The sequence below is a fragment of the Arthrobacter stackebrandtii genome (genome assembly GCF_017876675.1).
Taxonomy (GTDB): Bacteria; Actinomycetota; Actinomycetes; order Actinomycetales; family Micrococcaceae; genus Specibacter; species Specibacter stackebrandtii.
Genome location: NZ_JAGIOI010000001.1, coordinates 860,025 through 916,308 on the forward strand (window position 1 = coordinate 860,025; position 56,284 = coordinate 916,308).

General features: G+C 67.0%; 53 protein-coding genes (1 of these 53 running past the window's edge). 25 read left to right on the top strand and 28 right to left on the bottom strand.

Annotated features, from left to right (window positions below):
* Nucleotides 1-19: 19 nt before the first annotated feature.
* Both JOF48_RS03565 and JOF48_RS03570 read right to left on the bottom strand, forming a co-directional pair.
* Nucleotides 20-1,009, bottom strand: a complete 990-nt coding sequence (locus JOF48_RS03565; protein ID WP_209677366.1) for a Gfo/Idh/MocA family protein — start codon at nt 1,007-1,009, stop codon at nt 20-22.
* A gap of 28 nt (nt 1,010-1,037) precedes the next feature.
* Complete coding sequence (locus JOF48_RS03570; RefSeq protein WP_209677368.1) at nt 1,038-2,177, bottom strand: LacI family DNA-binding transcriptional regulator; 1,140 nt, start codon at nt 2,175-2,177, stop codon at nt 1,038-1,040.
* A gap of 273 nt (nt 2,178-2,450) precedes the next feature.
* On the opposite strand from JOF48_RS03570, the gene JOF48_RS03575 reads away from it, so the two are divergent.
* The 8 genes from JOF48_RS03575 (at nt 2,451) to JOF48_RS03610 (ending at nt 11,277) form a co-directional block, all read left to right on the top strand.
* Complete coding sequence (locus tag JOF48_RS03575) at nt 2,451-3,761, top strand: ABC transporter substrate-binding protein (RefSeq protein ID WP_209677370.1); 1,311 nt, start codon at nt 2,451-2,453, stop codon at nt 3,759-3,761.
* The gene (locus JOF48_RS03580; RefSeq protein ID WP_209677372.1) at nt 3,761-4,714 is read left to right on the top strand and encodes a carbohydrate ABC transporter permease; all 954 of its coding nucleotides are present in this window, start codon (nt 3,761-3,763) and stop codon (nt 4,712-4,714) included. The genes JOF48_RS03575 and JOF48_RS03580 overlap by 1 nt, the downstream gene beginning before the upstream one ends.
* A 10-nt stretch (nt 4,715-4,724) precedes the next feature.
* Nucleotides 4,725-5,684: a carbohydrate ABC transporter permease gene (locus tag JOF48_RS03585; RefSeq protein WP_209677374.1), complete on the top strand. Its 960-nt coding sequence runs from the start codon at nt 4,725-4,727 to the stop codon at nt 5,682-5,684.
* Nucleotides 5,684-7,144 carry a sulfatase family protein gene (locus JOF48_RS03590; protein ID WP_209677376.1) on the top strand — a complete coding sequence of 487 codons (1,461 nt, stop codon included), beginning with the start codon at nt 5,684-5,686 and terminating at the stop codon, nt 7,142-7,144. The genes JOF48_RS03585 and JOF48_RS03590 overlap by 1 nt, the downstream gene beginning before the upstream one ends.
* Entirely contained in the window at nt 7,141-8,511 is a 1,371-nt protein-coding gene (locus tag JOF48_RS03595) for a sulfatase family protein (protein ID WP_209677378.1), read from the top strand. The genes JOF48_RS03590 and JOF48_RS03595 overlap by 4 nt, the downstream gene beginning before the upstream one ends.
* A gap of 87 nt (nt 8,512-8,598) precedes the next feature.
* On the top strand, nt 8,599-9,309 hold the full coding sequence (locus JOF48_RS03600; protein ID WP_342591324.1) for a response regulator transcription factor: 711 nt from the start codon (nt 8,599-8,601) through the stop codon (nt 9,307-9,309).
* A 15-nt stretch (nt 9,310-9,324) separates the two neighbouring features.
* Nucleotides 9,325-10,863 (top strand): sensor histidine kinase, encoded by a 1,539-nt coding sequence (locus JOF48_RS03605; RefSeq protein WP_209677382.1) that lies wholly within the window; start codon nt 9,325-9,327, stop codon nt 10,861-10,863.
* Nucleotides 10,864-10,983: 120 nt separating this feature from the next.
* Nucleotides 10,984-11,277, top strand: coding sequence for a WXG100 family type VII secretion target (locus JOF48_RS03610; RefSeq protein ID WP_209677385.1), 294 nt, complete (start codon nt 10,984-10,986; stop codon nt 11,275-11,277).
* A gap of 36 nt (nt 11,278-11,313) precedes the next feature.
* Here JOF48_RS03610 and JOF48_RS03615 read toward each other — a convergent pair whose 3' ends face one another.
* Both JOF48_RS03615 and groL read right to left on the bottom strand, forming a co-directional pair.
* Nucleotides 11,314-12,288 (bottom strand): ribonuclease HI family protein, encoded by a 975-nt coding sequence (locus JOF48_RS03615; RefSeq protein ID WP_209677387.1) that lies wholly within the window; start codon nt 12,286-12,288, stop codon nt 11,314-11,316.
* A 99-nt stretch (nt 12,289-12,387) separates the two neighbouring features.
* Entirely contained in the window at nt 12,388-14,022 is a 1,635-nt protein-coding gene (gene groL / locus JOF48_RS03620) for a chaperonin GroEL (protein ID WP_209677389.1), read from the bottom strand.
* Between the two features lie 437 nt (nt 14,023-14,459).
* Here groL and JOF48_RS19505 point away from each other — a divergent pair, with 437 nt between their 5' ends.
* On the top strand, nt 14,460-14,954 hold the full coding sequence (locus JOF48_RS19505) for a TM2 domain-containing protein (RefSeq protein WP_245346387.1): 495 nt from the start codon (nt 14,460-14,462) through the stop codon (nt 14,952-14,954).
* 157 nt (nt 14,955-15,111) lie between these two features.
* On the opposite strand, the gene JOF48_RS03630 is transcribed toward JOF48_RS19505, so the two are convergent.
* Both JOF48_RS03630 and JOF48_RS19510 read right to left on the bottom strand, forming a co-directional pair.
* Complete coding sequence (locus JOF48_RS03630) at nt 15,112-15,702, bottom strand: LytR C-terminal domain-containing protein (protein ID WP_209677391.1); 591 nt, start codon at nt 15,700-15,702, stop codon at nt 15,112-15,114.
* Between the two features lie 41 nt (nt 15,703-15,743).
* On the bottom strand, nt 15,744-16,046 hold the full coding sequence (locus JOF48_RS19510; RefSeq protein WP_425353700.1) for a DUF3263 domain-containing protein: 303 nt from the start codon (nt 16,044-16,046) through the stop codon (nt 15,744-15,746).
* A gap of 171 nt (nt 16,047-16,217) precedes the next feature.
* On the opposite strand from JOF48_RS19510, the gene JOF48_RS03640 reads away from it, so the two are divergent.
* Both JOF48_RS03640 and JOF48_RS03645 read left to right on the top strand, forming a co-directional pair.
* On the top strand, nt 16,218-16,973 hold the full coding sequence (locus JOF48_RS03640) for a uracil-DNA glycosylase (RefSeq protein WP_245346388.1): 756 nt from the start codon (nt 16,218-16,220) through the stop codon (nt 16,971-16,973).
* 78 nt (nt 16,974-17,051) lie between these two features.
* Entirely contained in the window at nt 17,052-17,906 is an 855-nt protein-coding gene (locus JOF48_RS03645; protein ID WP_425353701.1) for a siderophore-interacting protein, read from the top strand.
* A 79-nt stretch (nt 17,907-17,985) separates the two neighbouring features.
* On the opposite strand, the gene JOF48_RS03650 is transcribed toward JOF48_RS03645, so the two are convergent.
* Both JOF48_RS03650 and JOF48_RS03655 read right to left on the bottom strand, forming a co-directional pair.
* Nucleotides 17,986-19,716 carry a threonine/serine exporter family protein gene (locus tag JOF48_RS03650; RefSeq protein WP_209677395.1) on the bottom strand — a complete coding sequence of 577 codons (1,731 nt, stop codon included), beginning with the start codon at nt 19,714-19,716 and terminating at the stop codon, nt 17,986-17,988.
* 83 nt (nt 19,717-19,799) lie between these two features.
* Nucleotides 19,800-20,873: a lipid II:glycine glycyltransferase FemX gene (locus tag JOF48_RS03655; RefSeq protein WP_209677397.1), complete on the bottom strand. Its 1,074-nt coding sequence runs from the start codon at nt 20,871-20,873 to the stop codon at nt 19,800-19,802.
* Between the two features lie 381 nt (nt 20,874-21,254).
* Here JOF48_RS03655 and JOF48_RS03660 point away from each other — a divergent pair, with 381 nt between their 5' ends.
* Genes JOF48_RS03660 through JOF48_RS03670 form a run of 3 tightly spaced genes read left to right on the top strand, consistent with a single transcriptional unit; the run spans nt 21,255 to nt 23,900 of the window.
* Nucleotides 21,255-22,922, top strand: a complete 1,668-nt coding sequence (locus JOF48_RS03660) for a GMC oxidoreductase (protein ID WP_209677399.1) — start codon at nt 21,255-21,257, stop codon at nt 22,920-22,922.
* Between the two features lie 47 nt (nt 22,923-22,969).
* The gene (locus tag JOF48_RS03665) at nt 22,970-23,323 is read left to right on the top strand and encodes a PAS domain-containing protein (protein WP_209677401.1); all 354 of its coding nucleotides are present in this window, start codon (nt 22,970-22,972) and stop codon (nt 23,321-23,323) included.
* Complete coding sequence (locus JOF48_RS03670) at nt 23,316-23,900, top strand: cupin domain-containing protein (RefSeq protein ID WP_209677403.1); 585 nt, start codon at nt 23,316-23,318, stop codon at nt 23,898-23,900. Before JOF48_RS03665 ends, JOF48_RS03670 begins: the two co-directional genes overlap by 8 nt.
* Before the next feature lie 392 nt (nt 23,901-24,292).
* Here the strand turns inward: JOF48_RS03670 and JOF48_RS03675 are convergent, their stop codons facing one another.
* The 10 genes from JOF48_RS03675 to JOF48_RS03720 all read right to left on the bottom strand — a co-directional run bounded on the left by JOF48_RS03675 (nt 24,293) and on the right by JOF48_RS03720 (nt 35,656).
* Nucleotides 24,293-25,957, bottom strand: a complete 1,665-nt coding sequence (locus JOF48_RS03675) for an MDR family MFS transporter (RefSeq protein ID WP_209677405.1) — start codon at nt 25,955-25,957, stop codon at nt 24,293-24,295.
* On the bottom strand, nt 25,954-26,586 hold the full coding sequence (locus tag JOF48_RS03680) for a TetR/AcrR family transcriptional regulator (protein ID WP_209677407.1): 633 nt from the start codon (nt 26,584-26,586) through the stop codon (nt 25,954-25,956). The genes JOF48_RS03675 and JOF48_RS03680 overlap by 4 nt, the downstream gene beginning before the upstream one ends.
* Nucleotides 26,587-26,796: 210 nt before the next feature.
* Entirely contained in the window at nt 26,797-27,606 is an 810-nt protein-coding gene (locus JOF48_RS03685) for an enoyl-CoA hydratase/isomerase family protein (protein WP_209677410.1), read from the bottom strand.
* Complete coding sequence (locus JOF48_RS03690; protein WP_342591144.1) at nt 27,599-28,906, bottom strand: CaiB/BaiF CoA transferase family protein; 1,308 nt, start codon at nt 28,904-28,906, stop codon at nt 27,599-27,601. The genes JOF48_RS03685 and JOF48_RS03690 overlap by 8 nt, the downstream gene beginning before the upstream one ends.
* Nucleotides 28,899-30,431, bottom strand: coding sequence for an aldehyde dehydrogenase family protein (locus JOF48_RS03695; protein WP_209677412.1), 1,533 nt, complete (start codon nt 30,429-30,431; stop codon nt 28,899-28,901). Before JOF48_RS03695 ends, JOF48_RS03690 begins: the two co-directional genes overlap by 8 nt.
* A gap of 145 nt (nt 30,432-30,576) precedes the next feature.
* Nucleotides 30,577-31,230, bottom strand: coding sequence for a response regulator transcription factor (locus JOF48_RS03700; RefSeq protein ID WP_209677413.1), 654 nt, complete (start codon nt 31,228-31,230; stop codon nt 30,577-30,579).
* A complete protein-coding gene (locus tag JOF48_RS03705; protein ID WP_209677415.1) occupies nt 31,227-33,281 on the bottom strand; it encodes a sensor histidine kinase in 2,055 nt (684 codons plus the stop codon). Before JOF48_RS03705 ends, JOF48_RS03700 begins: the two co-directional genes overlap by 4 nt.
* Nucleotides 33,282-33,338: 57 nt before the next feature.
* Complete coding sequence (locus JOF48_RS03710) at nt 33,339-34,103, bottom strand: hypothetical protein (protein WP_209677417.1); 765 nt, start codon at nt 34,101-34,103, stop codon at nt 33,339-33,341.
* 180 nt (nt 34,104-34,283) lie between these two features.
* On the bottom strand, nt 34,284-35,006 hold the full coding sequence (locus JOF48_RS03715) for an SRPBCC family protein (RefSeq protein ID WP_209677419.1): 723 nt from the start codon (nt 35,004-35,006) through the stop codon (nt 34,284-34,286).
* A complete protein-coding gene (locus JOF48_RS03720) occupies nt 35,003-35,656 on the bottom strand; it encodes an ArsR/SmtB family transcription factor (RefSeq protein WP_209677421.1) in 654 nt (217 codons plus the stop codon). The genes JOF48_RS03715 and JOF48_RS03720 overlap by 4 nt, the downstream gene beginning before the upstream one ends.
* Nucleotides 35,657-35,826: 170 nt before the next feature.
* Here JOF48_RS03720 and JOF48_RS03725 point away from each other — a divergent pair, with 170 nt between their 5' ends.
* The 4 genes from JOF48_RS03725 to JOF48_RS03740 all read left to right on the top strand — a co-directional run bounded on the left by JOF48_RS03725 (nt 35,827) and on the right by JOF48_RS03740 (nt 39,387).
* The gene (locus JOF48_RS03725; protein ID WP_209677423.1) at nt 35,827-36,471 is read left to right on the top strand and encodes a hypothetical protein; all 645 of its coding nucleotides are present in this window, start codon (nt 35,827-35,829) and stop codon (nt 36,469-36,471) included.
* A gap of 85 nt (nt 36,472-36,556) precedes the next feature.
* Nucleotides 36,557-37,285 (top strand): copper resistance CopC family protein, encoded by a 729-nt coding sequence (locus JOF48_RS03730; RefSeq protein WP_209677425.1) that lies wholly within the window; start codon nt 36,557-36,559, stop codon nt 37,283-37,285.
* Between the two features lie 162 nt (nt 37,286-37,447).
* The gene (locus JOF48_RS03735) at nt 37,448-38,065 is read left to right on the top strand and encodes a copper chaperone PCu(A)C (protein WP_342591145.1); all 618 of its coding nucleotides are present in this window, start codon (nt 37,448-37,450) and stop codon (nt 38,063-38,065) included.
* Nucleotides 38,062-39,387, top strand: a complete 1,326-nt coding sequence (locus tag JOF48_RS03740; RefSeq protein ID WP_425353702.1) for a Dyp-type peroxidase — start codon at nt 38,062-38,064, stop codon at nt 39,385-39,387. Before JOF48_RS03735 ends, JOF48_RS03740 begins: the two co-directional genes overlap by 4 nt.
* Nucleotides 39,388-39,613: 226 nt before the next feature.
* Here JOF48_RS03740 and JOF48_RS03745 read toward each other — a convergent pair whose 3' ends face one another.
* A complete protein-coding gene (locus tag JOF48_RS03745; RefSeq protein WP_209677429.1) occupies nt 39,614-39,871 on the bottom strand; it encodes a metal-sensitive transcriptional regulator in 258 nt (85 codons plus the stop codon).
* Between the two features lie 131 nt (nt 39,872-40,002).
* On the opposite strand from JOF48_RS03745, the gene JOF48_RS03750 reads away from it, so the two are divergent.
* The 4 genes from JOF48_RS03750 (at nt 40,003) to JOF48_RS03765 (ending at nt 43,926) form a co-directional block, all read left to right on the top strand.
* Entirely contained in the window at nt 40,003-41,397 is a 1,395-nt protein-coding gene (locus JOF48_RS03750; RefSeq protein ID WP_209677431.1) for an MBL fold metallo-hydrolase, read from the top strand.
* 287 nt (nt 41,398-41,684) lie between these two features.
* The gene (locus JOF48_RS03755; protein WP_209677441.1) at nt 41,685-42,536 is read left to right on the top strand and encodes an HAD-IIB family hydrolase; all 852 of its coding nucleotides are present in this window, start codon (nt 41,685-41,687) and stop codon (nt 42,534-42,536) included.
* 195 nt (nt 42,537-42,731) lie between these two features.
* The gene (locus JOF48_RS03760) at nt 42,732-43,163 is read left to right on the top strand and encodes a VOC family protein (protein ID WP_209677443.1); all 432 of its coding nucleotides are present in this window, start codon (nt 42,732-42,734) and stop codon (nt 43,161-43,163) included.
* On the top strand, nt 43,150-43,926 hold the full coding sequence (locus JOF48_RS03765) for an isocitrate lyase/PEP mutase family protein (protein WP_209677445.1): 777 nt from the start codon (nt 43,150-43,152) through the stop codon (nt 43,924-43,926). Before JOF48_RS03760 ends, JOF48_RS03765 begins: the two co-directional genes overlap by 14 nt.
* A 41-nt stretch (nt 43,927-43,967) precedes the next feature.
* Here the strand turns inward: JOF48_RS03765 and JOF48_RS03770 are convergent, their stop codons facing one another.
* The 5 genes from JOF48_RS03770 to JOF48_RS03790 all read right to left on the bottom strand — a co-directional run bounded on the left by JOF48_RS03770 (nt 43,968) and on the right by JOF48_RS03790 (nt 49,299).
* Complete coding sequence (locus tag JOF48_RS03770) at nt 43,968-45,980, bottom strand: heavy metal translocating P-type ATPase (protein ID WP_209677447.1); 2,013 nt, start codon at nt 45,978-45,980, stop codon at nt 43,968-43,970.
* Nucleotides 45,977-46,372, bottom strand: a complete 396-nt coding sequence (gene cmtR, locus JOF48_RS03775) for a Cd(II)/Pb(II)-sensing metalloregulatory transcriptional regulator CmtR (RefSeq protein WP_209677448.1) — start codon at nt 46,370-46,372, stop codon at nt 45,977-45,979. Before cmtR ends, JOF48_RS03770 begins: the two co-directional genes overlap by 4 nt.
* A gap of 70 nt (nt 46,373-46,442) precedes the next feature.
* Nucleotides 46,443-47,339 (bottom strand): helix-turn-helix transcriptional regulator, encoded by an 897-nt coding sequence (locus JOF48_RS03780; protein ID WP_209677451.1) that lies wholly within the window; start codon nt 47,337-47,339, stop codon nt 46,443-46,445.
* Nucleotides 47,340-47,349: 10 nt separating this feature from the next.
* On the bottom strand, nt 47,350-48,225 hold the full coding sequence (locus tag JOF48_RS03785; protein ID WP_209677452.1) for an aldo/keto reductase: 876 nt from the start codon (nt 48,223-48,225) through the stop codon (nt 47,350-47,352).
* 99 nt (nt 48,226-48,324) lie between these two features.
* Nucleotides 48,325-49,299, bottom strand: a complete 975-nt coding sequence (locus JOF48_RS03790; protein ID WP_209677454.1) for an aldo/keto reductase — start codon at nt 49,297-49,299, stop codon at nt 48,325-48,327.
* A gap of 160 nt (nt 49,300-49,459) precedes the next feature.
* On the opposite strand from JOF48_RS03790, the gene JOF48_RS03795 reads away from it, so the two are divergent.
* Nucleotides 49,460-49,867, top strand: coding sequence for a (R)-mandelonitrile lyase (locus tag JOF48_RS03795; RefSeq protein WP_209677456.1), 408 nt, complete (start codon nt 49,460-49,462; stop codon nt 49,865-49,867).
* A 716-nt stretch (nt 49,868-50,583) separates the two neighbouring features.
* Here JOF48_RS03795 and JOF48_RS03800 read toward each other — a convergent pair.
* Nucleotides 50,584-51,261 carry an FMN-dependent NADH-azoreductase gene (locus JOF48_RS03800; protein ID WP_209677457.1) on the bottom strand — a complete coding sequence of 226 codons (678 nt, stop codon included), beginning with the start codon at nt 51,259-51,261 and terminating at the stop codon, nt 50,584-50,586.
* Between the two features lie 190 nt (nt 51,262-51,451).
* Here JOF48_RS03800 and JOF48_RS03805 point away from each other — a divergent pair, with 190 nt between their 5' ends.
* Nucleotides 51,452-51,859, top strand: coding sequence for a winged helix-turn-helix transcriptional regulator (locus tag JOF48_RS03805; RefSeq protein WP_209677459.1), 408 nt, complete (start codon nt 51,452-51,454; stop codon nt 51,857-51,859).
* Between the two features lie 181 nt (nt 51,860-52,040).
* Here the strand turns inward: JOF48_RS03805 and JOF48_RS03810 are convergent, their stop codons facing one another.
* From JOF48_RS03810 to JOF48_RS03820, 3 genes are all read right to left on the bottom strand, one after another.
* Nucleotides 52,041-53,702: an NAD(P)/FAD-dependent oxidoreductase gene (locus JOF48_RS03810; protein ID WP_209677461.1), complete on the bottom strand. Its 1,662-nt coding sequence runs from the start codon at nt 53,700-53,702 to the stop codon at nt 52,041-52,043.
* The gene (locus JOF48_RS03815) at nt 53,699-55,591 is read right to left on the bottom strand and encodes a PAS domain-containing sensor histidine kinase (RefSeq protein WP_209677463.1); all 1,893 of its coding nucleotides are present in this window, start codon (nt 55,589-55,591) and stop codon (nt 53,699-53,701) included. Before JOF48_RS03815 ends, JOF48_RS03810 begins: the two co-directional genes overlap by 4 nt.
* A gap of 157 nt (nt 55,592-55,748) precedes the next feature.
* A complete protein-coding gene (locus JOF48_RS03820; protein ID WP_209677465.1) occupies nt 55,749-56,105 on the bottom strand; it encodes a nuclear transport factor 2 family protein in 357 nt (118 codons plus the stop codon).
* Between the two features lie 126 nt (nt 56,106-56,231).
* Here JOF48_RS03820 and JOF48_RS03825 point away from each other — a divergent pair, with 126 nt between their 5' ends.
* Nucleotides 56,232-56,284, top strand: the 5' portion of a protein-coding gene (locus JOF48_RS03825) for a YciI family protein (protein WP_209677467.1). It continues 313 nt past the right edge of the window; 53 of the gene's 366 nt are visible here — the first part of the coding sequence; it begins with the start codon at nt 56,232-56,234; its stop codon lies off the right edge, out of view.

A 56,284-nucleotide genomic window follows, 5' to 3' on the forward strand; every position in this document is an offset into this window, starting at 1 on the left:
GCGGCCCGTGAGCTGCGGGTCAGGGGACGGGGACGGGCGCCAGTTCCACGGCCGTGCCGGTCTCGGCGGCGGCGTAGGCGGCGAGCACCAGTTCCACCACGTGGCTGGCGTGTGCCAGGCTGACGGCGGGCGCGGCGCCGCCCACAGCCGCCTTGAAGTCCGCGAGCTGCGCCGTGAACGCGTTCTGGATGTCGTGCGGCGAGGTGGTGTGCAGGACGGTGCGTTCACCGTCGATCTCCATGAATGTCCCGCGCCGGGGGTCCACAGTGGCGGTGCCCAGCTCGCCCACCACGAGCATCTCGTCGATGTTGTTGGGGCAGTCGGAGGCGATGGTGATGCGCAGCTGGACGCCGTTTTCCAGGAGCAGTTCCATGGTGCCGTCGGTTTCCACGGGAGAGCCGAAGCGGTTGAGCACCGTGGCGGTGATCCGCGCCGCGGGCGCCCCGCCCAGCCACAGGCTGCGGTCCAGGCAGTGGGCGCCGATGTTGATGAAGGCGCCGCCGCCGGAGACGGCCTTGTCAAAGAACCAGTCCGGGCGGCTGCCGGGGCGGTAGTCGGTGCTGCGGTAGTCGTGGACCATCAACACCCTGCCCAGCCGTCCGGCGTCGAGGGCGGTCCGCAGCGCCAGCTTCTCCGCCATGAAGTGCTGGATCATGCCCACCACCATGACCACCCCGGCCGCAGCGCACGCATCCTCCATGGTCCGGGCGTCCTCCAACGTGGTGGCCACGGGTTTTTCCACCAGGACATGCACACCGTGGGCCGCCGCGGCGAGCACCATCTCCTTGTGCAGGCTGTGCGGGGTGTTGATCACGACGGCGTCCACAACACCCGCTGCCAGCATCTGCCGGTAGTCGGTGTAGACGGCGGCGCCCCAGGGTTCCGCCACCTTGGCCGCAGCGTCCGCCTTCAGGTCGCAGACTGCCGCCAGGGACAAGCCCGCAATGTCGTCGGCACCCTGTGCGTGGAGACCGGCTACAGCGCCCGCCCCAATAATTCCCAAGCGCATGGCTCACTCTTCTCTATTGCTTGTGTTGTCATTTGTGGACGCCGTCGCCGGCGTTGGTTTTGGCGCCGCAGGAGTCCCTGACCACCAGCCGCGGCCGCAGCCGCACCTGGTGGACGGGGCAGTCTTCGCCTTCAACCAGGCGGCGCAGCAGGATTTCGGCCGCCATCTTGCCCATCCGGTGTTTTGCCGGGGACACTGCGGTCAGCGGCACTTCCGCGAGGTCTGCCAGTTCGTCGTCGTAGGAGACCAGGGCGAGCTGGTCCGGGATGGTGATGCCGGCCCGCCGGGCTGCAGCCTCAAGCAACGCCGCCTCCCGGTCGCCGAAGACCAGTGCGGCCGTTGCCCCGGCGGCCATGAGCTGCTGCAGCAGCTGCTCCGCGGCGCCGTCCTCCCATTCGTTCTTCAGCGCCTGCAGGACGAGCGGGTCAAAGCCGAGGTCCGCGGCGGCGCGCTCATACCCGGCCACGATGGCCGGCTCCGTCGGGTTGCTTGTTCGGGTCAGCAGCCCGACGCGCCGGTGGCCCAGGCCGCGCAGGTGCGCGACGGCGTCGTAGGCGCCGCCCTGGTGGTCGGAACAGACATGCTCCGTCCGGTCCCCCGGCCCCAGGTCCATCAGGCTGCGTTCAAGCAGGACGACGGGAACGTTCAGTCCCGTCAGCTCCCGCACGCGCCGTTGCGGATCGGGAATGCCCGTCAGCGTGGGGACAAGGATCAGCCCGTCCACGCCGGAGTCAATCAGGAACTGGATGCTGGAATCCTCGCGCTCCGGCTTGTAGTTGTAGGTGGCCAGGCGCAGGCTCACATCCTGCGCCGACAGCGTTTCCTCGAGACCCTGCAGCACGCGGGGGTAGTACAGCTGGGTGTCGGGCAGCAGCACGCCAACCGTGAAGCGGGACCGGCGCCGGGCAGGCTGGCGCTCGGCCACGAAGCTCCCCGAGCCCTGGCGGCGCACCACCAGCCGGGCCTGTTCCAGTTCCTCATACGCCCGGCGCACCGTGGTGAGGGAGAGCCCCGTCTCGGCAGCCAGCTGCGCCTCGGTGGGCAGCTTGGCGCCCACGGCCCAGGTGCCGGCAAGGATGCCGCGGCGCAAATCGCCGGCGAGCGCCTGGAATTTCAGCTCCCTCGAGTCCGCGTCACGGATCCTTCCGACGAGTGGTTTCTTCTTCAAGGCTCCCTTTCATGCCGTTGCATGGATCGAGTGTGCCAAGGGGATAAGAGAGGAATAAATAAGGACTAAGAAAATTCCTCTGCCAATGTCGCAAGGACTTGACCCTACCCTGGCCCGCCACTATGCCCGGCTGCGCGATTTCCTTGAGGGTAGCCGGAATATTGCCGCAAAGATACTCCCAAGTACTACTTGAATCATCTCTTTGCGGGCTGTTTGAGTGTTGTCACTCATCCGTGATGAACGGCACAACTATTTGAAACAAGGGTGTATTCAATGGCAAGCAAATTCCGTTTTGCCCGGGCTATGGCAATGATGGCCGGTGCCGCACTGGCACTGTCGGCGTGCGGCGGCGCCGGCACCTCCACGGGAGGCGGTGACACCGAAGGCGGCACGTTGACGTACTGGTCCATGTGGAAGGTGGGCGAGCCGCAGCAGCTGGTGCTCGAAAAGGCCATCGCCGACTTCGAAAAGGAGACCGGGTCCACCGTCAAGGTGCAGTGGCAGGGCCGCTCCAACATCCAGAAGCTGGTCCCGGCTCTGAACACCAACAACGTCCCCGACATTGTGGACGGCCCCTACGCCAAGCTGGCCCCCGTGCTGGGCAACACCGGCGAGGCCCTGCCCCTGGACGGCGCCTACGCCTCCGAGGTGGAAGGCACCAAGGTCTCCGAGCTGATCCCGGAGAAATACCTCGCCGTCTCCAACATCTCCGACGCGGACGGCAAGCCGTGGATGCTGCCGTACAGCCTCAGCTCCGACGGCATCTGGTATGACGCCGGAGCCAACCCGGAGCTGGAGAGCAACCCTCCGGCGTCCTGGGACGACTTCATCGACCTGCTGGACACATATAAGGCCGCCGGCAAGGTCCCGATGGCAGCCGACGGCGACATTGCCGGCTACAACTCCATGTGGTTCACCACCGCCCTGGTCCGCACCGACGGCACCGGTTCCTTCGCCAAGGTCGTCGAGGACAAGACCGGCGCGGCATGGGATGCGCCCAGCGTCCTCGAGGCCGCCAAGAAGGTTGAACAGATCGCCCAGGGCGGCTACCTGATCAAGGGATACAACGCCAGCAAGTGGCCCGCCCAGCAGCAGGTCTGGGCCACGGGCGGCGCCGAGATGCTGTTCAACGGTTCCTGGATCCCCACCGAGACAGGCACCTACGCGTCCGAGGACTTCAAGTTCTCCTCCTTCCCGTTCCCTCCCGTTGAAGGCAAGCCCTCCTCCGTGCGTGCCGACTTTGTTGGCTGGGCCATCCCCAAAAAGGCCAAGAACACTGAGCTGGCGCAGAAGCTGGCAACCCACATGCTGAAGAAGGAGTACCAGGACGCCTACGGCACCGATGCCAAGGTCCTGCCCATCCGCACCGACGCCGCCACGGCCCCGGAAATGGCGTCGGTCAAGAAGTCCCTGGACAGTGCCGAGGAAATCTACCTGCAGAATGACGGCGTCACGTTCCCCGGCTACGTGGAAAAGGTCTTCTGGCCCATCGACGACGAGCTGTTCCTGGGCAAGATCAACGCCACCGAATTCGTCGAAAAGATGAAGAACGCAACCATCCAGTACTGGAAGGACAACAGCTGATGTCCAGCACAACCGCACGCCGTTCCCGCTCCGCGGCAGTTGCCGCGGAGCGGGGGCAGGGCAGCAGCATCGAAAGGCAGCGGCGCAAGCTGCTGGTGCCTTTCGTCGGCCCGGCTTTCATCGTCTACACGATCCTCTTCATCATTCCCGCCATTGGTGCAGCCTGGATCAGCCTGCACGAATGGGCGGGCTCCGGCCCCATGACGTTTGTGGGCGTGAAGAACTACATCATGGTGTTCCGGGACGAGCTGTTCATGAAGTCCTTTGGCAACACCCTCCTGCTCCTTTTCGTTGTGGGCATCACGATCTTTGTCCTGGCCTTTGCCATGACACTCGTCCTGCGCGACATGGCGGGGAAAAAGGTCGTCCGCAACGTCATCTTCTTCCCGCACCTGATCAACGCCCTGGTCTTCGGCATCCTGGCAGGGTTCATCTTCAACCCTGGCGGCATGGTCAACTCCCTGCTCAAGCCGCTGGGCGTCTCGGAACCGCCGGCATGGCTGGCCCAGGACAACATCTTCCCGCTCATCATGGCAACCCTGGTGGCCGTCACCACCGGCTACTTCACCACGATCCTGATGGCCGGCGTCGACCGCATTCCGCCGTACTACTACGAGGACTGCGCCCTGGCCGGCGCCAATGCGTGGCAGCGCCTGCGCTACGTCATCCTGCCCCTGACATGGGACGTGTTCGGCACCTGCGCCGTGCTGTGGACCATCTCATCCATCAAGATCTTCGAGATCATCTGGGTCTTTGGCGGCAGCAGCGGCGCCGGCATTCCGCCGACCCAGAGCTGGACCACGGCCGTGTACACCTACGTCACGGCATTCTCGGGACAGTCCACACCCGCCTACGGCGCAGCCACCGCCTCCGCCATCATCTCCCTGGCGCTGGTTTCCGTCCTCGTCGTGCTCCTGCGCCGCGCCATGCGCCGCGACGCCGTTGAATTCTAAGGATCGTTCCATGTCTACCCTCACCGCACCCGAAGAGACTCCCCCGGCCGGCACGGACGGCCCCGGCAAGAACGGCCGCCGCACCGCCGGCACGCCCCGGCGCACCAAGAACCACCGCGGCGTCAGCCCGGCCCTGCGCGCCGAAAGCAACATCATCCGCAGCATCGGCGTGTTCCTGCTGTGGGCCGTCGTCGCCGTCAGCATCGCCATGCTTGTGTGGATGGTCCTGCAGGCATTCCGGGACACCCGCTCCATTCTCGCCAGCCCCTGGGGCATGCCGGAGACCCTCGACTTCTCCAACTTCGTCACTGCCTGGACGGTCAGCGATTTCGCCACCGCCACCTTGAACTCCGCCGTCACCACGGCAGTGTCGTCATTCCTGGCAGTCGCCCTCGCCGCCCCGGCCGCGTACTACCTGGCGCGGGTGGAGAGCCGCCTGACCAACGGGTTGACGTTGTACTTCATCCTCGGCCTGGGCGTCCCGACGCAGGTCATCCTGATCCCGCTGTTCGTCATGCTCAACAAGGTGTACCTGACCGACAGCCTGATCGGGCTGAACCTGGTCTACATTGCCAGCTCCATGCCGTTCACGGTGTTCCTGCTGACGGCGTTCTTCCGCAGCCTGCCGCTGGAAATGGAGGAGGCCGCCGCGCTTGACGGCGCCTCAGCCCTGCGCACCTTCGTCCAGATCACGCTCCCCCTGGCCAAGGGCGGCATCCTGACCGCGTTCGTCCTGCAGGTCGTGGCGCACTGGAACGAGACCCTGCTGGCGCTGACCTTGATCCAGTCCACCGAGAAATACACCCTGCCCGTTGCCTTGATTTCGTTTGTGCAGCAGCAGACGTATTCCGGCGCCGACTGGGGCGGCCTGTTCGCGGGCCTCTGCATCGTGGTCCTGCCCATGCTGATCATCTACATCTGGCTGGGCCGCCGCCTCACCGAGGGCCTGACCCTGGGCATGGGCAAGTAGTGCCTGCACCCAACCTGCTGTTCATCGTCGCCGACCAGTTCCGGGCCATGTGCCTGGAACCGGGCGGCGACCCTGTTTCCACCCCGTTTTTGGATGCCATGGCGTCCGACGGCGTGTCCCTCACCAACGCTGTCAGCAGCTACCCGGTATGCAGCCCCCACCGGGCCATGATGATGAGCGGGCAGTACCCGGAAGCCAATGGCGTCACCCACAACGTCAATTCAGAGACGGCCGAATGGGGTGTGGGCCTGCGCCCGGACGCCCCGTCCTGGGCGGCCGTACTGCGCGATGCCGGCTACAACACCGGTTACATTGGCAAGTGGCACCTCGAGGCGCCCGTGCCCGAGGACGCCATCCACGGTGCCGGACCGCTCGAGGACGGGCGCTACTGGGACGCCTGGTCGCCGCCGGACCGCCGCCATGGCTTTGATTATTGGTATTCCTACGGCTGCTGCGATGAGCACCTCACCCCTCATTACTGGACAAGCAACGCTGCGAGGCACCAGCGCAGCAACGTCACCGGGTGGTCGGCCGCCCATGAGACGGACGTGGCCATTGAGTTCCTCAAGCAGGCCTCCGGTAAAGGCTCAAACGGGGCCGATCCAACGCCGTTTGCCCTGGCCGTGTCCTGGAACCCGCCGCACCAGCCCTTCGACCAGCTGCCGCCGGACTACGACACCAGCTACGCATCCCTGGCACCTGAGGTTTTGCTGAACCGGCCCAATGTGGAGCTGCATACCGACGTGGGGCGGGAAGCTGCGGCCATCGCGCCCCTCTACTACGCGGCCGTCACCGCCATTGATGCCCAGGTGGGCCGGCTCCTCCAGACGCTGGACGAACTGGGCCTGGCCCAGGACACACTGGTCATCTTCACCTCCGACCACGGACAGCAAATGGGCAGCCACGGCCTGCTCTACAAGAACGTGCCCTACGAGGAATCGATGCGCATCCCCTTTGTTCTGCGCTGGTCCGGGCGGCTCGAGGCATCAGCGGCCGAGAATGCGGGAATCTCCAGCATCGACATCGCCCCCACCATTCTGGGACTGCTGGGCCGCGGCGCCGACGTGCCGTCCGCCATGGCCGGCCGCGACCTCTCACCCGCGCTCCTTGCCCGGGGCGAGCCCGCACGAATGGGGGACGCAGCTGGCAGCCACGGTGCGCCGTCGTCCCTGTATTTCTACTACCCGCGCAACAAAGGCGATGTGGACATCCGGGGCCTGCGCACCGCCACGGGAAAGATCATTGCCCGGTTCAACGCGCAGGACGGTCTCAGCACGGCCGTCTACGACCTCGTGAACGACCCGTTCGAATTGCACAACATCGCCGATCCCCACATGGTCAGGGCCATGGCCCGGGAACTTGCCGCGGCCCTGGCCGCAGCCGGACAAACATGGACCGGAGCCGCTGCCCTGGCTGCGCTGGCGGAGCCGGCAGAAACCAACATGGGAGTACAAGCATGAACATCCTGCTCATCATGGCCGACCAGTTCGCCGCCCATGCCCTGACGCGCCCGCGCCCGGAGCATGCACATTTCAGCACGCCGAACCTTGACCGGCTGGCGGCCTCTTCCACCGTGTTCACCGAGGCGTACACGCCGTTTCCGCTGTGCGTGCCGGCCCGCAGCGCCATGGTCACCGGGAAGTACCCGCACCAGCTGGGCATCATGTCCAACAAGTTGAACGAGGCCGGGCAGGGCGGCGGCACGCCGGGGCCCGCCGAACCCGGCCACGGCCCGGAGTCGCTGGGGCACTGGTTCACGGCCGCGGGCTACGACTGTGCCTACGCAGGCAAGTGGCATGCCCTCCAGGCCAGCGCCACCGCGGATGACGGATTCGACCCCATCCACCCCTTTGGCGACGAGGGCCTGGTGGAGTCATGCCACGCGTGGCTCGGGGGCCGGGGGAAGCCCTCGCGCCCGGTGCCCGGCGGGCCCGCGAAGGAACGCCCGTTCTTCCTTGTCGCTTCCTTCGACGACCCCCACACCATCTGCGAATACGCCCGCTCCCAGCCCATGCCGTATGGTCCCGTTCCCCGGGTTGCCGCAGCGGATTCGCCGCCCCTGCCGCCCAATTTCCACAAGGCGCCATACGCGCCCGAGGCCCCGGGGATGGAACAGCTGGCCGCCGCGCGCCTCTACGGGACGGCAGGGTATGGCCCGGATGAATGGCGCCAGTACCGGCAGGCCTACGCCGCGCTGGTGGCCCGCCTTGACCAACGCATTGGGCAGCTGCTGGAAGGGATCGACCTGGCGGGCACCGCCGTCGTCTTTGTCAGCGACCACGGCGACGGCGACGCCTCCCACGGCTGGAACCAAAAGACCGCACTGCACCAGGAATGCATCAAGGTTCCCTTCATGGTCCATGTTCCGGGGCGTCCGGCGGGAGTGGTCGGGGAGCCCGTGGCCGCCGTGCTGGGGCTGCTGCCCACGCTGTGCCAGATCGCGGGGATTGCGGCACCGGACGGCCTCGCGACGGCGTCGGCCCTGGACGGCGACGGCGCGCCGGTGGTGGTGCAAACCTCGTTCCAGGACGCGTCCGCACTGCCCGGCGCCGGCACCTCCGGGCGCGCGCTCATCCACGGGGACTGGAAATATGCCGTGTACAGCTGGGGCACGCACCGCGAACAGTTGCACAACTTGGCTGCGGACCCCGGAGAGCAGCGCAACCTGGCCGTGGAAAGCTCCTGCGCGCCCGACCTCGAGGACATGCGCGAACGCCTGCTGGACTGGGCCCTTGCCAGCGGCGACACCGGGTTTCTGAAGCGGCTGGTCCTGCCGGCGTCCGCGGCATCCGGGCTGCATGGGGAAATCTTTCACGTCCCGTACTAGCAACTGGGAACTCGCTGGGCGTAAGCTGACAGTACTTACCCACGGAATATCCAGCGTATTCCCAGCCAATGGTCGGAGACTGAAATGGTGAAAAAGACCGGACCTGAAGCCAAGCTGCTCGTTGTTGACGACGAGCCCAATATTCGCGAACTCCTCTCCACCTCCCTGCGCTTCGCCGGGTTTGAGGTCATCGCCGCAGCCAACGGGCGCGACGCCCTGGCCGCGGCCGAAGAGCACAACCCCGACCTTGCCGTCCTTGACGTCATGCTGCCGGACATGGACGGATTTACGGTCACCCGCCGCCTGCGTGCGGCCGGCCGCCATTTCCCCGTGCTGTTCCTGACGGCCCGCGACGACACCGAGGACAAGGTCACCGGCCTGACGGTGGGCGGCGACGACTACGTCACCAAGCCGTTCAGCCTGGATGAGGTGGTGGCCCGCATCCGTGCCGTGCTGCGCCGCACCCAGCCCCTCGAGGACGACGACGCCGTGCTGCGCGTTGCGGACCTGGAGCTCGACGACGACGCCCACGAGGTGCGCCGCGCCGGCAAGACGGTGGAGCTCTCCCCCACCGAATTCAAGCTGCTGCGCTACCTGATGCTCAACCCCAACCGCGTGCTGTCCAAGGCCCAGATCCTTGACCACGTGTGGGAGTACGACTTCAACGGCGACGCCTCCATTGTCGAGTCCTACATCTCCTACCTGCGCCGCAAGGTGGACATCGACGCCTCGCTGCCTGCCCTGATCCAGACCAAGCGCGGCGTGGGCTACGTGCTGCGGACCCCCGACAAGCGCTAGCGCACCGCCAATCCATTGATTACGTTGTGGAAAAACGCCTCCCTGCGTTCACAGCTGGTGGCCATCATCAGCGCGCTCCTGAGCGTGTCCCTGCTGGCCCTCGGCGCCACGACGTTTCTCCTGCTGCACTCCTTTCTGGAAGACCAGATGGACACGCAGCTGACCACCTTCCAGCGCTCGATCGTGGGCTATGGGACGGTGGATTCGCAGAACACGGGCCAGTCCCCGTTCGCCTTTGACTACTATGTGAGCTTCCACTACTCGGACGGCACCAAGGCGGACCAGAACCGGCGGGGCCAGGACAAGCCCGTGTACCCCACGTTCTCCATGGCGGACGCCGAGGCCCTCAACGGCCAGATCTTCACGGTTCCCAGCAGCGACGACGGCGCCCCCTGGCGCCTGACCGTCATTGCCCCGCAGAACTTCACGCTGACCGATACCTCCGGCGCCAAGAGCATCTACACGGGCTATGTGGTGGTGGGGCTGCCCTACGAGGCACTGAACCTGACCATGGAGCGGCTCGCGGTGGTGATTGCCGGCGTCGCCATCCTGGCCGTCACCATGGGCACCATGATCGCGTACTGGACCGTCAGCCGGTCCTTCCGGCCGCTGAGCCGGGTGGAAAAGACGGCCGCAGCCATTGCCGCGGGCGATCTCTCCCGCCGCGTCGACATTGAGAACCCCGCCACGGAAGTGGGCCGGCTGTCCGGTTCCCTCAACACCATGCTGGCCCACATCGAAAGCGCCTTTGCCGCCCGCACGGCATCGGAAAAAAAGATGCGCCGCTTCGTGGCAGACGCCTCGCACGAACTGCGCACTCCCCTGGTCACCATCCGTGGCTTCTCCGAGCTCTACCGCCACGGCGCCCTGCAAACCCCGGAGGACGTCGGCACCGCCATGGGCCGGATTGAGAGCGAGGCCAAGCGCATGGGCGAGCTCGTCGAAGACCTGCTCATGCTGGCCCGCATCGACGAGCAGCGCCCGCTGCAGCTCAAGCCCGTGGACCTGCTGATCATCGGCCACGATGCCGTGCTGGATGCGCGTGCCACCGCGCGTGACCGCACCTTCCAGGTCATCGGGCTCGACGGCGGGCCCGGCACCCCCGCGCCCGGCCTTGGGGACGAGGCGAAACTGCGCCAGGTCGTGGCGAACCTCATGGGCAACGCCCTTCGCTACACCCCGGACGGTTCCCCGATTGAAATCATGGTGGGCACCCGCACCGAAGGCCCGGCCAAGTATTCCGTCATCAAGATCCGCGACCACGGCCCCGGGATCTCCGAGGAGGAGGCGCCTCGCGTGTTTGAGCGCTTCTACCGCGCCGATTCCTCCCGCGACCGCAACACCGGCGGCAGCGGACTGGGCCTGGCCATTGTCTCGGCCATCGTCGCCTCGCACGATGGCACGGTGCGCCTGGAGCAGACACCCGGCGGCGGCGCCACGATGGTCATCCAGCTGCCGTTCCACGCCGCCGACGAATCCGCCGGGGAGGCAGGCACGCCCCGGGACGATGCGCCCGGCACGGAATCCGCGGACGTTGATTCCTCCACAGCCTAGGCCGGACCGGCGGCCGTCCACAGATGGGCACACTGGGGTTTTCCCCGGTGTTTCGCGCTCCTAGGCTGGGACTTGTCATCCAAATCCAGGCATTCCAGCCGTTACGGAAAGGCAACTCCCATGGCACAGTTCAACGTCAACAGCGACGACCTCATGCTCAAAAGCTCCGCGGTCCGCGGCTCCGTGGACCGCATCCGGATGGAGGTTGATGCCATGAAACGCAACGTCCTGGACTTGCAGTCCACGTGGACTGGCGCAGCAGCCACCAACTTCCAGGCCCTGCTCCAGGAATGGCATGCAACCGAGCTGAAGGTGGAGTCGTCACTGGAAAGCATCAATGGTGCCCTGTCCATGGCCGCCAGCCAGTACGCCCAGGCCGAGGACGCCAACGCACGCATGTTCAGCATCCGCTGACATCCTCAGGTGCCGGCGCCTTGCTCAGGCCGGGTCCTACGCCTCGCGCGTCCCCTGGTGGAAGCGCAGGCGCCACTGGCCGTCATGCCGCTGCCACAGCGAGCTGCGCAGCGCGTTGCCCGACGCAGCAAGGCTGCGGTACGTCAGGAGAGCAGAGTTGCCGTCCACCTGGTTGAGGCTGAGGACGTCCAGGCCCACCTCGGCGGCTGCCTCATCGGCCAGCAGTTCCAGGATCGCCTGCCGGGACCAGACCCGGCCTGAGGCCCCGATCTCTTCAAAGTCAGGGTGCAGCAGCTCGCCCAGCCTGATCGGGTCAGCACGCACGGCGGGAGCCAGCAGCTCCCGTTCGAGGTCGATGACGGCTTCAAGCTGTGATTCCCTGCCGCCGGCAAACGACGGGTCGGGCTCGTCGTCCAGCATGGAGAAGAGGTCGGGCTGCCCGGCGTCTTCAAAGAGGGCAGGCTCGGCAAACAGCGGGGCCGCACGGCCGTGCTGCGCCGCCTCTGGAGTGGCAGCCGCGGGCGGCACTGCAGCGGCCTGGCCGGCCCCGGGGAAACCCGGGCCCGCATTGGGCAGGCGCTTGCCCTGGTGGGCCGTGGCGGCCGCGCGGGCACGGTCGTCGGCAGCCTCGTTCAGTTCGTGGCCCGCATGGCCCTTGACCCATTCGAAGGTGTAGTTGCGGCCCACCAGGGCGGCGTCGATCTCCTTCAGGAGGTCAAGGTTCAGGACAGGCTTTCCGTCGGACTTCTTCCAGCCCTTGCGCTTCCATCCCGGCATCCACTTGGTGACGCTGTTGATGACGTATTGGCTGTCGCACAAGATGTGCAGCGGCTCTTCCGGCACATGTGCCGTGGACTTGAACAGGTCCAGGACGGCCATGAGCTCGCCCATGTTGTTGGTGCCGTGGTCCCATCCGCCGGCACGCCAGCAGTTCTCATTCACATACCATGCCCAGCCAGCGGGACCGGGATTTCCAAGGGCCGAACCATCGGCTGCAGCAACAATCGTCATGGGTCCATACTTTCAGATGGCGGTGACATTCAACGCCAAAGGCGCCCCTTCCGTGATGGAAAGGACGCCCTTGGCAGGTGAAAATGGAAAGCCTGGGGGTTAGAAACCGCCCATGCCGCCCATGCCACCCATGTCGTCGCCGCCGCCGGCCGGGGCAGCCTTCTCAGGCTTGTCCGCGATGACCGCTTCGGTGGTGAGGAACAGTGCGGCAATGGAGGCCGCGTTCTGCAGGGCAGAGCGGGTCACCTTGACCGGGTCGTTGACGCCTGCGGCGAGCAGGTCCTCGTAGACGCCGGTTGCAGCGTTCAGGCCGTGGCCGTTGGGCAGTGAGCGGACCTTGTCCACCACAACGCCGGGCTCCATGCCTGCATTGAGGGCGATCTGCTTCAGCGGTGCATCGATGGCAACGCGGACGATGTTGGCGCCCGTTGCTTCATCGCCGGTGAGCTTGAGGCCGTCGAATGCGGTGACGCCGGCCTGGATGAGGGCCACGCCGCCGCCGGGGACGATGCCTTCTTCAACGGCAGCCTTGGCGTTGCGCACTGCATCTTCGATGCGGTGCTTGCGCTCCTTGAGCTCAACCTCGGTTGCGGCACCGGCCTTGATGACTGCAACGCCGCCGGCCAGCTTGGCCAGGCGCTCCTGCAGCTTCTCGCGGTCGTAGTCGGAATCGGAGTTTTCGATCTCGGCACGGATCTGTGCAACGCGGCCAGCGATGGCCTCAGCGTCGCCGGCACCGTCAACGATGGTGGTCTCGTCCTTGGTGACAACAACCTTGCGAGCCTTGCCCAGCAGGTCAAGGGTGGTGTTCTCGAGCTTGAGGCCAACTTCCTCGGCGATGACCTGGCCACCGGTGAGGATGGCAATGTCAGCCAGCTGGGCCTTGCGGCGGTCGCCGAAGCCGGGAGCCTTGACGGCAACAGACTTGAACAGGCCGCGGATCTTGTTCACGATCAACGTGGCAAGGGCTTCGCCTTCGATGTCTTCGGCGATGATCAGCAGCGGCTTGTTGGACGCCATGACCTTCTCGAGGACGGCAACCAGGTCCTTGACGCTGGAGATCTTGGAGTTGACGATCAGGATGTACGGGTCTTCAAGAACCGTTTCCTGACGCTCGGTGTCCGTGACAAAGTAGGCGGAGATGTAGCCCTTGTCGAAGCGCATGCCCTCGGTGAGCTCAAGCTCCAGGCCGAAGGTGTTGGACTCCTCGACGGTGATGACGCCTTCCTTGCCGACCTTGTCCAGGGCTTCGGCAATGAGTGCACCAATTTCGGGATCGCCGGCAGAGATCGACGCGGTGGCGGCGATTTCTTCCTTGGTCTCGATTTCCTTGGAGGAAGCCAGCAGCTGCTCGATGACGGCTTCAACGGCCTTTTCGATGCCGCGCTTCAGGGACAGCGGGTCGGCGCCGGCAGCAACGTTGCGCAGGCCTTCCTTGACGAGGGCCTGGGCCAGCACGGTGGCCGTGGTGGTGCCGTCGCCTGCGATGTCGTCAGTCTTCTTGGCGACTTCCTTGACCAGCTCTGCGCCGATCTTCTCGTAAGGATCGTCAAGTTCGATTTCCTTGGCGATGGACACACCGTCGTTGGTGATCGTGGGGGCGCCCCACTTCTTTTCGAGAACGACGTTGCGGCCGCGCGGGCCCAAGGTGACCTTGACGGCGTCAGCGAGGATGTTCAACCCGCGCTCAAGGCCGCGGCGTGCCTCTTCATCAAATGCAATGAGCTTGGCCATGGAGGCTTCAGTCCTTTCGGGACAGTCATTATGGACGTAAAAATCCCCATTGCGGTGCCCGCGACGGACGGCCCTGCCTGCCACTGACCTATTTACAGCGGCGGCAATGCCTCACCCAACAAGGAAAGATCAATCCTCCGACGGCGGTGGGTAGCCAAAAATTAGCAGTCACCACCTCAGAGTGCTAACTCAATAATTAGCACTCGGCACCACAGAGTGCAAGCGGGAGTGGCCTTGTGTGCTTCAGGCGAACGGCCGGCAATACGCTGGGGGCGGGTTTCCCGCGAAACATTACATCTCCCAGCGCGCTTTCCTTTCGACAACGGGGCGAACCCGATACCGTTGAGTGAGACGACATTCGCACACGCTCGCATAAGACAGATCCATCTGCCTCCAGGCAGCCGATTGTGCCGGCGCACCAGCAGCAGGAGACACCCATGAGTGAGAACACCCAACCCGAGCAAAACCCGCTGGGCCTGAACAAGCCCACGGAAGTTCCGGCCGGCTACGACCAGCCGGCGCCGGTGGACACCCCGGTGCCGCCCGCCTACGGCACGCCCAGCTACGGGCAGCCCGATGCCCCGGCACCGGAGGCACCGGCCTACCAGCAGCCCCAGGGCTACCCGCAGCAGAACGTCCAGCCTGGCGCCCCGTACCAGCAGCCCTACCAGCAGCCCGGCTTCGCCGTGGCCGGGGCCCAGAAGTCGAAAGTCGTTGCCGGTGTCCTCGGCATCCTGCTCGGCTCCCTGGGCATCCACAACTTCTACCTCGGCTACAACAAGAAGGCCCTCATTCAGCTGCTCGTCTCGGTGCTGAGCTTCGGCTTCCTTGCCTGGGCCATCGGCATCTGGGGCCTCATCGAAGGCATCTTGATCCTGGTGGGCAGCGAGAACTTCCGCACCGACGCCAATGGCGTCCCCCTGAAGGAGTAACAGGCAGCGCCGCCACCGGCGCCGCCGGCAACAAGCAACGCCCCCAAGAAGTTTCTTGGGGGCGTTGCTTGTTGCATTTGGCATGTTGCGGCCCGCGCTGCGTGCTGATGGGGTGCTGGACCTTCCCGGATTCACCGGGTGGCGGAGCTCCAGGCCGCTATTGGGCGCCGGGGCCCAGCACCACGGCCAGCTGAAGGCCGAGCTCGGCCGACTCCACCTGCGTGGGGATGTTCAACAAGGCGCCCAGCGCTGCCGCATTGTCTTTCTGTGCCGGGTCGCTGTAATAGATGACCGAGGTTGCCTGCGGGACCCCGGCCCAGTTGGCCGCCTGCGCCACAGTCCATCCGTCGGCCGTAATGGTGTCGGAGTAGCGGGCCGCCAGTCCGGCGACGCCCGCGGCGTTGAAGACGGCCACGGGGACAGCCTTGTCCACGACCGCCTCCGGTGTGGGCTCCGGCGTGGGCTCGGGGGCAGGCTCGGACGTGGCCGGGGCGGGGGGTTCGGAGGCAGGCACGCTGGCAGGTGCGCTGGCCGCCGTCGAGGTTTTCCCGGCATTGGGAGAGCTGTTGTTGTTGAGCACCTTGGGCATGAGGAAGAACGCCAAAAGTCCGATGCACAGGGCAGCCACACCAACGATCATCATGGGCAACAGCGAGCGCGACTGGGTCTCCATCGAGGCCCTGTGGACACCGTAACGGGCCGAATTCTCCTCGACGGCATCAAATTCATCGCGCGGGTATTTACTCATAGTGCAGTGCAGTCCTTGTGCGTACGTTGGGCGATAGGGCGTCAGTTGCCCAGTCGGCGGGCCGATCGGGCCTGTTGACGTGACGTACGTAGTCTACGCAAACGTTTGACCAGCATGGGGTCATAGCTCAGCGCAGCCTCCGTGTCTATCAACGCGTTGAGCACCTGGTAGTAGTGCGTGGCCGAGAGATCAAACATGTCCCTGATGGCCTGCTCCTTGGCACCGGCATACTTCCACCACTGCCGTTCCAGGTCCAGCATTTGCCGGTCCCGCCCACTGAGGCCGCCCTCGGAGGGGCCCGCGTGGTCCGCCGGGACGTGCCCGTGCGCAATGGCTTCAGCCACAACAGCCCTCTCTTGAAAATCTTTGCATTCCCGGGCACAATTCATCACCCGCACTGTCCATGATAAAGGCGAATGACAGCTGTGTCATTTGTGAATCCGTGGACAGCTGCTCCCCCGGCTCCCCTTGTGGAGGAATCAACCGCACACCGGCCATGGACCACAATGGAAACCATGGACAGCGCACCCTCCCTCTTCGACCTCCCCGAACCCGCCCCTTGGAACGCCCGGGAACTGGCGGCACTGAAGCAGCTCGAGCAGAACCCGCTGGAGCTGCTGTCCCCTGACTGGGCGCAGCAGCTGGCCCCGCTCGAGCCCGTCCTGCGCACCCTGGGCGCCATGCTCTCCGGGGAGTACGACGCCGGCACCCGCTTCCTGCCCCCGCCCACCAGGGTGCTGCGCGCCCTGGGCTCCCCCATGGCGGAGGTCAAGGTCCTGATTGTGGGCCAGGACCCGTACCCCACGCCGGGCCATTCGGTGGGTCTGGCGTTCTCCGTGGACAGGCAGACCCGGCCCCTGCCGCGCAGCCTGAACAACATCTACAGGGAGCTGCAGGCGGACCTGGGCATTGCCCCTGCCGCGCACGGGGACCTCAGCGCCTGGGCCGGGCAGGGCGTCCTGCTGCTGAACCGGGTGCTCACGGTGGCGCCGGGAGCGGCAGGCTCGCACCGCCGTCGCGGGTGGGAAGAAGTCACCGAGGCTGTCATTGCCGCCCTGGCCGCCAGGAACAAGCCACTGGTCAGCGTGTTGTGGGGCAAGGACGCCCAGCGCCTGGCGCCGCTGCTGGAGGGGACGGCCGTGATCGAGTCTGCGCACCCGAGCCCACTGTCGGCGTCGCGCGGCTTCTTCGGCTCCAGGCCGTTCAGCCGGGCCAATGATCTGCTCTCAGCGCAAGGGGCCTCCCCCGTGGAGTGGAAGCTGCCCGCGTGAACTAGACTAGTTAGGACAACCTAACTTGGCGCGCTGGCCGCGCCCGCAGGCCGGCACGCCCGGCGACAGGAGATCATTGTGACCTCAACCCCGAGTGAAGCGCCGGCCGTGGTGGCCCCCGCCGTCAAGCCGCGCAAGCAGTTCACACTGCGCGTCATCCGGTCCGAGCAGCTCAGCCCGCACATGGTGCGGATCGTTGCCGGCGGCCCGGAGCTGGCGAATTTTGAACCCAAGGACGCCACGGACATGTACGTCAAGATCCACTTCCTGCACCCGGAGGTGGAGTACGCGGAGCCGGTGGACGTGTTTGCGCTGCGCGAGACCATGCCGCGCGAGCACTGGCCCGTGACCCGCACCTACACCGTGCGCTGGCTCTGTGCGGTGTCGCAGGAGATCGCGATCGACTTTGTCATCCACGGCTCCGCCGGGCTCGCCGGGCCGTGGGCCGCCGCTGCCAAGCCGGGCGACCGCATCATCTTTTCAGGCCCCGGCGGTGCCTACAAGCCCAACCTCGACGCCGACTGGCACCTGTTCGCCGGTGACGAGGCTGCGCTGCCGGCCATCGCCGCCGCACTCGAGTCGCTGCCGGCCGCCGCCGTGGGGCACGCCTACCTTGAAGTGGAAACCGCCGCGGACATCCAGCCCATCGGCAAGCCCGACGGCGTCGAGCTCACCTGGGTGTTCCGCAATGGAACCACGCCCGATGCCAGCACGGCCCTGCTCGACGCGGTCGCCAACGGGCCCTGGCCCGAGGGCACGGTGTGCGCCTTTGTGCACGGCGAACGCGAATACATGAAGGCCATGCGCGATCTCCTGTTCAAGCAGCGCGGGCTGGAGCGCAGCCAGGTCTCCCTCTCCGGATACTGGGCCTACGGACGCACCGAGGACTTCTTCCAGGCCGAGAAGAGGGAACCGATCGGCAAGATCCTCTAGCTTCCCGCTGCCGGGAAAGTGCAGGGGCACCCACCCGTCGAGGATGCACCGGCGGGTGGGTCAACGGAAACAGCCGGAGCTAGCGGCGGCGGTTGCGGCGCCTGTCGCGCGGGCCGTTGAGGCTGCGGGTGAACGGCCGGGCCAGGTTGTCGCCCAGGACCACGCCGGCGGCCACTGCCAGGATGATGACCAGGGCGTTGAAGATCCCCACGGCGCCGGTGACGGAATCGTCCGGCGTCAGGGTCATGACGAACATGGCCCGGAAAATGGACAGGCCCACCAGCAGGAAGATGATGGACGGCACAGCCACCACCAGCTGCGGCGCACCCAGCCGCAACGCAATGATCCGCGCCAGCATGCCGATCACGACGGCGGCCACGGCCGGGGCAAACCGCCCACCGAGGCCCAGTTCCATGCCCGCGTAGTAAACCAGGTACCCGACCAGCGCCACGCCCATGGTGGGCAGCAGCAGCTTGATGGCGGTCTGTTCGGCAATGCAGATCGCCACGGTCGCCACTGCCACGAGCGCCAGCACCCAGTACAGCGGCAGGCTCCCGCTAATGGTTTCGGCCACGTCAAGCCGGTCCCCGCCAAACACCACGGAGGCCACGAGTGCGACGGCGATGCCCGCGACAATGGCGCCAAAGGTCAGGAACGCGGACAGGAACCGCCCCGCCGCGGTGACAGGGAAGCCGTTGATGGCATCCTGCACGGCCGAGACGAGCCGTCCCGAGGGCAGCATGAGCAGGATTCCGCCCGCCACCACCACGGAGGGGCTCAATGGCAGGTGCAGGATGAAGCACAGCAGCGCCACCATCGTGACGATGAAGGAGCTGATGCCGGTGACGAAGAAGTCCGGCACCCGCCACTTGCCCAGGACGCGGGAAACCTGGCTGGCCAGCAGGATCGTCACGAACGAGACGAGCATGCCCACGATGGTGCCGCCGATGACGCCCACCACGGCGGCGGCGAACACGGCCTCGGCCATGGAGACCAGCCAGCGTGGAAACGGCTTGGGCTTCTTCACAATGACGTCAAGGCGCCGGTAAGCCTCGTCGCGTGTGACGCCGCCGCTGGTGATTTCGGTGACCAGCTCGTGGACCTCAACCAGCCCGGCGTAGTTGTTGGTCCAGGACCGCACCACGCGCAGCAGGGTGATGGGCACGGCATCGCGCGGGGCGTAGTTGATGACCACCGACTGGTTGGTGATGTCCACCTCGATGTTGCGCAGGCCCAGCGCCGCAGTGACGGCGATGATGGATGTCTCCACCTCCAGCGCACCGGCCCCGTACCTGAACATGGTTTCAGCCAGGCGCAGCGCGAAGTCGATGGTCTTGCGGGCCGACTCCTCCGCCTTGCCCACCTGGATGGTGAAGTTGGCGTAGGGGCTGCCGGCCAGCCGGTCCACGATGTTCATGGGCGCCGTGGGCGGCGCCTCTCCCTGGACCAGCTTGCGCAGCACACTCCTGGCAGCCTTGTTCGGCCTCGGCAGCGGCACCACGGGAATGAGCCCCGCCGGCGGCGCCGATCCGGCACGCGGTCGCGGCGCCGGAACCTTCCGGGGGCCCGGCTTGGCGGGCGGCAGCAGGCCGGAGGGCTTCACCTTCCCGGGGCTGCCGGCCGGGGTCGACGGCGCACCGTCACCGGCGGCTTTTGCCATCCCCTCGCGCTTGGCCTTGCCCGGGTTGCCGGTGGGAACCGGCGGTGCGGCAGGCGTGCCGGAACCGCCCGGGGCGGGAGGCTCCGCGGAGATTTTGGGCGCCGGGTTCCCGGCAGCCGCCTGTTCCCGATCGCTGGGACTTATGGTCATTCATGCTCCCTGGGCGCCCGTCCCCCAGCCGCCAGGCAGGATCTGCTGCCGGGGCCGGCCAAGGGGGCCACGCCGTCGTACGTCTAATAAAACTGCTTGCCGGTGCGGCGCGTATACAACTGCCGGAACAGCCTTTCGCCCGCCTTGCTCCACAATTTATACCGCACGGGGCTCAACGCAAGGTCGTAGCAACCTACGAAATCCGTGACAGTTTTGGTGAAGCTGGTCTTGAACAGGCCCAGGCCGTGGTGCGGGTGCGTGGGGTCCTTGAGCCGGTCGGAGGGCGGCGTGCCGCAGAAGTCATACTCCCGGGCGCCGAGTTCCTTCATGTCGTTGATGGCAACCCACTGGACCAGGTGGGAGTCGCCGTACTGCTTGCGCTTCTGCAGCGAGCCGCCGTCCTTGTACGTGCCCTTGGCGCCGTAGTTGATCACGAACGCGCCCACGGAGGGCACGCCGTCTTCGTAGACAAAGTAGAAACGCCCCTGGCCGCGGCGGCTGAACTCGGTCCAGAACTGGCGGTAGTACTCAAAGTCGCGGGCCGTGGTGGTGGCCTTGGCGGCGATGGTGCCCACCATGAGGTCGTACATGGAACGCATGGTGGACTCGGTGGGTTCCATGCGCACCACTTCCACCTCCTCGCGCAGGGCCCGGCGCACGGCGTTGCGGCCGCGGGAGTGCAGCTTGCGGAGCAGCTCGTTGGGCTCCGGGGAAATATCCAGCAGGGCGGTGTGGTCGTTGGGCTGCAGGTCGGGGACCTTGACCAGGCCTGCCCCCTCCAGCACGGCGCGCGCTTCCTCGGATGCCACAATGTCCGGCTCGATCTTCGCGGCGAAAACGTTCAGCCTGGCCCGCTTGACGAACACCTTCAGTGCCGCGAGCATGGCGGGAATGTCGCTGACATCGGCCACGTCCGGGCCCTTGATGAGGTACCAGAGCTTGCCCAAAGCGGGGAAGGACTTCTCCAGCACCAGGTTGTAGCTTGTGTAGTTGGGGCCCTCAAAGACCAGGAACTGGGGATTCCAGCCGTAGTTCTTCTTGACTGCCGCAAAGGCTTCCGACTGCAGGAGGTTGCCGCCATTGGGGTTGGCTGTGACCAGCGTGTCCCACGATTCAATCTCGGCGGCGGTGGCAAATCGGGCGATGAAGTCAGGCAAGAGACCCTCAATTGTGTTGATGATGATTCCTGCCCTCCAGTCTACCGGGCTGGAATTGTGGTGCCATTCGGGACGCCGGGCCGGCTGCCGAAGCGGCGTCCCGGGCAGGCCTCCTGGGACGCGCCGCCCAAATTAGACGACCGGTTAGGTAAATATTATCCGGTCCGCTGTATTAATTTCGATTGGGTGGTGGTTAGCTGGGGCTTGTGGCCCTTATTGGGGGGACACGGGTTCAGCTGCAAGGCAGATGAATTGTGATCACAGGGCCGTGAGTAACTTCCGGCAGATGGAGGTAGCAAATTGAGTGCAGTTTCTTCGTCCCAAAATTTCAATTACGGATTCCCGACACCGGGGCCGCAAAACCCCACGTCGCAGAAAGTCATGAACCACGTTTTCTTCCTTTCTGAGGGCGGGTGGAAGGCGGCCCGGGAAGAAGAGCAATTCGATCACATCATCATCGGGACGGGATTCTGCTCCTATGCGTTTGCAGAGCGCACTCTTTCCGCGAACCCGTTTGCGAAGATCTTGATCATCGAACGGGGCCCGTTCTTCCTTCCCCAGCACTTCCAGAACCTGCCCCTGCCGTACAAGCAGACTCTTGGCGGTCTTTCCGAGACCTTCCCCTGGACCCTGGCCGCAGCAACTGCGAACCAGCCGGCCGGGAACATCTCCTGGCAGCACGGCATGGTGCCGTTCTTTGGCGGGCGTTCGATCATGTGGAGTGCATGGTGCCCGCGACCCTTGGAGAGCGAGATGCGCGGCTGGCCCGCCCCGGTGATCGAGGCAGCCCAAAAGCACTTTGAGTCGGCTGAGAAGCTGCTCAATGTCATCTCGGCTGACCAGGTCGATGCGGGACAGCCGGCCGAGGCACTGAAGATTATTGCCGAGACCCGCCCGGTTTACGGAACAATGCAGCGGAGGCTGCAAACCATGATGGCGAAGGGCCTGGGGCGGATCACCTCGGCAACCCGGAGCATGCCTGCCCCGTTGGCGGCAGCCACCGGGGTCGCCTCCGGCGTGGACTTTGCCAAGTTCTCCACCCCGGCGGTGCTGCTCGAGCTTGCCAACAAGCAGGACGCCCTGTGGAAGGCCGGCAAGGGCAATCAGTTGCGCATCGTCACCGACTGCACCGTGGAGCGGGTGTTGGAGCAGGACGGCAAGGCCACGGCGCTTCAGACCAGCCGCGGCGTCGTGAAGGTCGGCGAAGCCAATGTGGTCCTCGCCATGGGAACACTCCCGCCCGCAACCCTGGTGCAGAATTCCTTCCCGCAGGTTCCCAACGCCGGTGAACAGTTCAGTGCCCATTTCATCACGTCCGTCGTGGCCAGGGTCCCCCGCAAGGACTTCGACTTCGCCCAAGAATTGGGAGATCTGGAACTGGCTGCCATCTATCTGGCAGGCGAGAGCCCCGCACACATGCAGTATCACGTTCAGCTCTCAGTTCTCTCGGACCGGAACCCGGTGGAAAACGCGCAAAAGTCCGAACGCTACGCCCCGGACGTGGTGTCCACCGCGTCCATGGCCCAGTTGCTGTCCTCCGAGGATTACCTGGTGTTTGTGTGCGCGGTCCTGGGTGAGCTGGACGAGGACAACGCACAAAACCACTTCAGGGCCAATGGCGGGGCGGACCCGACCACGAACGTCACGCTGCAGGTGCTGGCCAACAGCACGGATGAAGAGACATGGAACACCATGGATGAAGGGACGTTCCAGATGATGGAACGGGTGCTTTCTCCCGGTGGTGCCGCCCGTGTCGAGTACTGGCATGGCGACCCGAACACGGGATCCTGGGGTGCCGAGCGCCCCAGCATTGCCGAACGGCGTGTCCCGGGCTTGGTTCACGAAAGCTCTTCCCTGCCCATTGGGGACGGGGCACAGGCCTCTGTCGGACTTGACTACGGGCTGATCGGCGTCGACAACGTCTACGTCACCGGCGGCGGACTTTGGCCCACCGGCGGATCCTGGAACCCCACCATGACCATGGTGGCCCTGGCCCAGGACCTGGCAGACAAGTTGGCCGATTCCGGCGATGCCGGGAGCGCGTCGTGAATGCGGGGCCGGTGCCGAACCCGGTCGTTCTGCCCACCACTCCACCCATGAGCGTTGCCGACGTACTGGACCGTCAAGACGGCGTGTACTGGGTCGTGAAGGACGCAAACTCGGTGTTCCTTTGGGTGAACCAGAACTTCGCCGACCTTGTGGGGATGACCAAGGAGGAGCTGATCGGCCACCAAGATTCACGGGCCGAGCATGTGGCACATGACAAAATGGTCATGGCCAGCGGCAAGCCCCTGCTGAACTTCCACGAAACCATCGCCGTGCCAACCCTCGATGGCGGCATGGTGAACGTGGACATCGTCACCCAAAAGGGGCTGCTGCGGGCGCTGGGATCCGAGACCATCATTGGCATCACCGTGTGCTTCTCGCTGAAGGATCCCATCAATGGCTGAGGCAGGGCTCCCGCTGGATGAGGCATCCGGCGCCGGGCTCTGGATTGAGCGCCTGCACATGCAAGCGTGCGGGGCCGGCGGCTGGATAGCGCCCGCCATGACCAGCAACGAGCTGGTCCCCGGCTCCGCGCTGCCCGCCCGCTTCGACGTGGACCATCCGCTCTACAGCTCCAACTGGTACCTGCTCAAGGCCGGGGAGGTTCTGCAACTGCACACCCTCAAACAGGACGAGTTGTGGTTCTTCCACTTGGGCGCACCCGTCCGGCTGCACGTCTTCTCTTCGCAGTCGGGCTACTCGCAGACGGTCTTCGGCCCAGACTTCGACGCCGGCCAAACGTTGAACGGGTTGGCTCCCCATTCAACGTGGTTTGGTGCGGAACTGGCGGGCCCCGGTTTTGCGCTCGTCAGTTGCAGCCTCAGCCCCGGATACGAGCCCTCCGATTCAGCGCTTCCCACAAGCGCCGAAGTTGACGGACTCATCGCCCGGTATCCGCAAGAGGCAGCACTGATCCGAAAGCTGTCTGAAGGTTCCCCCAGGAATTTCCTGCAGGGGGACGGGCTTTTCAGTTACAGATAAGGCCGGCCGCCCGTTGGCAGGCACCAGGATCGTGTGACGGCTGGTGAAGCTGCAATTCCAATTCGGCCGGGCGGGCCACCGCCCGGCCGATACCATTTAACGGCTCCGCCTTCTGTGTGCCGGGCATTCGCAGCCTTCCGGTCTTGAAGAATCAGTGACAGCTATTTAGAAAACGCATGACAGAGCGGACAAGAAGGGTAAATCCTTCCGGTGTGCCCACTAATGAAAAAGAAACAATTTTCATTTCCGGCAAACCAGAACCGGAATTAGCCAAAAGTACAAGAACTGATCGCGGCTGAGGGCTGCCAAGGATGTTTATTGCGCCGGTCCGGGCAGGCAACAGACCCGCCCGGACCGTCCCCACGGGCCCTGCCCCCACCAAGGGGCGTTGCCTAGCTGCGCGGCGCCGTGGCCGGCGCGTCCGGCTCGGAGGAGGTGTCGCCGTCGTACTTCAGTGCCGAGACGGCAACCGGTGCGGCATTGGTGACATCGGCCTCAAACTCGGCCATCTCGGTGATGTCAACGGGGGCCTCGCGGTCGATCTTGGTGGCGAGCGGAACCTCCTTGACGAAGCAGAGGATGATCGCGGCGACCACGGCCAGCGGAACCATGAGCAGGAAGAGCGGGATAAGTGCCTCGTTGTAGGACTCGATCACGATCTTCTTGACGGGCTCGGGCAGGCCGTTGACCAGGGCCGGGGTGAAGGAGTTGGCCATGTGGCCGGAGCCGCCCGCGGGCATCTTTTCCGTAATGAGCTCCGTCAGGCGGGTGGCAAACATGGCACCAACGACGGCGGAACCGAGGGTGGCACCGACCTGGCGGAAGTAGTTCTGGCCGGCGGTGGCCGTGCCGACGAACTTCAGCGGGAACGAGTTCTGTGCGACGAGCGTGAGGATCTGCATGCTCGCGCCGAGGCCGATGCCCATGATGCCGAGGTAGACGCAGATCATGAAGACGGGGGTGTCGGCCTTCAGCGTGGCCATGAGGAGCAGCCCCACGGCGAGGATCGCCGATCCGACAATGGGGGCGAGCTTGTAGCGGCCCGTGGTGGAGACGCGGCGGCCAACAATGACGGAGACCACGAGCATGCACGCCATCATGGGGATCATGAGCAGGCCGGCTTCCGTGGCGGAATAGCCCGTGGCCATCTGCATGTACGTGGGCATGTAGCCGATGGCGCCGAACATGGCGATGCCTGTCAGCAGGCCGGCGACGGTGGTCAGGTTGAAGTTGCGGTTCTTGAACAGCATCATCGGCAGGACCGGTTCTGCGGCGCGGAGCTCCACCAAGACAAACAGCACGCCGGTGATGATGGCGATGGCGGCCAGGCCCAGGATTTCAGGCGAGTTCCAGTCGTACTGCGAACCGCCCCAGGTGCCCACCAGGACCAGCGCGGTGGTGGCGATGGCGATCAGCATCATGCCAAGGTAGTCGATCTTGGGGCGCGTGGCGTGGACAATCTTGGGCACATGCAGCAGGAAAATCGTGGCGAGGATGGCGAGCACGGCCAGCGGCACGTTCATCCAGAACGTCCAGCGCCAGCCCGGCCCCTCGGTCAGCCCGCCGCCGATGAGCGGTCCGGCCACGGAGGAGAAGGCGAACACGCCACCCATGATGCCCATGTACTTGCCGCGTTCACGGGCGGGAACGACGTCGGCAATGGTGGCCTGGGAGAGGATCATCAGACCGCCGCCGCCAAGGCCCTGCACCACGCGGGCAACAATCAGCGTGGTCATGTCGGGCGCCAGTGCGCCGATGACCGAGCCCACCGTGAAGATGGAGATGGCGAACAGCAGCATGGGCTTGCGGCCCAGGAGGTCGCCCAGCTTGCCGTAGACCGGCATCATGATGGTGGATGCCAGGATGAAGGCCGTAATGGCCCAGGCCATGTGCTCGACGCCGTTGAGCTCGCCCACCATGGTGGGCAGCGCACTGGAGAGGACGGTCTGGTTCAGGGAGGCGAGCAGCATGGTGACCATGAGGCCGGAGAACAGAAGGACTATTTTTCGCTTTTCCCCGGGATCGGCCGGGGTCTCAACTTTGGTTTGGGTGCTCATAGGGTTGCTTTGATTGCCTCTCTAAAAAATTCAATTGACTCATCCACGGCCTTGGTGTCCCCGGAGGAAACGGCGCTGGCGTCGCGGCTGAACGCGAACCGCATGGCGGTTCCGGCCAGCATCAGAAGGGCCTTGGCCCCATCCCGTCCGCTGGGCAGCCCGGCGTTGGCAAATTCAGGGTCGGACTCCTCGTAGCGGTCCAGCAGGATGGATTCGACCAGCTGCTCGGAGGCGGAGACGTGCGCGAACATGGTGCGGCTGAGCTCCGGATACTTGCACTTGAGTTCCTTGCGCCGCGCCTGGTGGGACGCCTCCGGGAACATCGAGCGGATCACCGTGACCATGAGGCGGACGGTTCGCCCGAAGAGGTCGCCCTCACCGTCTGCATGGAAAGCGGCGACCGCCTCATCGGACAGCGTGGGCGGCTGCGTGCCCATGATGGCGTCTTCCTTCGTGGCGAAGTAGTTGAAGAACGTCCGCTTGGAAATGCCGGCAGCGTCCGCAATGGCCTCGACGGTGGTCTTGGCCAGGCCGTCGCTGAGGGCCATTCCAGACGCCTTGTCGTGAATCAACGCCCAGGTGTCCAGGCGGTTCCGCTCACGCAGCGGCACGGGGGTTGATTTTTGCATGACTACAGTTTATGCGCTCATGCAAACATTGCACAAGTGCAAAGTTTGCATGAGCGCATGTTTTAGCTCACACGAAGGGCCCCGACAGAACCCCTGGCCAGGCGTGTTGGGCGGGCCGGTGCAAAACTCTTCGCGCCACGGATTGTGTGATGCCGCGCCCGGGAAAATGGGCGCTTATCTGATGCGGCGTCGGGAGTGTGGGGCGGGGAGCTACTCGGCGGCGAAGGGGCGCAGCCAGGTGAACTCCGGCGCCTCCTTGGCCAGGAACGCCGCGACCCCGATGGCGGCGTCGCCGCTGAGCGCCATCTGCCCCTGCCAGTACGCACTAAGTTCCGCCACGGCGGCATCGGACTCCCCCGAGGAGAGCGCGTTGACCAGCGACTTGTGCCCCTGCGCGGAGAACTGCGAGCGCCCGGCAAGGTGCACGGCAAAGGAGTGCACCTCGTCCCAAAACGCATCCACCGGAAGCACCTTTGTCGCCAGGCCCAGGCGCAGTGCCTCGGCCGCACCGACGAGGTCGCCGCTGAGCAACAGGTATTTCGCGGCACCGGGCCCGGCGAGCTCCACGAGCCGCTTGATGCCGGACAGCGGGTAGACAATTCCGATCTTCCCCGGCGTAATCCCGTAGACCGCGCGTTCGGAGGCGAGGCGGATGTCGCAGGCGCCGGCGATCTGCCAGCCACCGCCCACGCAGTAGCCGTCGATCGCGGCCACCACGGGCTTGCGGAATCCGGCCAGGGCGTTCTCGGCGGCGGACACCTCTCCCCCGTCGCGCTGCCCGGTTGCGGGGTTGTGCAGGATCTCCTGCACGGAGGCGATGTCGGCGCCGGCGGAGAAATGCCCGCCGACCCCGCGCACCACCACAACCTTGACGGAATCGTCGGCGTCGAGTCCCGCCAGCAGGGGCGGGAACTGCCGCCACATGGCGGAGGTGACGGCATTGCGCTTGGCAGGGTTGTCGATCACCAGCACCCCCACCGGCCCGCGCCGCTCCACTCGCAGCGTCCCCGCCTCAGCCACCGCGCACCCCGCCGGCCGCGGCGGAGGAGGGTGCGCCGTCGTACACGACACCGGCGGCCAGCAGCCCGGCGATCTGCGCCGCCGACAGCCCCAGCCCCTCCAGCACCTCCAGCGTGTCCTGCCCCAGTGCCGGCGGCGCCTTCGCCACGGCCGGCGCGCGCCCGCCCACGGAAACCGGTCCGCGCAGCAGCGGCAGGGCGGATCCGTCGGCCCGCCGAACCTGCTGCACCATGCCCAAATGCTGCACCTGCGGGTCCGCGAACGCCTGCGCGTAGTTGTAGATGGGCCCGGCGGGAATGCCCGCGGCACGCAGCTCGGCCAGCCATGTGGCGGCGGTCTGGCGCGCCAGCAGCCCGTCAATCCGCTCCTGCAGCGCCGCGCGGTGCACCGTCCGCAGCCGGCTCGTGGCGTAGTCCGCATGCCCGGCGAGTTCCGGCGCACCCAGCAGCCCGCAGAGCTGCACCCACTGCTTCTCACTGCCCACGGCAATGATCAGCGGGATGTCGGCGCTCTTGAACACCCCGTACGGCGACAGCACCGGGTGGCTGTTCCCCTGCGGCACCGGCACTTCCCCCGTGCTCAGGTATTGCTGGCCCTGGAACGCTGAGAGGGAGAGCCCTGTTTCCAACAACGACGCCGAAACTGCACTCCCAGCCCCGGCCCCCTTGGGCTGGTCCCCGGCTGAGTCTCCCCCGGCCCGGGCGCCGCGTTCGCGTCCGGCCAGGGACGTGGCGATGCCGAAGGCCGTGTAGATGCCGGTCACGAGGTCCACGATGGGCACGCCCACCCGGTACATGTGCTCAGCGTCCAGGCCGGTGACGGACATGAGGCCGCTCATGCCCTGTGCCACCTGGTCGAGGCCGGCGGCCTGGCTCAGCGGTCCCGTGGGGCCGAAGCCCGTGACGGAGGCGATGATGAGGCCCGGGTTGGCCTGGCGCAGCTTCTCCGGGTCGAGTCCGGTGGATGGCAGGATGCCCGGGCGGAAGTTTTCGATCAGGACGTCGCTGGCCACGGCCAGGTCCCATAGGATCTTCTTGCCCTCCGGGGTGTAGAAGTCCACGGCGATGGAGGCCTTGCCGCGGTTGGCGGAGTCGAAGTAGAGGGAGTGCTCGCCGTCGAACGGTGCCCAGCTGCGGGAGGAGTCCCCGCTCTTGATGGACTCCACCTTGGTCACGGTGGCGCCCATGTCGGAGAGCAGCGAGGCGGCATAGGGTCCGGCGAGCGCGCGGGAGAGGTCCATGACCTTGATGCCGGCCAGCGGCAGGGCGGACGCTGCCGCTTCGTTCACGGTCTCAGGCACGGGTGCCCCGCAGCTTCACGTTGATCTGCTTGGTCTGGGTGAACCCTGCCAGCATGCCCTCCACGGAGACTTCCCGGCCCAGGCCGCTCTGCTTGTAGCCGCCGTATGACTGGCCCGGCACCTGCCCGCCACCCTGGTTGACCTGCACCCAGCCGGCATCGATCCGGTGCGCGGTGTTGAGTGCGTCGTCGAGGTTGTGGCTCCAGACGTAGGCGGCCAGGCCGTAGTTGGTGTCGTTGGCCATGGCCACCACCTCATCCACGTCGCGCCAGGGAATGGCCACGAGGACGGGCCCGAAGATTTCCTCGCGGGCGATCCGGAAATCGTTGCGGGCACCGGTGAACAGGGTGGGCAGGTGGTAGTAGCCCTCGGTCAGCGGGCCCTCCTGCGGTGCGTTGCCGCCGATGACGGCCTTCATCCCGGCAGTGCTGCGGCCCTCCTCGAGGAAGCCGTTGATGGCGGTGTGCTGCTTGGCGTTGATGATGGCACCCATGTCCGTGGCCTCGTCGAGGGGGTCGCCGACCACCAGCGCATCCAGCCTGGCACTCAAGGTGCCCACCAGCTCCTCGAAGATGTCCTCATGCACGTAGAGGCGGGAGCCTGCCGTGCAGCTTTGGCCCTGGCGGGTGAAGCGGGAGGCGAGGAGCAGGCCCTGGTAAAGCTCGTCGTCATCCGCGGCCGTGAGCGACGGCGAGTGGGAGGAGAGCGCATCCGGGAACACGACGGAGGGGTTCTTGCCGCCAAGCTCCAGCGACACGTGCGCGAGCCGCTCGCCCGCGTGCCCGCCAACGCGGCGGCCGACCTCGGTGGAGCCGGTGAAGGAAACCTTGTCCACGCCGGGGTGCAGGGCCATGGCCTCGCCGATGACCGAGCCGCTGCCTGTGAGCGCGTTGACCACGCCGGCGGGGAGGTGGTTGTTGCAGACCTGCGCCAGCAGCAGGATGGTCAGGGGCGCGTCCTCGGCGGCCTTGAGCAGCACCGTGTTGCCGGCTGCGAGCGCCGCAGGGACCTTGAAGGCGGCGACGAGGAGAGGGGAGTTCCAGGGCAGGATCGCGGCCACGACCCCGAGGGGCTCGAGCCTCGTATATTGCAACTGGTTGTCACCGGCGGGCAGGGTGACACCCTTGACCTCCGCGGCGGCGCCGGCAAAGTAGCGGAACATGGCCACGAGGCTGGTGGCCTCGGGGCGGGCCTGGGTGCGCAGGGCATTTCCGGTGTCGAGCGCCGTGAGGTGGGCGAACTCCTCGATGCGGGATTCTAGTTCGTCGGCGATCGCATTCAGGGCGAGGGCGCGGGCCGTGAAGTGCTGCGCCCGCCAGGCCGGGAAGGCTGCGCGGGCGGCAGCGACGGCGCGGTCCACGTCTTCAACGGTGCCTGCGGGGACGCGGGCGATCACGGATTCGCGCCGGGCCGGGTTGTGGACGTCGTGCCACTGGCCGCCGAGGGATTCAACGGGTTCTCCGCCGATCCACATGGGATGGTCTGTTACAGCATGGGCCTGGGATGCGGGTGTCTGCGTTGTCATGACTAAAGCCCCTTTGCTTTATCAATGTGCGTGCGGCCATGGGTGTGGGCCGTCTACGTCCACGCTCACACACGCGGGCGCTGCACGCAACCACCCCCGCCGCCGCGCCGCGGCCGGGGTTCCGCAGGCCCGCCGGACCGGGCCGTCAATTGCCGGCTCCCAGTCCGGCATCGCGCGCCCGCACGATCGCGTGGCTGCGGTCTGCCACGCGCAGTTTGGCCAGCACGGCGGAAACCACGTTGCGCACGGTCTTTTGCTGCAGTTCCAGGGCCGCCGCGATGTCGGCGTTCGAGGCCCCGCGGGCCACATGATCCAGCACCTCCCGCTCCCGCGGCGTCAGCTCCGGGAACGGAAGCGCCGCCACGGCACCGGTTCCGGCCGCCACAAAAAATGACTGCATCCGCCGCGCCACCGCCGCCGAATACAACGCCTCGCCAGCCGCCACGGCGCGCACCGCCCGCTCAATTCCCTCAACATCGGCCCCCTTCAACAGGTAGCCCAACGCCCCGGCGCGCATGGAAGCGAAAACGGAATCATCGTCGTCGAACATGGTCAGGATGCAGATCTGCACGCCCGGCACATCCCGCACCAACCGGCGCGTTGCCTCGGCACCGTTGATGTCCGGCAGGTGCAGGTCCATGAGCACCACGTCGGGCCGGTGCTCCACCACCGCCGCAATGCCGCCCAGCCCGTCGCCCGCCTGTGCCAGCACCACCATCCCGGCCGACTCCAGCAACTGGGCCAGCCCCCGCCGGAATATCGGGTGGTCATCCACAATCACCACTGTCACGGCGCTCATGCCCCCTCCCCCAGCGGCAGCCACGCCTGCACGCAGGTGCCTGCGCCACCGCCGCTGATGCTGGCCCGGCCGCCGAGTTCCTGCGCGCGCCGGTGCATGGATTCCAAGCCCACGCCCTGCCTGGCGGACGACGGCGGCACCCACCTGCCGTCGTCAGCCACGCTCAGGTGCAGCCTGGCCCGGGTGCGGCGAAGATCCACGTGTGCCGAGCCGGCGCCGGCGTGGCGGGCGGCGTTTACAAGGGCCTCCGCCACGATCCGCAGGGCGGCGACTTCGACGGCGGCCGGCAGGTTGCGGCAATTTCCCTCCGAGGTGACGGTCACGGCGAGGGCTGATTCGGGCAGGATGGCCTGGACCGCCGCGATGAGGCCGAGGTCGTCGAGGATGGGCGGGCGCAGGCCGTCCACCAGGATGCGGATGTCGGCCACGGCCTGGGCGAGGTCCTCCCGCGCTTCGGCCAACATGCCCTGCACTGCGGGTGAACCGGGCGGTTTTGCGGCTGCCGCCTGCAGGGTCATGGCAGTTCCCGAGAGCAGCGGCCCCAGCCCGTCGTGGAGATCCTGGCGGATCCGCCTGCGTTCCTCCTCCCGTGCGCTGAGCACCGTGCGCCGCGAGGACTCCAGGTCCCGGGTCAGCATGAGGTCGTGGACCATGAGTGACAGCGTCGGCTCCAACGAGGCGAGCAGGCGCAGGTCCGCCGGGTGGACGTGCGATTCGCCCTTCCGCGGCGTGGCAATGACGGCTCCCGCCACTTGCCCGTTCCAGTGCAGCGGCAAGGCGGTCCGGGCAGCCGTTTCCTCGGCGGGGCCAGCCCCGGGCACAGTTTCCGCCGGGATCCGCGCAGCCGCGGCCGGTGCAGCCACGATCTCCAGCCCTGGCATGTGCAGCACCGTGCGCAGGAATCCCTGGGCATCCTCCAGCGCCGCACCGGGGGTGTGTGCTCCCGCGGCGATCGTCGACAATGTGCCGGCCAGCACGCCCGCTTCGGGGCGCCCCCGGGCAAATGCCTTGTTGACCCACCGCACCGCCACCCGCCGAACCGGGTCCAGCAGCACCAACACGACGGCGGCCGCGGCAAAACCAGCCCACCAGGATCCGCCAATCCAACGGCCGCCGAGGCCTTGCAGCAGCACTCCGGCCCCCGACGCGCTCAACGCGTAGACAGCCCCAAGCACGACCAAGACGATCAGGCCCGCCGCGCTGCGAGAGATGAGCCGGTCGATTTCATAGAGCTGGAATCGGGCCACGGAGAACAGCAGTGCCCCCAGGTACACGGCGGCCGCGGCGGCGCCCAGCCACGGAACAGCCAGTGCGCTGGCCCCAATCAGCACCAGCCATGCCGCCAGCACCAGGGACGTCTGCCGCCGTTCCTGGGCCCCGGACAGGCGAAACCGCAGCACCAGGTTCACCACCGAGCCAACGGAAAGGGCCGCAAAAAGCAGGGTCAGAAACATCCCCAGGGGCGCCGCAGCTGCTTCAACTGCGGCAGCCAGTCCGGCCGCATCCGCCCCCGCCAGCAATGGATTGGGCATCGCAGGAAAAAGCGGTGACGCCGGGGACATGGCGAGCGCAAGAAACAAGGCGCCGGCAACGCTGAGGCTGGCCCACCACCAGGCATGCCAGAAGCGCCCCGGCAGCAAGGACCCGAAGGGAAAGAGCTGGGGCATCAATGCCAGGCCCAGCATGGCACCCGGCACCCACGCGAATGAAGACACCCAGGCGGCCCACGGCAGCCAGCCTGGCTGCGGGTCGGCCAGCAGGCCAAGGGCGGTGGCCGCTGTCGCCAGCGAATAGGCCGCCGAGGAGACGCCGCTGGCCACCAGCAGCCACGCGACCAGGTTCCTTGGCGCCCTGGCAACAATCAGTGCACCGACACCGGCCGCCAGCAATCCCACGACGGGAGTGGGGCCGGGATCCAGTGCGCGGCCGGCCTCGGGCGTGGCCAGGGTCAGCGCGCAGGCCAGTACGACGGCGGCGGCGCTGAGCACGGCGGCCGCATGGACTGCCGTGCCCAGCACCGGCCGGGTTCGCTGCGGGTCTGTAGCAATCATTGCCGCACCCTTCGTTGGTCCACGAACTGGCTTAGGGGCAACCCTAGTTCAGGGGCCTCATCCGGAGAAGGGCTGCCGGCCTGCCCGCAGCACCGCCAGGGCGGCACCCGTGGCGAAGGCGACGAAAAGCAGGTGCGCGTCGAAGAGCGGGACGGCCGGAAGGAAGAAGTCGGCAACGAAAAACATCAGCAACGTGGCCGGGATCCACGGCGCGGTGACCTTTGAGCGGAACAGTGCAACGGCGGCACCCACCATCCCGACGGCATTTCCCAGCAGGAACGGCAGCAGCATGGCCAGCATGCCCGCGCTTGTGCCTGTCAGCTGTTGGGCCACCACCTCCGCGTGCCCGCCCGTACCCATGGAGTACAGGGCTGCGAGTGCCCCGTTCATGCACAGGAATGCCACCATGCCCACGACCGTGGCGGCGAGCGCAATCCGGCTGGCCACGGGCGACTTTGGGCTGCCCAGCTGCAGCAGGCCCACGATCCCGGCCAGCATCATCGGGATGCCCAGAATGTTCAGCAGGACCCCGAACAGACCGAGCGCGCCGCGCTCCGACAGGGCATTGACGTAGCCTTCGACGGTGGGGCCTCCCTGCAGAAATGCAGTGTTGATGTACGAGGCCGAGGCGTTCAGCACTGCTCCGGCCACGAGTGCAGCTGCTGTGCTGCGCCTGCCCATGATGCGGATGGGCCGGCGGGCTGCGGCTCCGGTGGCGGTTTCGAGTGGCCCCGGTCGGGCGGGGTGCGGAAGCGCGGCCGGGGTTTCGTGTGTGCTGGTCGGCTCCGTGGTGTCTTTCCCGGTGCTGATGCCTGCGTCCATGTCGGGTCTCCTTGGCTTGGCTGGTGGAAGTGCAAGTTCACCAAGCCTCGTGCAGGGCCCGTCCCGGGTGGCAGTGTCCAGTGTCCCTGTTGGCCCGGGATTCTGGAGGAAAACGGCTGCGGACGCGATTCCGTGCCGGCCCCGCCGCACCGGGCCGCGGCACCCCGGCGGGCGCCGAAGCTACGAGTGCAGCCCGTTCAGCCAGGCACCCCACGCGGCGCCGGCGGCTTCGGCATCGGCCCCGTCGGCGAACAGGTGGATGGTCATCCCCACCACGGAGCCGAAGGCGTTGCGGCCGAAGAATCGGATCATGGCATCCTCGGTGCGCAGGCCCACGAAGTTCGGGTCCAGGTAGTCCACCACCGCGTCCACCGTGCCGAGCCCCGCAATGGCGACGCTGACGTGTCCCCCGGCTCCGCCGTCGTGAATGCCCAGGGCCGCCTTGACCGCCTCAAACGCCTCTGGCGAGGAGGACGTGGCCGGCCCCTGCACGTCAGCGAATGCCGCCTGCTTCCCGGCGAAGAACTTCACGTACTGTCCCAGCGTGTGCTGGTAGAAGGCGGTGTGCTTGGCGGCGCCGTCGTACTGGTTGTCCCAGTCCTCGAAGATCACGCCGCTGTGGACGTAGCGCAGCCACGACTTGCCGTCGGGGAGTTCGGCAATGTCGAAGTCGAGCTGGTTGAAGAATCCGCCCTCGCCGTCCATCCGGTTGGAGTAGCGGAGCGGCGGCTCCCACACGGTCACGACACTGCCCATGGGCCCTGCCCCGCCGGACCGCGGTTCCAGCTCGCCTTCCATGGGCCACAGCCACCCGGAGGTGCCCTGCGTTGCCGCGTCAAACACCTGCTGGGGCGTGCCCTCGATCTCGGATTCGTGCACGATCTTGAATTCCTTGGCCATCATGGCTCCTCGGTTTGGCCGGTGGTCCCGGCGGTTTGGGTGATGTTCAACGGGCCGGCAGCGGCGATCGCGTCCGGCTTCACGCTGGGATGAAGTGCGACGACGAGCCTGTGCCTGCGCCCGCCCGCGGCGGTTCCGTCGTGGTACTTTTCGACGAGCTTCGCTGTTCCTGCCGCAAGTTCCGCGACGAAGGCTGCGCGGTCGGCGGCGCTGGCAAACGTCACCTCGCCGTCCATGGCGAAGGTGGCCAGGCGCTGCTTGGCCCGGTCGGCGCCGGTGATGAGCGTGCCCACGTCCTTGACGAGCCGGGCCGCGAGCGCCAGCATCCAGCGGGCCGAAAGCCGGTTGCGTTCCGAGGCGGGGTCGGGCGCCACACCCGGCAGTGCCGCCGGGGAGATGACGTAGGAACGCGCCGTGGCACCCATGACCCGCTCGGTGACATTGCCGCGCCGGCGTTCCTCAACCAGCTCCACCAGCCCGAAGCTTTCCAGCATACGCAGGTGGTAGTTGACCTTCTGGCGAGGGAGCCCGATCCGTGCTGCGACGGTTGCCGCGGAGGCGGGCTCGCGCAGCTCGGCCAGCAGCCGGGCCCTGATGGGGTCCAGGACAGCCTCCGCCGCCCCGGCGCTTTCAATCACTGCAACGTCCAACATGTTTCAAGCATCCCACCGACAAATAAATTTGTCCAGTGGGGTTTTGGCACTGATTTTGGGCCCGGCGCAGCCCCTGCCGCCACCCCGGACTTCGACACTCCGTAGAAATGATGAAAGAATCTGTTGGAGCCGGGCAAAACCGGTGCCGGGGATTCACCGAGGGGGCAGTCATGGCGTCAGGCGGCGTTCGCCTTGCCCGCGGCTGGACCGGCGCCGCAACTGCAACCTTCGCGTCGATGCTCAGCCACATGCTGGCCGGCGGCGGTGCCCCGGACCCTGCCGTCCTGATTCTCGCCCTCGCGCTCTCCGGCCTGGTCTGCACCTTGCTGGCCGGCCGCGTCCTCTCCCTCTGGCGCATGGCCGCCGGCGTGGCGCTGAGCCAGTCAGTCTTCCACTGGCTGTTCAGCGCCAGTGCTGCCATGGCCACCGTGTCCGCGGCACTGCCGCAGGGCCCCCACGCAGCACACGACATGGGCCCGGCAGCCTCCGCCGCACTCACCGCTGCGGGCGGCGCGGCCACCGGCGGTGCCGCCATGGCCATGAACCACGACTCCCCCGCGATGTGGCTCAGCCACGCCCTGGCCGCCCTGGTCACCGTGGCGGTGCTGCGCCACGGCGAGGTCACGGCCGTCCGGCTCATCCGGGCCCTGCGCATGCAGCTGGTGCGGCTGCGCCCGCCCACCGTCACGGCCACCTTCCCACTCCGGGCCAAGGCACTGCCTGCCCGGCTTCCCATCCTGCCCCTGCCCAACCTCGGCGCCCCGCTGCTGACCATGCGCCACCGCGGACCGCCGCGCCTTCCCGCCCTGATTTAAATTCGCGCTGCCGGCACCCACAGGCCCGGCGACCGCATTCATTTCAACCAGCCCTGCGCGCACATCGGCAGGGCGGGAAGCAACCATGCCTTCACAACGTTTTCACCCATCCCTGCTGCGGCCCGGCACCCTCGCCGCGGCCCTCGCAACCGCCCTGCTGTTCATGGGCCTGACATTGTCCACCGCTCCCGGCGCCGCCGCCCACGACCAAATCATCGCCACCTCGCCCACCTCCGGCGAGCGCCTGGCCGACGCGCCGGAGAGCCTCGTCCTGACCTTCAGCGGATCCCTCATGTCGCTCGGCACCGACGTCCTGGTCCTGGACTCCCAGGAAAAGGACTGGGCCGACGGCGAACCCTCCCTGGACGGCGAGGTCCTGACCCAGCGGCTCAAGACAGCCATGCCCGACGGCGAATACAGCGTGCGCTGGCGGGTGGTCTCCAGCGACGGCCACCCGATCAACGGCGCCTACACCTTCCTGGTGGGTGACTCTGCCGCAACCGGTGCAGCCGGCGCAGCACCGTCCACCCCACCGGCAGGCGTCGGCGGCATGACGGAGACGGCAGCCGGAACCCCCAAGGGGACTGCGGCTGCCACCGATTCTGCTGCGGCAGGAACGGCACCGTCCACCGGCGCCGCCGACACGGGCAGCTCCGCAGAAGCCAAGTCGTCCGAGAAGGTGGGGCCCTTCGGTGCGGTCATGGCGGCCATCGGCGCCTTTGGCGGCGTCGGCGTGTACGTGGCGTACGTGCTGATCCAGAGCCGCCGCCGCAACGCCAAGGAAAAGCGCGAAGCCGCCGGCAACCCCAGCTAGGCAACACCCGGGACAGCCACGGCACGAACATGGCACGGCCGCATCAGCGTTCGCGGTCCGGCCATGCCCATGGCACCACCACATCAATTTTCCCGGCCCACCCATGCCGCGCAGCACAGCACGGCGCGGGCGGAGCTGGACCATATCCTTAGGAGCAACACCGTGAACCACAAGATTCGCACCACCATCATTTCCCTCGCAGCCGCCACCGCCCTGGCCCTGGCCGGCTGCGGCGCCTACGACGAGGGCCAGGCAGCCAGCCAGGCTTCCAATGCAGCCCCGGACAGCACCTCGGCCGCCCTCACCACGCTCGTTGCCAGCGAAACCTGGGCAAAAGCCATCGACGCCGGCATGACCAGCGCCTTTGGCACCATCAAGAACCCCACCGGCCAGGACATCACCGTCACCGGCGTCAGCTCCCCCGCGTCAAAAACCGCAGAGCTGCATGAAACGGTCATGGATGCCGACGGCACCATGAAGATGCAGGCAAAGCAGGGCGGCTTCACCGTGCCGGCCCACGGCGAGCTGGTCCTCGAGCCGGGGGCCGGGCACATCATGCTGATGGACGTGGTCAAGCCGGTTGCGGCCGGCGACGACATCATCCTGACACTGGAGCTCGGCAACGGCCAGGAACTTGCCTTCACCGCCCAGGTCAAGGATTTCTCCGGCGCCAACGAAAGCTACGGCGACATCGAAGGCGCAGACACGGACCACGGCGGCATGGACCACAGCGGCATGGACCATGGGACGGAAACCGACACCCCCGCGGACCACAAGTGACGCCCGGAACACCACGGCCCCTGGGCAGCCAGCCGCAGTCCGGCGCACCCGGCACATCCAGCACCCCGGACGGGCAGGACCCAAGCAAACCGCGGAAGCGGGGAGTCGCCCGGCGCCACCTGATCTTTGGCAGTGCGGCGGCCGGGCTGGGAGCCCTGGCAGGTGCGGCAACGCTGCTGCCGGGCCGGGCCGAGGAAGGCGGTGGCACGCCGTCGGACACGGCAGCGGGGCAGGAAGGGCGGCCGCACGGCACCGGCACCGTCCCCTTCTTCGGGCCGCGGCAGGCCGGCATCGACACCGACGCGCAGGCACACGGGAACTTTGTTGCGCTTACGCTGCGCCCGGACCTGCCGCGCGCGCGGGTCAAGGCGCTGCTGCGGCTGCTGACGGACGACGCCGCCCGGCTCACCCAGGGCCGCGGCGCGCTGGCGGACACCGAGGCGGAGCTCGCCGCCAGCCCGGCGCGGCTGACCGTGACGTTCGGTTTTGGGCCTGGGCTCGTTGAGCTGGTGAACCCGGGGCAGCGGCCGTCGTGGCTCAAGCCGCTGCAGGCGTTTGGCATCGACCGGCTGCGCCCGGAGTTCAGCGGCGGGGACCTGCTGCTGCAGATCTGCTCCGACGACCCGCTCACGGTGGCGCACGCCCAACGCATGCTGTTGAAGGATGCCCGCAGCTTTGCCACGGTGAAATGGGTGCAACAGGGCTTCCGCCGCGCCCATGGGACCGAACGGCCGGGCACCACCATGCGGAACCTGTTCGGCCAGGTGGACGGGACGGCCAATCCCGTTCCGTCCAGCGGGTGGCATGAGGAGGTGGTGTGGGGTGCCGGCAGCCATCCAGCATGGATGGAGAACGGGACGTCGCTGGTCATCCGGCGCATCGCGATGAACCTGGACACCTGGGACGAGCTGGACCGCTCCGGCCGCGACGCCTCCGTGGGCCGGCGCATGGACAACGGCGCGCCGTTGACCGGAACGGACGAGTTCGACGAGCCGGACTTTGAGGCGCTGAACCCCGTAGGGTTCCCGGTCATCGAGGACTTTTCGCACATGCGCCGCGCCCGGCCGGAGGATCCCGCCCAGCGCATTTTCCGCCGCGCGTACAACTACGACGGCGCGCCGGCTGCGGGAGAGATCTCCGGCTCGGGGCTGATCTTTGCCTCGTTCCAGGCGGACGTGGAGCGGCAGTTCACGCCCATCCAGCAGCGCCTGGACGAGCTGGACATGCTGAACCAGTGGACGGTGCCGATCGGCTCGGCGGTATTTGCCATCCCGCCCGGCTGTGAAGAGGGGGGCTTCATCGGGGAGCACCTCTTCACCTAGCCGGTTCCGCCGCCCTCCCCACCACCGCTGCGCGCCACAGTCGCCCACCCCGGACGCACTCGCAGCAATGGCCTGTTTTTCACAAACGCCATCGCAGCGCAAAGTACGACGGTGCCCGGTGCCTCCCGCTGGAAGGCACCGGGCGCCGTCGAGCTGCTTGGCATTGCCGCGGCCCAGGCCAGCCCGGTTTGCGTGTGGCGGCTGCCGGCACTGGTGCCCCGGGACGCTACGCCAGCGACATGAAGAGCTTTTCCAGCTCGGCGCGGTCGGCGGCGGAGTCCTCCTGGGCCAGGCACAGTTCCAGGCCGGTGGCGATGATGGAGAAACCCGCCCGGTCAACGGCCTTGGAGGCGGCGGCCAGCTGGGTGACGGCGGCCTTGCAGTCCCCGCCCTCCTCCAGCATGCGGACGACTGCGGCAAGCTGCCCCTGCGCACGCTTGAGCCGGTTGATGGCTGGTTTTACGTCGTTTGCTTCGAGATGCATGGCATGCCCTTCATTGGCTGGCTTTGCCCACCAGCCTATACCCCCGGGGGTTTGTGCGAATAGTTGAATTATACCCCCTGGGGTATTAGCATTGTGGGAACGCACGTGTCCGGCACCCCACAGGAGAACCCATGCTGCTTGAACGCATCTACGACGAAGACCTGGCCCAGGCCAGCTACCTCATCGGCTGCCAGGCGAACGGCGAAGCCCTTGTGGTGGACCCCCGGCGGGACATCCAGGTGTACCTGGACCTGGCCGCTGCCAACGGCATGAGGATCACCGCCGTCACGGAAACCCACATCCACGCGGACTACCTCTCCGGCACCAGGGAGCTCGCCGCGGCAACGGGCGCGCAGATCCATGTCTCCGGCGAAGGCGGCCCCGACTGGCAGTACGGTTTCGACGGCGCCCGCCTCACGGACGGCAACACCATCACGCTCGGCAACATCACCGTCAAGGCCCTCCACACGCCCGGCCACACCCCGGAGCACCTCTCCTTCCTCATCACCGACGGAGCCTTCAGCGACGAGCCCGGCTACCTCCTCTCCGGCGACTTCGTGTTCTCCGGGGACCTGGGCCGCCCCGACCTCCTCGACGAGGCCGCCGGCGGAACCGACACCCGGTTCACCGGCGCCAGGGACCTCTTCCGCTCGCTGCAGGAAAAGTTCCTCACCCTCCCCGACTACATCCAGGTCCACCCGGGCCACGGCTCCGGCAGCGCGTGCGGCAAGGCCCTCGGCTCCGTCCCGTCCACCACCGTGGGCTACGAGCGCAGTTTCGCCTGGTGGGCGCCGTTCCTCGAGGCCGGCGACGAGCAGGGCTTCATCGACGCCCTCCTGGACGGCCAGCCGGACGCGCACGCCTACTTCGCCCGCATGAAGCGCCAGAACCGGCAGGGCCCGGCCATCCTCGGCGACCGCGAACCGCTGCGGGAAACCGCCGCCGCAGATGCCGCCGCCCTGCTCGCCGCGGATGAAATCGGCATCGTCGACACCCGCCACCACTCCCTCGTCCACCTTGGCACGGCCGCCGGCGCGCTGAACATTCCGGCCGGCGGCAAGTTCGCCAGCTACGGCGCCTGGGCAGTGGACCCGGAGGCCGACCCCCGCCCGCTCCTGCTGCTCGCCGAGGACCAAAAGTCCGCCATGGGCATGTGGGACGCACTCATCCGGGTCGGCATCGATGCGGTCGCCGGCTACGTCACCTCCCTCGACGGCCTGCCCGCCGCACTCCCCCGCACCCTTGCGCCGTCGGACCTGGAAAAGGCGGGCCCGGCGCTGCTGCTGGATGTCCGCAATGCCACCGAGTACGACGCCGGACACCTCCCGGGTGCCGGGCGGATCAGTGCCGGGCGGGTGCTTTGGGAGACGGCCGCGCTGCCGCGGGAGGGTGAGATTGTCAGCTACTGCCAGTCGGGGGTGCGGAATTCCGTGGCGGCCTCGGCCCTGCGGCGCGCGGGCTTCGACGTGGTGGAGCTTGAGGGCAGCTACGCCGGCTGGTCGGAATGGGCGCACGGCCAGGGCTGAGACGCCCGAACCGGTCAGCTGAGGGGCAGCGTGACGGTGGCGCGCAGGCCTCCAATCGAACCGGCCGTGCCAGCCTCCCAACCACCTGACGCCCTCGCAGCAATGACCTCCGAAGGCGAGACGCCATCGCACCGTGTGCGAGGGCGTTCCAGAATTTCCAGCCATTGCTGCGAGAGGATTGTGGGGGGAGGTTGGCACCGCCCGGACGGCACCAGCCGAAGGCCGGGAAGCCCGTGCACCGCGCGCCCGGGAGAACGGGTCCCGGCCTGCCGGTAGACTCCCGGACTATGACCGCCTCACCAGAAACCGCCACGCAGATAAAAGCCGTCTTTCTCGATGTCGACGGCACCTATGCCGACTACGGCGTGGTCCCGGACGCGCACGCGGAAGCCGTCAGGGCCGCCCGCGCAGCGGGCCACAAGGTGCTCATCAGCACCGGCCGGCCCCTGCCCATGCTGCCGACGAGCATCATGGGTGCGGGATTCGACGGGGTGATCGCCAGCGCCGGCGCGTACGCGGAGGTTGGCGGGGAGGTCCTGCTGGATCGCGAATTCCCTGCGGACCTGGCCGCCCGCGCGCTGGCCCGGCTCAACGCCTACGACGCCGTCTACCTGCTCGAATCCCAGCGCGCCCTGTACGTCAAGCCCGCTGCGGAAGCCCGGCTGAGGGCGCACATCGAAAAGCACTTCGCCGCCAGCCCCGACGGACGCCCCACGGGTGAATCCGCCATTCTTGGCGGCCTGAGGGTGCTGGAGGAAGGGGCCGCGCCCACCTTCGCCAAGATCTCCGTCTACGAATCGCCCGTCTCCATGGCACAGCTGCTCGAGGAGATCGGCGCAGACATCGACGCCGTGGCAAACTCCATTGCCGACGAGGGCCCGCATGCCGGGGAGCTGTTCCAGCGCGGCATTTCCAAGGCCGACGGCGTTGCTGCCGCCCTCTCCGCGCTCGGCATCGACCGGGAGCATTCAATCGCCTTTGGGGACGGCGAGAACGACCTGGAGATGATTGCCCATGCCGGCATTGGCGTCGCCATCCGGGGCGGCTCGGCCCGGCTTGCGGCCATCGCCGACCGCATGGCCGCCCCTCCCCGCCTGCATGGACTCGTTGCGGCGTTCGCCGAGCTCGGCCTGATCTAGCCACTCCGCCTCTTTGGGCATGCGCACGGCAAGCACCCCAACCTAGCGCCACCATCATGGCTGCGCAAAGCCAACACCCAGCCCGGCGCATGCCCAAAGTCCGCAACGCGTCGCCGGGTACGATGCGCAAAGTTGCAACCCGCCGGCCGCCGTCGTGCATAGGCAGCCCCTCCCCCAGGAGCGCGCCACGGGTCTATGGTGAAGGTAGTAGAGGAGGCAGCCATGCCCAGTTTTGGCACACCGTCGCACATCGACCTGTCAGTAACCGACGCCGAGGCCAGCGCCCGGTGGTATTGCGAGGTGCTCGGCCTGCAGCGCATGCGCCGGGCGGACCTCGGGAACCGCATCATGATCGTGCTGCGCCACGAACCGACAGGGCTGGTCATCGGGCTCAATGAGCACTCCGTGGTCCCCGTGCCCCGCTTCGACGACCGCAGCGTGGGCCTGGACCACATCGGCTTCAGCGTGGCCGAACGCGCCGACCTTGACGCCTGGCAAAAGGAACTTGCGGCCCGCAACGTGGTCCACTCCCCCGCCGAGGACACGGCCAACGGCGCCGCGCTCGTGTTCCGGGACCCGGACAACATCCAGCTCGAGTTCTGGTGGACCCGCCGTGCCAACGTTTAGGGAACTCCACCACGGCGCCGCACCCTTCCTGCTGCCCAACGCCTGGGACGCCGGATCGGCGCTGGCCTTTGCGAAGGCCGGGTTCACCGCCATCGGCACCACAAGTTTCGGCGTGGCCGCCAGCCAGGGAATGCCCGACGGCGCAGGGCTGTGCCGGGCGGCAACCCTCGCCTTGGTGGGGCAGCTGTCCCGCCTGGGCGTGCACATCAGTGCCGACATCGAGGACGGCTATTCCGCGGACTCCTCCGAGGTGGCAGGCTTCGTGGCGCAGCTGGCGGAACTGGGCGTGGCCGGGGTGAACCTTGAAGACAGCTCCGACGGACACCTGGTTGACCCGGCTGTTGCCGCCGACAAGATCGCCGCCGTCAAGCGTGTCCGGCCCGACGTTTTTGTCAACGCCAGGGTGGACAACCTCTGGTTCGGTGAGCAGGCCAGCGTTGAAGCCGTGCTGGCACGCGCCCGGCTGTACACCGATGCCGGGGCCGACGGAATCTTCATTCCGGGGCTGTCAACCGCCGCCGACATCCGGGTCATTGCCGTCGCCCTCGACCTGCCGCTGAACGTCCTGCCGCACCCCACCCTGACGGTTGCCGAGCTGGGCACCTTGGGCGTGCGAAGGGTCAGCACCGGCTCGCTCCCGTACCGTGCGGCGGTTGATGCAGGTGTCAATGCTGCCCTTGACCTGCGCGATGGCAGGACCCCGCCGGCGGCAACGCCCTACTGGGACATGCAGGCGTGGCTGCTGGATTTCAACCAGCGTTAGACCGCCGGGGCCGGGAACCAGTGCCAGCCCCGCCCGCCACGTCACTGCGACAACGGCGAACCCAGCCGCCTCCTGCTCGACGGCAGCGGTGTGCCGGCCGGCGGAAGCACGGCCCGGCCCCGGGCGGCCCGGAGTCCGTTGGCAATGACCACCACCTCGGCGAGTTCATGGACCAGGACCACGCCGGCCAGTCCCAGCACCCCGAAGAGCGCCAGGGGGAACAGCACGACGATGATGGCCAGGGCAAGGACGATGTTGGCGCCCATGATGCGCCTCCCGCGCCGGGCATGCGCCAGCGCCTGCGGGATGAGCCGCAGGTCGGTGCCGGTGAAGGCCACATCCGCCGACTCGATGGCCGCAGCGGAACCGGTGGCGCCCATGGCAATTCCGACGTCGGCGGCGGCCAGGGCCGGTGCGTCGTTGATGCCGTCGCCCACCATCGCTGTCACCTGCCGGGCGGCAAGGGCTTCAACCGCTGCCGCCTTGTCGGCAGGCAGCTGCTCGGCACGGACGTCGGCGATGCCGGCTTCGGCGGCGAGCGCGGCGGCCGTGCGTGAGTTGTCGCCGGTGAGCATGAGGGTCCCGATCCCCTGGGCCTGCAGCGCTGCAATTGCGGCGGCGGCCTCAGTCTTGAGCTGGTCGCGGATGCCGATGAGCCCGGCCGGGGCGCCCGCAATCTCCACCACCACAACCGTCATGCCGCGGCTTTCCATCCCGGCACAGGCGCCGCCCAAGCTGCCGGGAGACACCCACCGCGGGCTGCCCACGCGGGAGGGTGCGCCGTCGACCATCCCGGACATGCCCTGGCCCGGAAACTCGGTGACGCCGGCGGCGGCCGGTGCGCCCGGGTGCTCGGCGAGGATGGCGGCAGCCAGCGGGTGGGTGCTGTGGGCCTCGAGCGCGGCGGCCACGGCAAGGACCGTGGCGCGGTCGGTTCCGGGCGCGCATTCGACGGCCGCAACTGCCGGCTTGTTGCGGGTGAGGGTGCCGGTCTTGTCGAAGGCGACGAGCTCCACGGCGCCGAGCTGCTCAAACGCCTCGCCGGACTTGATGACCACGCCAAAACGGCTCGAGGCGCCGATCGCGGAGATGACCGTGACCGGCACGGCGATGGCCAGGGCACAGGGCGAAGCTGCAACCAGCACCACCAGGGCGCGTTCAATCCAGGTGGCGGGGTCGCCGATGAGGAAGCCAAAGAGGGCCACCAGCCCTGCCAGGACCAGCACGATTGGCACGAGCGGCCTGGCGATCCTGTCAGCCATGCGCGCCCGCGTACCCTTCCTGGCCTGTGCACCTTCCACGAGCCGGACAATGGTGGTGAGCGAGTTGTCGCGCCCGTCGGCCGTGGCTTCCAGGCGCAGGCTGCCGCCGCCGTTGATGGACCCTGCGGGCACGGAATCACCCGGCCCCGCCTCCACGGGAATCGATTCACCCGTTATGGCGGAGGTGTCCAGGCTGGAGCGCCCTGACAGGACGACGGCGTCAGTCGCCACCCGCTCCCCCGGCTTCACCACCAGCACATCCTGCACGCGGATGCCGCCTGCCGGGATCACGGTGTCGCCTGAGGCCCTGGAGACAGTTGCCGTGTCCGGGATGAGATCCAGCAGCGACCGCAGCCCGTGCCTGGCCTTGTCCATGGCCCGGTCTTCGAGGGCTTCGGCGATGGAGAACAGGAACGCCAGCGCGGCAGCCTCACCCACATGGCCCAGCACCACCGCGCCCACGGCGGCAATGCTCATGAGCAGGCCCACTCCCACCTGACCGCGCAGCAGCCGGCGGACGGCACCGGGCACGAAGGTGGAGGCGCCGGCAATGAGGCTCAGGGCAAGGAAGACGGTTCCGGCCGGGGCGGCGCCGCTCCATTGCAGCAGGTAGCCAACTGCGAGGAGGAGCCCGGCGGCAAGCGGGAGCAGCAGGTGGCGGTCCCGCCACCAGGGCACGAACTGCCCATCGTGTCCGCCTGCACCGTCTGCGGCTTCGGCGGCACCGGCGCCGCCACCGGCGTCGGGCTTGGTCTTGACGGAGTCGCCCCCGCCGCAGCAGGCGTCACTCATGCTGGTGAACTTTCACCGGCGGCGCCGGCCAATGCGGCGCTTGTCGCTTCACTGCAGCACAGCGGCACCGTGCAATCCGCATCCAGGCAGGGGGCGCCGTCGTCCACCGCAAGGACCACGTCCACCAGAGCGAGCAGGGCGCGGGTCAGGTGGGGGTCGGCAATTTCGTAGCGGGTCTGGCGGCCGTCCGGGACGGCGGCGACGATGCCGCAGCCGCGCAGGCAGGCCAGGTGGTTGGAGACGTTGGAGCGGGTCAGCTCCAGCTCCGCAGCGAGCCGGCCGGGGTAGCCCGGGGCTTCCAGGAGGCTCATGAGGATGCGGGAGCGGGTGGGGTCGGCCATGGCACGGCCCAGCCGGTTCATGACATCAAGGCGGGAGGCAATGGTCAGCATGCACTGACATTACAGCGGGCACTGACCATTCAGCAAGCGCTGACCAATCGCGACCCCGACGGACCGGGAATCAGGCCAGCCCCTCCCTGGCGGGGTCCTGCGGCGCCCACTGCCCTTCATTCGTCGCAGCCCAGATGGAGAGCAGGCGCAGGGCCTCCTCCGTTGACGAGCCCGGTTCGGCACCGTAGACAATCAGGGACTGGCCCACGTCTGCCGGCAGGTCCAGCACCTCAAAGGTCAGGTCCAGGTCGCCCACCACCGGGTGGTGCAGCTCCTTGTTTCCCGTGTCGTGGTACCGCACGTCATGGTCGGCCCAGAGGGAGGCAAACTCGCCGCTGCCCGCCATGAGCTCGGCAACCAGTTCCTGCAGCGCCCGGTCATGCGGGTCCCGGCCCACCTCGGTGCGCAGGTTGGCCACCACCTCGGCGGCAGACTTGTTCCAGTCGCGGAAGAACGTGCGGGCGTCCTCATTGAAGAAGAAGTACCGCACGGTGTTGGGCGTTTCGCCGGGTGCGGTGTCCCCGTACATGCCCGAATAGAGGGCACGGCCCATCATGTTCGCGGCCAGCAGGTCCCGGCTGTTGTTACGCACGAACGCCGGCGCATCCGTCAGCCCGTCGACCACCCGCTGCACTGCCGGACGAACAGTTTGGGCGAGTGCGCGGCGGCGCCCCGGCTTGATCGTGGCGGTGCCGGCCGCCAGGTGGAACAGGTGCTCGCGTTCGGGCTCGGTCAGTTGCAGCGCCCGGGCCAGGGCGTACAGCACGCTCTCGGAAACGCTGCCAAAGTTGCCGCGTTCCAGCTTGGTGTAATAGTCCACGCTCACCCCGGCCAGCATCGCCACCTCCTCGCGGCGCAGCCCGGCAACCCGGCGGTTGCCACCATACGCGGGCAGCTTGGCCTGGGCCGGGGTGATTTTCGCCCGGCGCGAGGTGAGGAACGTCCTGATTTCTGCTCGGGGGTCCATGTGCCCCACACTACGCCTCCGGGATGGGCCGGCCGAAGGCCTCGAGCGTGACGGAGTCCGGCTCCGGGCCGCCGCGCACGCCCTTGTCCAGCCCGCCCAGCACGGCCATCTGCGCCTCGTCGAGTTCAAAGTCGAAGACGTCAAAGTTCTCGGCGATGCGTTCCGGGCGGACCGACTTCGGGATGACCGAATGCCCCAGCTGCAGCTGCCAGCGAAGCATGACCTGGGCGGCACTCTTGCCGTGGGCTGCGGCGACGGCCAGGATGGCCGGATCGTTGAAGGTGCTGGCGGCACCCCCGCCGCGGTAGGAGGTGATGCCGCCGATCGGCGACCATGCCTGGGTCAGGATGCCCCGCTCGCGGTTGGCTTCTTGCACGTCCTGTTGGGTGAACCAGGGGTGCAGCTCCACCTGGTTGACGGCAGGCACGACGGCGGTCCGCTCCCGCAGCGCTGCCAAGTGGCCCGGCATGAAGTTGCTGACCCCGATGGCCCGAACGCTGCCGTCGTCCAGCAGCTTTTCCAGGGCCGTGTAGGCTTCGATGGTTTTCGTAAAGGCCGTGGGCAGCGGCTGGTGCAGGATGAACAGGTCCAGCTGCTCCACGCCCAGCTTGCCGGCACTCTTGTCAAAGGCGTGCAGCGTTTCCTCGTAGCCGTAGTCGCTGATCCACACCTTGGTTTCAATGAAGATGTCGGCGCGGTCAACGCCTGAGCGGCGGATGCCCTCGCCCACCTCGCGCTCATTGCCGTAGGCGGCGGCCGTGTCGATGTGCCGGTAGCCGGTTTTTAGGGCGGCGGCCACGGCATCGGTGGTGGCTTCGGGCGGGGTTTGGAAGACTCCGAGCCCAATGGCCGGCATGGCGACGTTGTTGTTCAGGGTCAAGTTCATGGTGGTTCCTTCGTTTCCGGGTTGTTCTGTGACTGTGGGGCTGCGACTTCACGAGGACTTTGAGCGTCCGGCGCCAGGCCCGGGCCGGCAGCCATCCGGTCAGTAGCCGACGGGCTGGCGGATTGTGTAGGCATTTTCAAGGCGGCCCACCTCTTCCTCGGTGAGCTTGATGTCCAGGGCGGCTGCGGCGTCGGGCAGGTGGTGCTGCTTCGTGGCGCCCACGATCGGAGCGCTGACCACAGGGTTTTTCAGCACCCAGGCCAGGGCCACCTGGGCCATGGGCACGCCGCGCTCGGCGGCAATTCCGGCGACGGCCTCAACCACGGGGCGTTCGGCGTCCTCATTGGCGAAGTGTGCGGCACCTACGGGGTCGTTGTCGGACCGCTTGGTGTGTTCGCCCAGCGGCCGGGCCACCCTGCCCTTGGCGAGCGGGCTGTAGGGGATGCTGCCCACGCCCTGGTCGGCGAGCAGGCCAAACATTTCCCGCTCCTCTTCCCGGTACAGCAGGCTGTACTGGTCCTGCATGGAGACAAAGCGGGTCCAGCCCTGGGCTGAGGCCGTGTACTGCAGCTTGCTGAACTGCCAGGCGTGCATGGCGGAGGCGCCGAGGTAGCGCACCTTGCCGGACTTGACCACGTCGTGCAGCGCCTCCATGGTTTCCTCCACGGGCGTCTCGGGGTCGAAGCGGTGTATTTGGTAGAGGTCGATGTAGTCGGTGCCGAGGCGTTTGAGTGACGCGTCGACCTGTTCCATGATGGCCTTGCGGGACTGGCCTGAGCCGCCGGGGCCGTCGTGCATCTTGAAGTGCACTTTGGTGGCCAGGACAATGTCCTCGCGGCGGGCGTACTTTGTGATGGCCCGGCCCACGATCTCCTCCGACGTCCCGAAGCCGTACACGTTCGCGGTGTCCCAGAAGGTGATGCCCAGCTCCAGCGCCTGGCGGAAGATTGCCTCTCCCCCGGCGTCGTCCAGGGCCCATTCGTTGAAGCCGCGGCTCGTGTCGCCAAAGCTCATGCACCCCAGGGCGATGCGGCTGACTTTCAGGCCCGAGTGGCCAAGTCGTGTGTATTCCATGGTTTTCTCCTCGCGTTCGTGGTCTGAAAACCCACGCTACGCCTGGCCGGACACGGGAGGGAGGGCCTGCCAATACCTGTCACGGCAGGGCCTGCCCCGCGGGAATGGCCGGTTCTAGACTCAACCAAGGCATACGCCCCACAACATGTAAGGAACCGCCATGGAAATCACCGCACCGCAGCCGACGGGCAAGGGCCCGGCCGAACACTTCACCGGCGACGTCTGGGTGGATCCGGTCCCCGCCGGATCCGCACCATCCAGGGCGCAGGCTGCGATGGTCCGTTTCTCGCCCGGTGCACACACCTTCTGGCACCGGCACGCCCTGGGCCAGACCATCCACGTCGTGGCCGGCACGGCTCTCGTGGGCGCCCGGGACGGCCGGATCTGTGAGGCCCGCCCGGGCGACACCGTGAACTGCCCCGGCGGCGAGGACCACTGGCACGGCGCCACGCCGGAATCGTTCATGCAGCATCTGGTGGTCTCGGACACCGGCGACGGTTCGGTTCCGTCAGTTGTGTGGCTTGAGCCCGTCACCGACTCGCAGTACAGCGGGCCGCGCACTCCCTGATCCCGCGGGAAACCAGCCGGCACTGCATTAACGACGCCGTGGCGGAGTCCCGCGAGAAGGCGAAGGTGGCCATCTCGCAACTGCCAGACTGCCCAAAAATTGGAGTGCGGTTCAGCTGTTTGCCGTCCGGGCTGGCCCTTTCCCCCGCAGGTTGCTGTTTCTGAAGGCCTCGCCTGCTGGATTTACATCGCGCCACACTAGAGGTCTTTTGTTGACTGGCGATGGGCTGCGAGACCAGCAATCCGGGCCCTTAGTCGATGAAGTTGGGGCATGATGCTGTAAACGACGATGGGGACGGCGACAGTGACGAGGACAAAAGTTCGCAAGACGGGATTAAGGGTGTCTAGCCAACGGCCCACGGCGAAGTTGATGAGCATCAGGGTGGGGAGAACGGCCAGCCAAATCATCAATGCCAGTTGATGTTGGCTTGGGGGCTATTCGCGGTGTGCGGGCATCCGATGATTCGTTTGACATGTATTTCCCTGAGTATTTGTTGCAGCCTCCCCCGACGGTGAAGCGTGTTGTTGAATTTCTGCCCGGTGTTCCTCCCACCGCCCCGTTGTTCCAATCCACAACGAGGAGCAGACATTGGCAGGGTCCGCCGCATGCTCCGTGCCCCGGTCCTGGGCGCGGAGCATGCATTGGCAGCGTCCATGGCGGCAGCCCACCCACCGGCAGCTTGTCCGCCCGAAATTCCGACGCGCTCTCAACCCGCCTTAACTGCCGGCAAGCTGCAGGTTTCCCATCGTGCTGAGCTTGCCAGCGAACCCCAGCGCTTCAGCTGAAAGCTCTGCCATGGCAGCCCTGCGGGTGCCGTCCACGTCGCTGTTGAGGACGGTCGGGGCGAACCGAACGTGGGCGGCATCCTCAATGCCCACGAAGTTCAGCCAGTCGGCAAAGAACGTACTGCTGAAGTCCGAGCCGAAGGCTGCCGGCACACCGGGTGCATATACGCCGCTGGTGTGGATGGCCAGCGCCTGCTTCCCCTCCATCAGCCCTCGGTAGCCTTTCTCGGGATCGAAACCGAAGCTCCAGCCGGGCTGGGTGATGATATCGATCCACTGTTTCAATACGTAGGGCACCCCCGAATTCCACATGGGAATGTTGAAGACATAGGCATCGGCAGCAGCGAACTGATCGAACACGGCACGCGCAGACTCCCAGGCCTCAGCTTGCTCGGAGGTCTGGCCCTGGCCAGAAAAGACAGCCATCTTGGCATCGGCTGCGATACGGCCGAAAGCTGGCAAGGCTCCGTCGCTGAACAGGTCCAGGGTCTCCAAATCGACAACCCCGGGCCCGGCGTCGCGGACGGAATCAATGAAATGCCGAGCCAGGCGGAGGGACTCACTGTTGGCGTGGCGGGGCGATGCATTGATGTGGAGAATCTTGGGCATTGGCTTCCTTTCGAAGCTTCAGGTACTGGGCACTTTGTGCCCCGTTGTCCATGCTGGCCCAACAAATGTCCTGGTGTAAGAACGCACTATTTTGTGCCCAAGGAACCTCAATGTTCCTCCTTCACCGACCTTCCCAACCAGTCCACGTATGCTGGGGCCACGACTTGTGTGAATGAGAAAGTGATGGACAGTGACTCTTACCGCTGAACAGAAACGCCAGAAAGCCCAGAATCACTACAATGCCTCCTTGGACCTGTGCCCCGCACGGCAGTTGCTTGAGGCCATAAGCAGCAAATGGGTGACCTTGGTGCTGCTCGCCTTGATTGACGGCAACCGGCGTCACAGTGAACTGCGCAAAATTGTTGCCGGTGCCAGCCAGAAGATGCTCACCTCCACGTTGCGTTCCCTGGAACGGGACGGACTGGTCGCCCGGCACGTAACATTCTCAGTCCCCGTACGCACGGACTACGAGCTCACACCTCGCGGGCGCTCGCTGCTACACATCATCTTTGAAATGAAAGATTGGGCTGAAGACAACATGGATGGCGTGGCGACGTCCCGCGTGGAGTACGACCGCAACCAACCCGGCTTCAATTAGGCCCGCAATCTTCATCGACCACGTCAGCCGTCAGCCACAGAGCCTTTCGGCGTCCGCATTCGCCGAGTTCTGACCTCCGCCCCGAGATACACGGTAACCGTGCATCTCGGGGCGGGAGTCGGCAGGCGTGGTGCGGCGGTCCAGGCACCCGCGGCAAACGTGCCCAGCAACCCGGAAACCGTCAGCTCCGCAGCACCTGGTGCACAAACTGCACCGCCACCGAGCCCTCCCCCACAGCGGAGGCAACCCGTTTCATGGATCCGGACCGCACGTCGCCCACGGCAAACACGCCCGCAACGCCGGTTTCGTACAGGAACGGGTCGCGGTCGCCGTCGGCAGTCTTGAAGCGGCGGGAGCCCAGGGCAGGGCCGGTCAGGATAAAGCCGCGCTCGTCGCGGGCAATCTGCGGCGGCAGCCAGTCCGTGTGCGGGGACGCTCCGATGAACACAAACAGCGCCGAGGCGGCAATGTCCACAGCGGATCCGCTGGAGGAATCCGCCACCGAAACAGTCTCCAGCCCCTCGGTGCCGCTGACGGAACGGATCGTGGCCCCGCACCTCACGGCGATGTTGGGGCGCACGGCAATCTGGTCCACCAGGTATGCCGACATCTTCGCGCCGAGCGATGGGGCCCGGCACAGGATCGTCACCGTGCGGGCGTACTCGGAGAAGTACACGGCGGCCTGCCCGGCAGAGTTGGCCCCGCCCACCACCACAATGTCCTCGCCGGTGACGGTGTCCCGTTCGCTCAGCGAGGCACCATAGAACACGCCGCGGCCCTCCAGCTCCGCGCTGCCGGGCACGTCCAGGCTGCGGTAGGAAACCCCGCAGGCCAGGATGACAGCGCCGCAACTGAGCGTGGAACCGTCGGTCAGTTCCATCCGCGGGTACGGGCCGCCCAGGTCAAGATTCAGCACCGACGTCGGCGCCAGCACCTCCACGTTGAACCGCCGCGCCTGGGTCACCGCCCGGCGTGCCAGGTCCGAGCCGGAAATGCCCGTGGGAAACCCCAAATAATTTTCAATCCGCGACGACTGCCCGGCCTGCCCTCCCGCCACCGACGCCTCAACACACACCGTGCGCAGCCCCTCGCTCGCCCCATAGACCGCAGCGGCCAGCCCGGCGGGCCCCGCCCCGACGATGGCCAGGTCAAAGGCCTCGGCATCCGCATGCGTGCGGTGGCCCAGCGCCGCAGCGAGGGCGGCAACATCGGGCGTGTGCAGGGCGGTGCCGTCAGGGGTGATGACCAGCGGCAGCCCGTCATCCCCCGCTGCCTCCACCAGCAGCCGCCCCTCCTCGCTGGTGTCCACGTCGAACCACTGCATGGGGATCTGGTTGCGCTGGAGGAAGTCGCGGATCTCGTGCGTGCGCGCCGACCACCTGCTGCCCACCACCCGCGTCATGGCATGGCCGGGCTGGTTGTGCGCGTGCCAGTCCTCCAGCAGGTCGTCGATGATCGGAAACAGCCGCTCCTCCGGCGGATCCCACGGCTTGAGAATGTAGTAGTCCAGGTGGAGGTCGTTGATCGCGCCGATCGCCACCTCGGTGTCGGCGTAGGCGGTCAGCAGCACCGTGCGGACCTCCGGAAACAGTTCCAGGGCCTTCGAAAGCACCTCGACGCCGGTCACCTGCGGCATGCGCTGGTCTGAAATGACGACGGCGACCGGGTCGCCCCGCAGTTTCAGCCGTTCCAGCGTGGTGACCGCCTCCGCCCCGCCGGACGCCGTGAGCAGCCGGTAGTTGCGCCCGTATTTGCTGCGCAGGTCCCCGCGCACGGCACTTAACACGGCCGTGTCATCATCGACGGCGAGAATCACCGGCCGCTGCGGGGCTGCCTCCGTCATGACGACTTCCCTGTACCGGCCGAGCCAGCAGACTCGGCAGCACCAGCCGTTCCGGCAACAGCCCCGTCGCCGCCCTGCCCGGTCCCGCCTCCCCCGGCAGCGGGAGGCCGCACCGGCAGCCACACCCTGAAAATAGTGCACCCGGGTTCGGATGCCACCTCGATGTGCCCGCCCATGCCACGGATCATGTTGAAAACAATGTTCAGTCCCAGCCCGGTCCCCTGCCCCGGGGGCTTGGTGGTGAAGAACGGTTCGAATACCTTGGCCACGGCGTCAGGCGGGATTCCGCCGCCGTCGTCCTCTATCTCAACGCACACCCCGCCCGAGGCGGCCCGGGTGCGGATGGTGAGGCGGCCGGTCCCGCCCATGGCGTCGGCGGCGTTGTCGATCAAGTTTGTCCAGACCTGGTTCAGCTCGCTGCCGAGGGTTTCGATGCGCGGCACGTCCGCCCCATAGTCGCGGACCACCTCAATGCCGAGCTTGAGCTTGGAGGCGAGCATGACCAGGGTGCCGTCGAGGCCGGAGTGGATGTCCACGTCCTGCACGGGCGCACGGTCCATGTAGCTGTAGTCCTTGAGCGCGGCGACAATCGCCGAGATCCGCTCGGAGCCGTGGCCGATCTGCGCGATCAGCCCATACGCGGTGTGCGCCTGCGACAGGGCGGTGATGGCGGTCCCGAGATGGCCCGGTTCGAAGGTGCCTGCGAGCGCGTCGAGGCCTGCGGCGTCCATGCCCAGGTCCACGAGGGAGCCCGCCGCCTCCCACAAGTCTGGGAGCCCGTGCGATTCCAGCCAGTCCTCAACATCCGCCTCGAGGTCGCCGCGGCGCAGGGGGTCGGTTCGTTCGGTGTCCCGGGCGGCCGCCCGCTGGATCAGCTCCGCCATGAAGAGCGACTCCCCGGGGCTTTGGGCGGCGCGGGCCAGGGTGAGCAGGGCGGAGCAGGTCTTGGAGAACGCATCCTCCAACAGGGCGGCGCCGCGCCGTGCGGCCGCTGCGGGGTTGTTGAGTTCGTGGGCCATGCCGGCGCTCAGCCGCCCCAGCGTTGCCAGTTTCTCGCTTTGGACCAGCGCCGCCGAGCGCTCTGCAACTTCGCCCTCGAGCTGGCGCTGGTAGGCGGCCTGGAGCGCCTCGGCCTGTTTGCGGTCGCTGACGTCGCGAAAAAAAGTGTGGGTGCCAAGGTATTCCCCGTCGCGGAACCGCCCGGTCGCGTTCCCCTCGACGGGAAAGGTGCGGCCGCCCTTCGCCACAAACGTCACCTCCACCTTGTCGAACGACATCCCGCTCATGATCTGCCCGATCAGCACCGTGCAGTGGTCGTGGTCCGCCTCAACCACCACGTCAAACAGCGTCAGCTGCGGCAGTTCCTCCGGCGTGTAGCCCAGCGCCGTGTGCCATGCCCGGTTCACAAACTGAAAATGCCCGTCGGGCAGGATGCTCTGGACAATGTCGTGCGAGGATTCAATCAGGTCCAGGTAGCGCTGCTCGCTCTCCCGCACGCTCGTTTCGGCCTCGTGCCGCGGGGTCAGGTCGTGCGCCACGGCCCGGAACGCCTGCTCCCCTTGAACCGCCACCGCAGTCCACAGCAGCCACCGGGTGGAGCCGTCCCTGGCCAGGAACCTATTCTCAAAACGCACGACGGCGGCCCCGCCTTCGCGTGCTGCGTCCAGTTGCGCCTGGGTTGCGTCGGCGTCGCCGGGGTGCACAAATTCTATGAACGGCCTGGTGCAGAGCTCGTTTTCGTCCCAGCCGAGGAGCCGGGCCCAGTCCCCCGTGGTTTCCCTGAAGCGGCCGTCAAACCCGGCAACGCATGCGATGTCGGCACTGAGGTCCAGCAGCTGCGCCGCAACCTGGTGCGGCCATGATTCAATGCCCAGCGCAACGTGCGGCATGGTGCTCCTTCAAGGAACCTCCGCCCCAATGAATTCCGGCGGCTAACCTGAAATATACGCCCGCGGGCCGGAACCGTCGAGGGCCGGCCGCCCCGCCGGCATGGCCGCACAGGCACTGGCCGCATTCGCCTCAACCGGATTGGCTGCTCCGAGATCCTCAGCCCAGCGGCACAACGTACGACTCCACCCGCGCGATCAGGCCGCCGCGGAAGGTGAAGACGTCGTTGAAGACAAACTCAAACGGCCCGCCGGCCACGCTGGCGCCCCGGCCGGTTCCGGCGGCAATAACCACGGGGCCGTCTTCGTAGCTGTGCTCGACGGCGAGCGCCGGGCGCCCCTCGAACGCCGGGTTCTCAATTTCGCCGTCGAACTCCGCCTTCCCGTGCGTTGTCCGGTGGCCGTGGATGATCCATTCGACGTCCTCAGCCAACGTCGCAAGAATCTTTGGGTGGTCGCCGGCCCGGAATCCGGCAAAATACTCGTCGACAATTTCGCGCTGTGTCCTGGGTTCCATGGACTGCTCCTTCAAGGCATGCCCGTCCTGCGCGGCGGGTGCTTTTTGTGCAATATACACCCCTATGCAGGCCCTGCCCATGCTCAGTAAAGTTGAAAACAACGGCCAGAAACCAGGAGAAATGACATGACGCAGTACATGATCTCGGTCAGCCACAACACGGCCGAGGCCCCGACAAT

Bases quoted from the DNA above. Each gene is read 5' to 3' on its own strand.
- JOF48_RS03660 (WP_209677399.1), top strand. From the start codon at position 21,255: ATGAACCACGTTTTCTTCCTTTCTGAGGGCGGGTGGAAGGCGGCCCGG.
- JOF48_RS03595 (WP_209677378.1), top strand. From the start codon at position 7,141: ATGAACATCCTGCTCATCATGGCCGACCAGTTCGCCGCCCATGCCCTG.
- JOF48_RS03780 (WP_209677451.1), bottom strand. From the start codon at position 47,339: ATGGACCCCCGAGCAGAAATCAGGACGTTCCTCACCTCGCGCCGGGCG.
- JOF48_RS03610 (WP_209677385.1), top strand. From the start codon at position 10,984: ATGGCACAGTTCAACGTCAACAGCGACGACCTCATGCTCAAAAGCTCC.
- JOF48_RS03725 (WP_209677423.1), top strand. From the start codon at position 35,827: ATGGCGTCAGGCGGCGTTCGCCTTGCCCGCGGCTGGACCGGCGCCGCA.
- JOF48_RS03790 (WP_209677454.1), bottom strand. From the start codon at position 49,299: ATGGAATACACACGACTTGGCCACTCGGGCCTGAAAGTCAGCCGCATC.
- JOF48_RS03750 (WP_209677431.1), top strand. From the start codon at position 40,003: ATGCTGCTTGAACGCATCTACGACGAAGACCTGGCCCAGGCCAGCTAC.
- cmtR (WP_209677448.1), bottom strand. From the start codon at position 46,372: ATGCTGACCATTGCCTCCCGCCTTGATGTCATGAACCGGCTGGGCCGT.
- JOF48_RS03710 (WP_209677417.1), bottom strand. From the start codon at position 34,103: ATGGACGCAGGCATCAGCACCGGGAAAGACACCACGGAGCCGACCAGC.
- JOF48_RS03580 (WP_209677372.1), top strand. From the start codon at position 3,761: ATGTCCAGCACAACCGCACGCCGTTCCCGCTCCGCGGCAGTTGCCGCG.
- JOF48_RS03700 (WP_209677413.1), bottom strand. From the start codon at position 31,230: ATGAGCGCCGTGACAGTGGTGATTGTGGATGACCACCCGATATTCCGG.
- JOF48_RS03715 (WP_209677419.1), bottom strand. From the start codon at position 35,006: ATGATGGCCAAGGAATTCAAGATCGTGCACGAATCCGAGATCGAGGGC.
- JOF48_RS03670 (WP_209677403.1), top strand. From the start codon at position 23,316: ATGGCTGAGGCAGGGCTCCCGCTGGATGAGGCATCCGGCGCCGGGCTC.
- JOF48_RS03630 (WP_209677391.1), bottom strand. From the start codon at position 15,702: ATGAGTAAATACCCGCGCGATGAATTTGATGCCGTCGAGGAGAATTCG.
- JOF48_RS03585 (WP_209677374.1), top strand. From the start codon at position 4,725: ATGTCTACCCTCACCGCACCCGAAGAGACTCCCCCGGCCGGCACGGAC.
- JOF48_RS03760 (WP_209677443.1), top strand. From the start codon at position 42,732: ATGGTGAAGGTAGTAGAGGAGGCAGCCATGCCCAGTTTTGGCACACCG.
- JOF48_RS03650 (WP_209677395.1), bottom strand. From the start codon at position 19,716: ATGACCATAAGTCCCAGCGATCGGGAACAGGCGGCTGCCGGGAACCCG.
- JOF48_RS03770 (WP_209677447.1), bottom strand. From the start codon at position 45,980: ATGAGTGACGCCTGCTGCGGCGGGGGCGACTCCGTCAAGACCAAGCCC.
- JOF48_RS03795 (WP_209677456.1), top strand. From the start codon at position 49,460: ATGGAAATCACCGCACCGCAGCCGACGGGCAAGGGCCCGGCCGAACAC.
- groL (WP_209677389.1), bottom strand. From the start codon at position 14,022: ATGGCCAAGCTCATTGCATTTGATGAAGAGGCACGCCGCGGCCTTGAG.
- JOF48_RS03575 (WP_209677370.1), top strand. From the start codon at position 2,451: ATGGCAAGCAAATTCCGTTTTGCCCGGGCTATGGCAATGATGGCCGGT.
- JOF48_RS03565 (WP_209677366.1), bottom strand. From the start codon at position 1,009: ATGCGCTTGGGAATTATTGGGGCGGGCGCTGTAGCCGGTCTCCACGCA.
- JOF48_RS03820 (WP_209677465.1), bottom strand. From the start codon at position 56,105: ATGGAACCCAGGACACAGCGCGAAATTGTCGACGAGTATTTTGCCGGA.
- JOF48_RS03665 (WP_209677401.1), top strand. From the start codon at position 22,970: ATGAGCGTTGCCGACGTACTGGACCGTCAAGACGGCGTGTACTGGGTC.
- JOF48_RS03730 (WP_209677425.1), top strand. From the start codon at position 36,557: ATGCCTTCACAACGTTTTCACCCATCCCTGCTGCGGCCCGGCACCCTC.
- JOF48_RS03720 (WP_209677421.1), bottom strand. From the start codon at position 35,656: ATGTTGGACGTTGCAGTGATTGAAAGCGCCGGGGCGGCGGAGGCTGTC.
- JOF48_RS03640 (WP_245346388.1), top strand. From the start codon at position 16,218: ATGGACAGCGCACCCTCCCTCTTCGACCTCCCCGAACCCGCCCCTTGG.
- JOF48_RS03755 (WP_209677441.1), top strand. From the start codon at position 41,685: ATGACCGCCTCACCAGAAACCGCCACGCAGATAAAAGCCGTCTTTCTC.
- JOF48_RS03680 (WP_209677407.1), bottom strand. From the start codon at position 26,586: ATGCAAAAATCAACCCCCGTGCCGCTGCGTGAGCGGAACCGCCTGGAC.
- JOF48_RS03695 (WP_209677412.1), bottom strand. From the start codon at position 30,431: ATGACAACGCAGACACCCGCATCCCAGGCCCATGCTGTAACAGACCAT.
- JOF48_RS03745 (WP_209677429.1), bottom strand. From the start codon at position 39,871: ATGCATCTCGAAGCAAACGACGTAAAACCAGCCATCAACCGGCTCAAG.
- JOF48_RS03800 (WP_209677457.1), bottom strand. From the start codon at position 51,261: ATGCCCAAGATTCTCCACATCAATGCATCGCCCCGCCACGCCAACAGT.
- JOF48_RS03705 (WP_209677415.1), bottom strand. From the start codon at position 33,281: ATGATTGCTACAGACCCGCAGCGAACCCGGCCGGTGCTGGGCACGGCA.
- JOF48_RS19505 (WP_245346387.1), top strand. From the start codon at position 14,460: ATGAGTGAGAACACCCAACCCGAGCAAAACCCGCTGGGCCTGAACAAG.
- JOF48_RS03615 (WP_209677387.1), bottom strand. From the start codon at position 12,288: ATGACGATTGTTGCTGCAGCCGATGGTTCGGCCCTTGGAAATCCCGGT.
- JOF48_RS03810 (WP_209677461.1), bottom strand. From the start codon at position 53,702: ATGACGGAGGCAGCCCCGCAGCGGCCGGTGATTCTCGCCGTCGATGAT.
- JOF48_RS03815 (WP_209677463.1), bottom strand. From the start codon at position 55,591: ATGCCGCACGTTGCGCTGGGCATTGAATCATGGCCGCACCAGGTTGCG.
- JOF48_RS03785 (WP_209677452.1), bottom strand. From the start codon at position 48,225: ATGAACTTGACCCTGAACAACAACGTCGCCATGCCGGCCATTGGGCTC.
- JOF48_RS03675 (WP_209677405.1), bottom strand. From the start codon at position 25,957: ATGAGCACCCAAACCAAAGTTGAGACCCCGGCCGATCCCGGGGAAAAG.